Source organism: Flavobacterium sp. KACC 22758 (assembly GCF_028736135.1).
Taxonomy (GTDB): domain Bacteria; phylum Bacteroidota; class Bacteroidia; order Flavobacteriales; family Flavobacteriaceae; genus Flavobacterium; species Flavobacterium johnsoniae.
Map to the genome: position 1 here is coordinate 4,900,862 of NZ_CP117878.1, position 57,671 is coordinate 4,958,532.

The window sequence follows — 57,671 nt, forward strand, 5'->3', positions numbered from 1 at the left end:
TTTCCATAAAATCTTTTAGATTATGCCGATGCCCTGTAGAAAAATTATCCAAACAAATTACTTTATGACCTAATCCTAAAAAATACTCAGATAAATTCGAACCAATAAATCCTGCTCCTCCAGTAATTAATATTGTATTTTGAATTGAAGTTCCCATTTGTTCATTATTATTTTTTTCTAAATAATTTAGAAATCTTTTGCAAGACTCCTTGTTTTACTTCTTCTTCATGATATCCATTAGAATAAGATCCATATCCGTAACCATACCCATAGGTAGATCCATATTTCGCTTTGTTTTCAAAACCATTAAAAACAATACTTGCATTGCTTAACTCTCCTCTTTTGATTCTGTTATTAAGCAACGTGATCATGTCTTTTTTAGTATAATTTTGTCTTACAATATATAATGTAACATCAGCATATTGAACCAGTTCTATAGCATCTGAAACCAACCCAACCGGAGGTGTATCCAGAATAATATAGTCATATTTTTGTTTTAGCTTTTCTATTAACTCTGTCATAGCATCACTTAAAATCAACTCTGATGGATTTGGAGGTATTGGCCCTGAAAGTATTACATCCAGATTTGATATTTGCGTTGAGTTTGTAATTTCCTCCAGAGTATTTTGTCTAATCAAATAATTAACAACACCTAATTGATTATTTGTCAAACAAAATTCATCCGCTAAACGGGGCTTTCTTAAATCCAAACCAACAATTACAGTTTTTTTCTCGCTTAAAGCAAAAACTGTAGCAATATTGATTGAGCAAAAAGTTTTTCCCTCTCCACTAATAGAAGATGTAATCATTAACGTTTTTGATCCACTCAATTGCTGTCTTTTATACAAAAACTGTAATGATGAACGAATGCTTCTAAAAGCTTCAGAAAGTGCAGACTTAGGCTTATCAAATACAGCTAAATTACCTGCATCTTTATTGAATCCTACTACTCCAATTATTGGAATTTCGGTCAGTTTACTAATATCATCCGTATTTTGTATGGAATCATTTATAAAAAAAACAGCAAACACAAACATTAGAGGAATCAATATTCCTAAAAAGAATGCTAAAACATAATTTGCTGAAGTCTTTGGCCCTATTAATCCTCCTCCTATATCTTTTGCCGGATCAATAAAGTGAATGTCTGATAAATTTGAAGCTTTTACAATTTCTGCTTCATTTCTTTTCTGGAGAAATTCAGTGTAGATATTATCACTTAAATCGTATTTCCTTTTAATTTTTAAAAGTTCTTGTTGTTCCTCTGGAAGCCTTCTAACTGTACTTTCTGCCTGACCAATTTTAGCATTCACTAATGACAAATCATATAATAAAGATGTTTTAGCAGATGCAATATTTTCTAATAAAACGCTTTTTACGGCTTGCATTTGGTTATCAAAATCTTTAAAAATCTTATCACTTTTTACCGCATATGCCATTTCTGATCTTTGAGTAGAAAGAGCAATAAGTTTCGAGACGCTTGATACAATATTAGGATCTTCAATACCTGCAACAGAAGGTGCTGGAAGCCTAGAATAATCCACACTATTGTTTAGATAATTTTTTAGAGAATTATAATAAGCTATTTTTCTTGTAACCTGATCTTTTTCAACATCAAAATTCATTATTTTATCCGAAAATTTAGATCCTCCATCTTCAATTTCAAATATATTTTTATCCTTTCTAAAAGTTTTTAATTCGTTTCCCGTCTGTTTTAGCTGTGATTCCATAGCAACAAGAGTACTATCAATAAATCTTATTGTATTTGTAGCAAATTGGTTTTTACCATCAAGCTGAATCTTCATTAACATTTTTACGGTAGAGTTCAAATATTCAACCATTCTAGCCTTATTTGTTCCTTGCATTCCTAAGGTTAATAATGATCCCGAACCTTTATCTCCTTCAACACTTATTCCTCGATAATGAGCAACGGTTCCATCAAAATCATTGAATCGAACAAAATATTCTTTCCCTTTATAAAAACCTGGATTGTCATTAATTTGCAATTTCCAATTTAAAAATGGCAAAGAAACCTGTTCTCCAACTTTGTATTTTTTAGTAAAAGTTACAGGCTGTACAGAAGTATTACTATAAGTATTATTAGAATAAGTTATTAACGAAACCGAATTAGTTTCAAATGGAATTTCTATTTGATATTCGTTTTCACTCAAAAATACAATCTTAACTAAAGTGCCTGCAATTTGTCCTTTTGTTTTGTCAATATCTAAGTAAAAAGGAACTGCTCCGTAAGAATCTATTAAATTATATTTTCCTTGTTCTAAGTAATCGATATAAAATTGCAATTTATCTACAACAAGTTCATTATGGGATCTTGATTGTAAAATTGTAGAAATTCCGTTAACCTGATCTGAAACTCCGCCCCAATTAAATACTAAACTTGTATTAGAAGTAAAAAAAGGATTATTTTCTTCTTTTATAGAAATCATAGTCTGCATTCCATAAATTTTTTCCTTGCGGATATTTACCTGGTACGCAATAGTAAAAGCAATTAGCAAACTAGCTAAAAACCATTTCCAATAACTTAAAATTTTTAGCAAAAACCCTTTAAAATCAAAATTTGAATGATTTTCAAAAATGGAAAAATCTTTTATATCTAACATCTTTTGATTGAAGTTTTAATTTCTAATTATCAAATAAACCGTTGTTGCTAATGACAACAAAGTTATAATAGTACCTATAGATTGTATTCCTGTCTGCCCAGTCCCCCAAGTTTTTTGTTTTAATGGCTTAACATATATATAATCATTTGGCTGTAAATTATAATAAGGTGATTTCATTACATTAATATCTGTAAGATCAATATCATGCATTTGAACCCCTGTTGGTGTTTGGCGAATAATTGTCACAGCTTTTCTATTCCCCACAGTAGTAATATCTCCCGAATTTGCAACCGCTTCCATAATATTTACACGTTCTTGGAATAATGTTTTTGTACCGGTACTTCCAACTTCCCCATTTATAGTATATCTAAAACCTGCTAATTTTACAGTGACAAATATATTAGCTTCACTTTTAAAATGTTCTTCAAGCAACTTTTTCTCAATATTAATTCTAACTTCTTCAAGGGTGTAACCAATAACATTAATTTCTCCTAAAATTGGCATCCTTATATTTCCGTGATCATCTACAGTAAATCCATCAAAATATAAAGTTGATTCTGATTTAGCAGCAGTACTGCTTTCTGTTGTATTAAAAATTGATACAAGTTTTGGATCAATCGCTTTTATACTAATACTTAAAACATCATTTACCTGAAGTCTATATGGTTTAGATTCTACAGCAGCAATACTATTTTGTTCGCTTGAAGAATTTTTATCTTGCAGATATGTGAGATCTTTTACTGGTATACAAGACGTAAATAATGTGCTAATCGTTAAAAGTATATAAAAACAGTTTTTGGTCATTTGTGAAATTTTACGGCAAATATAGCTTTTCCTTTAATCTTCAGGAAATCTATATGTTATTTGATCTTATTTAATTGTTTTTGAAAGTTTTTTCGAATGGAACTCGATGAAGAATGCTTCGTCCAAGGGTAATTTCATCAGCATATTCTAATTCATCTCCAACAGATATCCCTCTTGCGATAGTAGAAATTATAATTTCTGATTCGGCGATTTGTTTATAAATATAAAAATTGGTCGTATCACCTTCCATTGTAGAGCTTAGTGCAAATATAATTTCAATCACTTTTCCTGATTTTACTTTTTCAACTAAGCTTGAAATATTCAGCTGACTCGGACCAACTCCTTCAATTGGTGAAATCTTACCTCCTAAAACATGATAAATTCCTTTATATTGTCCTGTATTTTCAATTGCCATGACATCTCGAATATCTTCGACAACACAAATTGTTTGATGATTTCTAACTGAATTTGCGCAAATTTCACAAACTTTAGTATCTGAAATATTGTGACAGTTTTCACAGAATTTAATATCCTCACGCATATTTAAAAGTGCCTGTGACAAAAATCCTGTTTGTTCTTTTGGCTGTTTTAATAAATGTAATACCAATCGCAATGCCGTACGCTTACCAATCCCAGGTAATTGCGACATTTCATTGACTGCTTTTTCTATTAATTTTGATGAAAATTCCATGATGACAAAAGTAATACTTTTAATGCTACCAGAAGTTTTGATACATCTAAAATCAATACTTAAGAAAGACAAAATGTTATAATTAATTCAAACTAAAGTGATATTATTTTACAATATCACTACTAACTTTTTACCACTGCAAAACAAATTAAGATAAAGCTAGAAAATTAATATTGATTTGTCGCCAATAGTACCAAAGTGCAAGCCACTTCTGCTTCAATATTATTTAACTCTAATAATTGATACAACTCAGGATTTTCTGTTCCCGGATTAAAAATCACTCTTTTTGGCTGTGCTTCAATGATGTAATTATAATAATCACGCTGACGAGTAGGATTTAAATATAAGGTAACTGTATCAATATTTTTAACTGGAATTGCTTTTGTATGAATTTTTACTCCTGCTACTTCTCCGGTATTTTGCCCAATAGCAATAACAGTATGCCCTTTTTGAGTTAATGCATTAATAGCTCTAAAAGCATAACGATCTGTTTTTGTTGTTGCACCAAGCAACAAAGTTTTTTTGTTTTTCATCATTTTAGAATATTCTACAAAAGTAGTTAAAAAGCATAAGTTTAACTTATCTTATTAATTTAGAATATTGACTGTAAAAAACAATATGATAATATTTATTTGTATGCAGCTATTAAAATTTGATTATTTTTACTTTACTAACCAATATTTCATGGATTTATTTATTTACCTATTTGCCGCTCTTTTCTCAGTACTAAATCCAATTGGAACAGTACCAATTTTTGTTGGATTAACACAGCATGATTCACAAAAAGAACGTTCGAGAATTTCTTTATGGACAGCCATAAATGTTGGTATTATTTTATTAGTTTCTTATTTCATTGGCCAATATGTTTTAACTTTTTTCGGAATCAGTATTGATGCACTTCGAATCGCCGGCGGAATTGTAATTGTAAATTCTGGTTTTTCGTTACTTTCTGGTAAATTCAATAAGAAGCGAGGTATCAATAAAAAAATTGAAAACGAAGTACAACAAAGAAACGACATTGCTTTAACTCCATTAGCAATTCCGATGCTTGCTGGCCCCGGATCAATTTCTTTGTTAATTGCGTTTTATCAGGAACATCATCAGATGGAAGAAATCCTTTTTTCTTGTCTTGCTATTTTAGCAATAGCTGTTGTAATTTTTGTTATTCTAAAAAGTGCACATTATCTAGCAAGAATTTTAGGTGCCTCTGGAATTGTTGCTATTTCAAGAATTGTTGGCTTTATTGTAATCTCTATTGGAATTCAATACATTGTAAGCTCGATTGTAAATATCATAAAAGGAAACTTAATGTAGTCATCTTTTAAAAAAACAAAAAAAGGGGATAAAACTAATGTTTCTATCCCCTTTTAATTTTATATAAAATCTTAATTTCTTGGCAAAAATACTTCAGCCATCATACATCTTGCACTTCCGCCGCCACAGGCTTCAATAGTATCTAAACTAGAACTCAAAATCTCTGCATGTTTCTCTAACTGCTGAATTTGTTTAGGAGTTAAACTTTGGTGAGCTGACGCACTCATAACAATATATTTTTTATCGTTTGTCCCGCGAACTTCCAACATATTACCAGCAAAATTATTTACTTGATCTTCTGTAATTAAAATGATTTCTTTTTTATCATCTTTCAGATTATCTAAAACCATTTTTCTTTCTTTTTTATCATCAATACAATCTGCACAAATAACAGCAAATGTCTCTCCTAAACACATCATAACATTGGTATGATATATTAGTTTTCTTTCGCCGTCAACTGTTTGAAAAGCTTCAAAAATTACCGGAGCATAATCAAAATCTTCGCAGAATTCTATAAATAATTCTTCATCTGCACGAGGTGATAGAGCACAATATGCTTTTGCATTAGCACGATCCAAAAGCAAACTTCCGGTTCCTTCTAAAAAATACCCATCATCTTCTGCAGATGTATAATCCATTATATTAGAAATTTCGAAACCTTTTTCTTCTAGTGTATCTAAAATATCTTCTCGACGTTCCTGACGACGATTTTCAGCAAACATAGGATAAAGTGCTACATCTCCATTTTCATGAAAAGAAACCCAGTTGTTTGGAAAAATACTATCTGGCGTATCTGTTTCCAAAGTATCTTCGATTACGGTAACATCAACACCAACAGCTCTTAGTTTTTCAACAAAAGCGTCAAATTCCTGCTGTGCTTTTGCATTCACAGTAGTTGGCAATAATCCATCTAATACTTTTTGGTAATAATTATTTACAGCGGTCTGCTCATTCATTCTGAAAGCAACTGGCCGTATCATTACGATGGCATTTGTAGTTTGTTTCATTTTTTATATTTTTTGTTTCAGGTTTCAAGTTTCAGGTTTCACGTCTTTTACAAACTTGAAACCTGAAACTTGAAACTAAAAACTATTTTTAGTCTCTAATTAACGGCAAAGTTGAACATCGTAATAACCCTTCCTGTTTTGCTATTTCTGCATAAGGAATCTCTTCCACTGTAAAACCTTTTGCACGAAGCCAATTATTTAAACGAGTGAAGTTCTTTTCAGAAACAACAACATTTGTATCGATCGAAAAGACATTCGAAAACATATTGTACATTTCTTCTCTTTCTATATGGAATAAATTTTCCTTTCCAAAAAACTTAACTAAATACAAATAATCTGCCTCTTCACGAAAACCTCTTTTATAGATAATGCCTTTATCTTTCCCAACAGGTTGAAAACAGCAGTCTAAATGCAGTGCATTATCACGCGCTTCTAATTTAGATTTAACTAAATCAAATTCTTTTACAATTTTATTTGGGAATAATTCTTTAATATAATTTACACCATGCATATTTGTTCTGGCCGTAATGTAATCTTTATAGTCGCTTCCTTTGTAAGTACCAATAAAAATATGATCATTCCAAAGCATGACATCACCGCCTTCAATATGAACTTCTTCCGGTGGACGTACTACTTTTATTGGATTGATTTGATCAATAACATATTGAATTGCATCTAATTCGCGTTCGCGATCTGGCAGAATATTCGATTTTACAAAAACATCATCAATTACAAATCCTATATCTCTTGCAAAAATCTGATTGTAGTTTTCGATTAACTCAGGACGATAAACTGTCACATTATACTTTTGAAAAACAGCATTAAAAGCATCCATTTCAGCAACCATATCTTTTTCTATTGGATATGTTCCTGCTTTAATATGTTCCAACGATTTAGGATCATAGGCTTCATCAATTGTAGGAGTTGACCCATTATGAACGGCAGAACCCAAAACAACAGCCCGAAGCCTAGATGTTTCGTTCTTTACATTTAATTGCAACATAACATTATATATTTTGAGCAAATATAAAAAAAGCTTCACAGTTAAGTGAAGCTTTCGTTTTTTATTTATTAGACTTGAACTCTCTTAAAGGATGTCCAGTATAAATTTGTCTTGGCCTTCCAATTGGCTCTTTATTTTCACGCATTTCTTTCCATTGTGCGATCCAGCCTGGTAATCTTCCGATAGCAAACATTACAGTAAACATATCAGTTGGAATTCCCAATGCTCTGTAGATAATTCCAGAATAGAAATCAACGTTTGGATATAAATTTCTTGATTTGAAGTAATCATCTTCAAGAGCTGCCTTTTCTAATTTTCTTGCAATATCTAAAATTGGATCTTCAACACCTAAAGTTTCTAAAACTTCAGTTGCTGCTTTTTTGATGATTTTGGCTCTTGGATCAAAGTTTTTATAAACTCTGTGTCCGAATCCCATTAAACGGAATGGATCATTTTTATCTTTCGCTTTTGCTAAGAATTTATCAGTATCTCCACCGTCTTTATTAATTTCTTCTAACATTTCAAGTACCGCTTGGTTTGCACCGCCATGAAGTGGCCCCCATAAAGCAGAGACTCCTGCAGAAACTGAAGCAAATAAACCAGCATGAGAAGAACCTACCATTCTTACTGTCGAAGTAGAACAGTTTTGTTCATGATCTGCATGAAGAATAAATAATTTATCTAAAGCATTAACAATAACCGGATTTGCTGCGTAAGGACCTGTTGGCAATTTAAACATTAATTGCATAAAGCTCTCAACATATCCTTTTGTGTTATCGTAGTAGTTTAATGGATATCCCATAGATTTTCTATAAGTCCAAGTCGCAATCACAAGAAACTTTGCCATTGTTTTACAAATAGCTTCGTACATTTCTTTTTCATTATCAACATTTACCGCTTTTGGATTAAATGCTGTTAAAGCACTTGTTAAAGCAGATAAAACGCCCATTGGGTGAGCTGTTTTTGGAAAACCGTCAATAATATTTTTCATTTCTTCGTTTACCAAAGAATGTTTTCTAATATTATTTTCAAAATCTTCTAATTGTGCCACAGTTGGCAATTCTCCAAAAATCAAAAGGTATGAAACTTCTAAGAAACTAGCTTTTTCTGCTAAATCTTCGATTGAATACCCTCTGTAACGTAAAATTCCTTCTTCTCCATCCAAGAAAGTGATTTCACTTGTACAAGATCCTGAATTTTTATAACCTGGATCAATAGTAATAACACCTGTTAAATCACGTAATTTGTTAATATCGATAGCTGATTCGTTTTCGCTTCCTGTGATTACTGGAAGTTCAATCTTTTTACCATCTATTTCTAATGTAGCTATTTTTGACATAATATATTGGAAATAATTCTTTAAATAATAATTTACCAAATCTAATGAATTTAAGACTAATTAAAAAAAGAATACTGCTATGAATTTGTTAAAACTCCAAAAAAAAACCATTCGTTAGAAAACGAATGGTTTATCTTAATATAACTCTTATGATTATTTAATCTTAAAAGCATTTAAACCAGGAAAATAAGCTGTACTTCCTAATTCTTCTTCAATTCTTAATAACTGATTGTATTTTGCCATACGATCAGAGCGAGAAGCAGAACCTGTTTTAATTTGCCCACAGTTTAACGCAACCGCTAAGTCAGCAATTGTATTATCTTCAGTTTCTCCTGAACGGTGAGACATTACAGATGTATAACCAGCATTTTTAGCCATGTTTACAGCAGCAATTGTTTCTGTTAAAGTTCCAATTTGGTTAACTTTTACCAAGATTGAATTTGCGATTCCTTTTTCGATACCAGTTGACAAACGAGCAACATTAGTAACAAACAAATCATCACCTACTAATTGTACTTTATTTCCAATTTTTTCAGTTAAAGCTTTCCATCCATCCCAGTCATCTTCATACATACCATCTTCGATAGAAATAATTGGATATTTAGCTGCAAGTTCAGCTAAATAATCAGCTTGTTCAGCAGATGTTCTGATTTTTCCAGTTTCTCCTTCGAATTTAGTGTAGTCGTATTTACCATCAACATAAAATTCAGAAGCGGCACAATCAAGAGCAATCATAATTTCGTCACCGAAAGTATATCCTGCTTTTTCAACTGCTAATTTAATAGTATCTAAAGCATCTTCAGTACCACCAGCTAAGTTTGGAGCAAAACCTCCTTCATCACCAACAGCTGTACTTAAACCTCTATCATGTAATACTTTTTTCAAGCTGTGGAAAATTTCAGTTCCCATTTGCATAGCATGTGTAAAAGAAGTAGCTTTTACAGGGAAAATCATAAATTCCTGAAATGCAATAGGCGCATCAGAGTGAGAACCACCATTGATGATATTCATCATTGGAACAGGTAATGTATTAGCAGAAACTCCACCTACATATCTGTATAAAGGCAATCCTAATTCGTTTGCAGCAGCTTTAGCAGCAGCTAAAGAAACTCCTAAAATTGCATTAGCTCCTAATTTAGATTTATTTGGAGTTCCATCTAAATCGATCATTAATTGATCAATAGTGTTTTGTTCAAAAACAGAAGTTCCAACTAATTCTTCAGCAATAACAGTATTTACATTGTTCACTGCATTTAAAACTCCTTTTCCAAGATAAGCTTTACCTCCGTCACGTAATTCAACAGCTTCGTGCTCTCCAGTTGATGCTCCAGATGGAACAGCAGCTCTACCTAAAACTCCGTTTTCAGTTACTACATCAACCTCGATAGTAGGATTTCCTCTGGAATCCAAAATTTGTCTTGCGTGAACTTTAATTATAATACTCATTATTTTTGTTTTTTATTAATAGATTATAGATTTTTTTTCGAAATTATAAAAATATTTAATATTAAAAACGCTTTTTCTCTACTAAACACCTTTATTTATTAACTACATCGTTTTAGACACAGCCAGTTTTATATTCTCAACAAATTGATCAAATAAATATGACGAATCGTGTGGTCCCGGACTTGCTTCTGGGTGATATTGCACTGAAAAACAATTCTTGTTTTTCATTCTCATACCTGCAACAGTATCATCATTTAAATGTATATGTGTAAGCTCTAATTCCGGATGACCTTCCAAAGCCTCTCTCTTTACAGCAAATCCATGATTTTGAGAAGTAATTTCACCTTTACCCGTTAAAAGATTTTTTACAGGGTGATTAATACCTCTATGTCCTCCAAACATTTTATAAGTCTGTACTCCATTTGCCAAAGCAATAATTTGGTGTCCTAAACAAATTCCGAACAAAGGTCTGTCATCAGCAATGATTTTTTTAGCAACTTCAATTACTCCATGTAATGGATCCGGATCTCCAGGTCCATTCGACAAGAAAAATCCATCTGGATTAAATGAATTCAAATCTTCGTAAGTAGCATCGTATGGAAAAACTTTAATATAACAGTCTCTCTTTGCAAAGTTTCTTAAAATGTTTTTCTTAATTCCTAGATCAAGTGCAGAAATTCTATATGATGCATTTTCATCTCCAACAAAATATGGCTCTTTAGTAGAAACTTTTGAAGCTAATTCTAAACCTTCCATGTTTGGTACATTCGCTAATTCTTTTTTCAAATCCTCAATTGAAGTTCCATCTGTACAAATAACAGCATTCATTGCACCATTATCACGGATATAACTAACAAGAGCTCTTGTATCTACATCTGAAATACAAATTAAGTTTTGTTTAGCGAAATAATCTTCTAAACTTCCAGAAGCACCTACTCTTGAATAATTAAAACTAAAGTTTTTACAAACTAAACCAGCAATCTTTACATCTTCTGATTCAACTTCAAGATCATTCACACCATAATTACCAATGTGTGGATTAGTAGTTACCATAATTTGTCCAAAATAAGAAGGATCTGTAAAAATCTCCTGATATCCTGTCATTCCAGTATTAAAACAAACTTCACCAAAAGTTTTACCGCTGATTCCGATAGATTTACCATGAAAAATAGTTCCATCGCTTAGTAATAAAATGGCGCTTTGTCGTGTTGTGTATTTCATTGTTTAATTTGTATTGTTTTTAATCGTATTATGAAACTTTTAGAGTTCCATTGTAATTAGATATTTTGCAAATTTACTTCTTTAAAAGAGTGCTGCCAAGATTTTTTAAAATTTTCATTCATAAAAATAAAACCTTGACAATGAAATAAGTTAAATTTTACTCTTCTAAAAAAATCAAAAAAAAAGGATAAACTAAAAATTAGCTTATCCTTGATTTCTATAGAATCATTACTTTCATAATTATTCAGAAGCTTCAGTAGTCGATTCTGATTCAGCTGCAGGAGCTTCAGGAGCAGTACCTTCAGCTTTTTTAGCTTTACCACCACGACGGCTTTTAGCTTTTTTAACTTCTTTTTTACCTCCGTTGTAAAGTTCATTGAAATCTACAAGTTCGATCATCGCCATATCAGCGTTATCTCCCAAACGATTTCCAACTTTAATGATACGAGTGTATCCTCCTGGACGGTCTCCTACTTTAGCAGCTACATCTCTGAACAAATCAGTTACAGCATATTTGCTACGTAAGTATGCAAAAACAATACGACGATTGTGAGTCGTATCTTCTTTTGATTTTGTGATTAAAGGCTCAACGAATTGTTTAAGCGCTTTAGCTTTAGCAACAGTAGTATTAATACGTTTGTGCTCGATAAGAGAACAAGCCATATTAGCTAACATAGCTTTTCTATGTCCAGTCTGTCTGCTTAAGTGATTGATTTTTTTTCCGTGTCTCATTGCTATTTTAAATTTAACCCGCCGAAGCGGATTGAATTATTCTTTATCTAGTTTGTATTTAGCTAAATCCATTCCGAAAGTTAAATTCTTCACTGCAACAAGTTCATCAAGTTCAGTTAAAGATTTTTTACCGAAATTACGGAATTTCATTAGGTCATTTTTATTGAACGATACTAAATCACCAAGTGTATCAACTTCAGCCGCTTTCAAGCAATTTAATGCTCTTACAGATAAATCCATATCAACAAGCTTAGTTTTAAGCAATTGTCTCATATGCAATGACTCTTCATCATACGATTCTGTTTGTGCAATTTCGTCAGCCTCAAGTGTAATTCTTTCATCAGAAAACAACATGAAATGGTGAATTAAAACTTTAGCAGCTTCAGTAAGAGCATCTTTTGGATTAATAGATCCATCAGTTTTGATTTCAAAAACTAATTTTTCGTAATCTGTTTTTTGCTCTACACGGAAATTTTCGATTGCATATTTTACATTTTTTACCGGAGTAAAAATAGAATCTGTAAAAATCGTTCCAATTGCAGCATTCTGTTTTTTGTTCTCTTCAGCAGGAACGTATCCTCTACCTTTTTCGATTGTTAAATCGAAGTTCAATTTGATTTTAGAATCTAAATTACAGATAACAAGGTCTGGATTCAAAACTTGAAAACCTGAGATAAATTTTTGAAAATCACCTGCTGTTAATTGATCTTTACCAGAAACAGAAATAGTAACTGATTCATTATCGATATCTTCGATCTGACGTTTAAAACGTACTTGTTTTAGATTAAGGATAATTTCGGTAACATCTTCAACAACACCTGAAATAGTAGAAAACTCATGATCTACACCTTCGATACGAACAGATGTAATTGCATAACCTTCTAACGCTGAAAGCAAAACTCTTCTAAGTGCATTACCAACTGTCAATCCGTAACCAGGTTCTAAAGGTCTAAATTCAAATTTACCTTCAAAATCGGTTGAATCGATCATGATAACTTTATCGGGCTTTTGAAAATTAAATATTGCCATAAATTTCGACTAAGTCAATTATTATTTGTTGTACAACTCTACGATTAATTGTTCTTTAATGTTTTCTGGAATTTGAAGTCTCGCAGGTACAGAAACAAAAGTTCCTTCTTTAAGATCATTGTTCCAGGTAATCCATTCATAAACATGACTTGAATTTGATAAAGAACGCTCGATAGCTTCTAAAGATTTAGATTTTTCACGAACTGCAACTTTATCACCAGGTTTTAGGTGGTAAGAAGGAATGTTTACAACTTCTCCGTTTACAGTAATGTGTCTGTGAGATACAATTTGACGAGCACCTCTTCTAGATGGAGCAATTCCCATTCTAAAAACAACATTATCTAATCTTGCTTCACATAGTTGTAATAAAACCTCACCAGTTACACCTTTAGTAGCTGATGCTTTTTCGAATAAATTTCTGAATTGTTTTTCTAAAATTCCATAAGAATATTTAGCTTTTTGCTTTTCCATTAATTGAACAGCATATTCAGATTTTTTTCCTCTTTTCTTAGCCATCCCGTGTTGTCCAGGTGGGTAATTTCTTTTTTCGAAAGACTTATCATCTCCGAAGATTGCTTCGCCAAATTTACGAGCGATTTTGGTTTTTGGACCAGTATATCTTGCCATTTTAAAAAAATTTTAAGGTAGAGATTATGAATTCAGGTCTAATCCTCCGATAATCTATATTCTACCTTGATTATACTATAAAAATAAAAAATTAAACTCTACGTCTTTTTGGAGGACGACATCCGTTGTGTGGCATTGGAGTAACATCAATAATTTCAGTAACTTCAATTCCACCGTTATGAATAGAACGAATAGCAGACTCACGTCCGTTACCTGGTCCTTTTACATAAACTTTTACTTTTTTAAGTCCTGCCTCAAGAGCTACTTTGCTGCAATCTTCTGCTGCCATCTGAGCTGCGTACGGAGTGTTCTTTTTAGAACCTCTGAAACCCATTTTACCAGCTGAAGACCAAGCAATAACTTCACCTTTCTTATTTGTCAAAGAAATGATAATATTGTTGAAAGTCGAAGAAATATGAGCTTCACCCGTTGATTCAACGATAACTTTACGTTTTTTTGCAGTTGCTTTAGCCATATTACTTATTATTTAGTTGCTTTTTTCTTGTTCGCAACAGTTTTTCTTTTTCCTTTTCTTGTTCTAGAGTTGTTTTTAGTTCTTTGACCTCTTAATGGAAGACCAGATCTATGACGAATACCTCTATAACAACCAATATCCATTAAACGTTTGATGTTCAAAGAAACTTCAGAACGTAATTCTCCTTCAATTTTGTAAAATGAAACAGCATCACGAATCGCTCCGATCTCGTCATCATTCCAATCTTGAACTTTTTTATCCTGGCTAACTTGAGCTTTCTCTAAAATCTCAATAGCTCTACTTTTTCCTAATCCGAAGATGTAGGTAAGTGCAATAACACCTCTTTTGTTTTTTGGGATATCTACCCCTGCTATTCTTGCCATAATTATCCTTGTCTTTGTTTAAATCTAGGATTCTTTTTGTTTATCACGTACAATCTTCCTTTTCTACGCACGATAATGCACTCGGCACTTCTCTTTTTTACTGATGCTCTAACTTTCATACTGAATATCTTTTAATATCGATAAGTAATTCTTGCTTTTGACAAATCGTAAGGGCTCATTTCCAATTTCACTTTATCACCAGGTAATAACTTGATATAATGCATTCGCATCTTTCCAGAAATATGAGCAATTACTATATGTCCATTTTCTAACTCCACACGGAACATAGCATTTGATAATGCTTCAATGATTGATCCGTCTTGTTCTATTGCTGATTGTTTTGCCATAAATAATATTAAGCTACTGCTTTTCTATTTTTACCAGTCTTCATTAAACCATCATAATGTTTGTTTAACAAGTATGAATTGATTTGTTGAATAGTGTCTATTGCAACCCCAACCATAATTATTAATGAGGTACCTCCAAAAAACATCGCCCAAGATTGTTGTACATCCATAATACTTACAACAATAGCTGGGAACACAGCAATCAAAGCAAGGAATAAAGATCCTGGGAAAGTTATTAAAGACATCACTTTATCTAAGAAATCTGAAGTTTCAGCTCCTGGACGAACTCCCGGAATAAAACCACCGCTTCTTTTTAAATCATCAGCCATTTTGTTAGTAGGTACAGTGATTGCAGTATAAAAGAATGTAAATACAATAATTAAAGTTGCAAAAACAAAATTATACCAGAAACCAAACATATTACTAAATGCACCAACAATTGATTGTGATGTATCTGACTTAGACAGTCCAGCTACAGCTGCAGGGATAAACATAATTGCCTGAGCAAAAATGATAGGCATAACTCCAGAAGCATTAAGCTTAAGAGGAATCCATTGTCTATTACCACCTGCCAAATCTTGCTCGTAATCACCAGTTGTAGTACGACGAGCGTATTGAACCGGGATTCTACGTACTGCCATAGTAAGCAATACACAAGAAATGATTACTAATAACCACACAATAATTTCAATAACTAACAACATTGGACCACCATTGTTATTGGTAACTCTCGTTGTAAACTCTTGAATAAAAGCTTGTGGTAAACGAGCTAAGATACCAACCATGATTAATAATGAAATTCCATTTCCAATACCTTTATCTGTAATTTTCTCACCAAGCCACATAGCAAAAATTGTACCTGTAACTAAAATGATAACTGACGAGAACAAAAATTCTGGTGAATTAAAGCCTAGTAGAAAAGCACTACCAGGCAATGTTCTGTATAAATTATAGATATAAGTTGGACCTTGAACCAGTGTAATAGCTATAGTCAACCAACGAGTGATTTGATTAATCTTTTTTCTACCACTTTCTCCATCGTTTTGAAGTTTTTGCAAATAAGGAATAGCAATTCCCATTAACTGAACAACAATAGATGCAGAAATATAAGGCATGATACCTAAAGCAAAAACTGAAGCTTTAGAGAAAGCACCCCCAGTAAACATGTCTAGGATAGATCCTAAACCATTTTTAGTTTGTCCCGCTAAACCTGTTAATTGAGTTGCGTCAATTCCAGGAAGCGTAACGTGTGCACCAAAACGATATACTAAAAGTAATCCTAATGTAATTAAGATTCTGTTTTTCAGTTCTTCGATTTTCCAAACATTACTTAGTGATTCAATAAATTTCTTCATCTTAATAGATAAGTTATATAGTTACAGCTTCACCACCAGCAGCTTCAATAGCAGCTTTTGCAGTAGCAGTAAATTTGTGGGCAGTTACTTTTAATTTTGCTTTCAATTCACCTCTACCTAAAATCTTAACGATTTCATTTTTTGAAGCTAGACGATTAGCTACGAAATCTGTCATAGAAACAGAATCAGTAATCACACCATTGTCTACTAATAATTGAAGCGTATCTAAATTAACACCTTCGTATTCTTTACGATTGATGTTTTTGAAACCAAACTTAGGAACACGTCTTTGAAGTGGCATTTGTCCACCCTCAAAACCAATCTTTTTGGAATAACCAGAACGAGATTTAGCCCCTTTGTGACCTCTTGCAGCAGTGCCACCTTTTCCAGAACCTTCTCCTCTACCTACTCTTTTATTTTGATTGTGCGTTGATCCTTCAGCAGGCTGTAAGTTACTTAAATTCATAACAGTATTTGTTATTTAGCTTCTTCTACAGAAACTAAGTGTTTAACTTTGTTTATCATCCCAAGGATAGCAGGATTTGACTCATGCTCCACAACTTGTCCTAATTTACGTAGACCTAAAGCTTCTAAACCTCTCTTTTGAGAAAGAGGACAGTTGATCTTGCTTCTTACTTGTTTTACTAATAATTTAGCCATAATTTCCTTGATTAACCTTTAAAAACTTTTTCTAAAGAAACTCCTCTCTGTTTTGCAACAGTATGAGCGCTTCTCATTTGTAATAAAGCATCAAAAGTTGCTTTAACTACGTTATGAGGATTTGATGATCCTTGAGATTTAGATAATACGTCGTGAATACCTACTGATTCAAGAACTGAACGAACAGCTCCACCAGCAATAACTCCTGTACCATGAGAGGCAGGAATTAAGAATACACGTGCACCACCAAATTTACCTTTTTGTTCGTGAGGAACAGATTGTCCATTCAAAGGAATTCTAACTAAGTTTTTCTTTGCATCTTCTACTGCTTTCGCAATTGCTTCAGAAACGTCTTTAGATTTTCCTAATCCGTGACCAACTACTCCGTTTTCATCACCTACAACTACAATAGCAGAAAAACCAAAAGCTCTACCTCCTTTTGTAACTTTAGTAACACGATTTACACTAACTAGACGATCTTTAAGTTCAAGACCACTAGGTTTTACCAATTCTACATTTTTGTATTTAGACATAATATATTAGAATTTAAGTCCAGCGGCTCTTGCGCCTTCTGCTAATGATTTAATACGACCGTGATATAAATATCCACCTCTATCAAAAGTGATGCTATCTATCCCAGCTTTTAACGCTTTCTCTGCAACTAGTTTTCCAACAGCGGCAGCGATTTCAACGTTAGTACCTTTTGCTATTTCTTTTTCTCTTGAAGATGCAGCTAATATAGTAACTCCATTTACATCATCAATAAGTTGAGCGTAAATTTCTTTGTTACTTCTAAATACAGACAATCTTGGCTTAGCGGCAGAACCACTAATCGTTTTTCTAATTCTGAATTTAATTCTCTGTCTTCTTTCAGATTTTGTTAATGACATAATCTTATATTTTAAGCTGATTTACCTGCTTTTCTTCTTAATACTTCACCCACAAATTTAACACCTTTTCCTTTGTACGGCTCTGGCTTACGGAAACCTCTGATTTTCGCAGCAACTTGCCCTAAAAGTTGTTTATCAAATGATGTTAATTTTACGATTGGGTTCTTACCTTTTTCAGATATTGTTTCTAAACTTACTTCTGGAGCAATTTCTAAAACAATATTGTGAGAATATCCAAGAGCTAAATCTAATTTTTGTCCTTGGTTTGAAGCTCTATAACCAACTCCAACTAATTCTAGTTCTTTTGTGAAACCTTCAGATACACCAACAACCATATTACTGATCAAAGATCTGAATAATCCGTGTTTTGCTCTATGGTCTTTATGATCAGACGATCTTTCAACTAAAACTTGATCGCCTTCAACAGTTACATTTACGTCCGAAAACTCCTGAACTAGTTGACCTTTTTTTCCTTTTACTGTAATAATACCGTCTTTAACTTCTACAGTTACACCAGCAGGGATTACAATTGGGCTTTTACCTATTCTTGACATCTTATCTAGTGTTTAAAATTAGTATACGTAACAAATTACTTCACCACCTACATTTAATTGCTTAGCTTGTTTTCCTGTCATCAAACCTTTTGATGTAGAAACAATAGCAATTCCTAATCCGTTAAGGATTCTTGGTAATTTGGCAGCACCTGCGTACTTACGTAAACCAGGTTTACTAATTCTTTGGATATCTTTAATTACAGGCTCTTTAGTATCTTTATCATACTTTAAAGCAATTTTGATAGAACCTTGAACTGTGTTCTGCTCAAATTTGTAACTTAAGATATAACCTTGATCAAATAAGATCTTAGTTATTTCTTTTTTAAGATTAGAAGCTGGAATTTCAACAACTTTGTGGTTTGCAGCCACAGCGTTACGAACTCTAGTCAAATAATCTGCAATAGGATCTGTATACATATGTATTTGATTGCGATTATGGTTTTCAGGAAGCACTCGCTTCCTGAACCTTTAATCAATTTATAAACTTTTTAAATTACCAGCTGGCTTTTTTTACACCTGGAATTAATCCATTGTTAGCCATTTCACGGAAAGTTACACGAGAGATTCCGAATTGACGGATATAACCTCTTGGTCTTCCAGTTAATTTGCAACGATTGTGTAAACGAACAGGTGAAGCATTTTTAGGTAATCTTTGTAAACCTTCATAGTCTCCAGCTTCTAATAAAGCTTTTCTCTTTTCAGCATACTTAGCTACCGTTTTCTCTCTTTTCACCTCGCGGGCTTTCATTGATTCTTTAGCCATGTCTTAATTCTTTTTAAAAGGTAATCCTAATTCAGCCAATAATGACTTTGCTTCCTTGTCTGTTTTTGCAGTAGTAACAAATGTAATATCCATTCCTGAAATTTTGTTTACTTTGTCAATATCAATTTCTGGGAAAATGATTTGCTCTAAAACTCCAAGATTGTAGTTACCTCTTCCGTCGAAACCAGTAGCTTTAATACCACCAAAATCTCTAACACGTGGTAAAGCAGAAGTAATAAGTCTATCTAAAAACTCATACATTCTTTCTCCACGTAAAGTAACTTTTGCTCCAATAGGCATCCCTTTTCTTAATTTGAAAGACGCAACGTCTTTCTTAGAAATTGTAGATACTGCTTTTTGTCCAGTGATCTTAGTTAACTCATCAACTGCATAGTCAATAAGTTTTTTATCAGATACAGCTGCACCAACTCCACGGCTCAAAACGATTTTTTCAAGTTTAGGAACTTGCATTACGTTTGTATATCCGAACTCTTCTTTAAGAGCAGAGATTACTCTACTCTTATATTCTTCTTTTAGTCTAGGTGTATATGCCATTACTATAGTACTTGATTAGATTTTTTTGAAAATCTTACTTTCTTATCTCCTTCTACTCTAATACCTACTCTAGTCGTTTCCTTAGTTTTAGGATCAATTAAAGCAATGTTAGAAATTTGAATAGAAGCCTCTTTCTTAACGATACCACCTTGAGGGTTTTTAGCACTTGGTTTAGTATGTTTTGAAACCAGGTTTACACCTTCAACGATCGCTTTGTTTTTTTCACGGTAAACACGTAAAACTTTACCTTCAGCACCTTTATGGTCTCCAGCAATAACTCTTACGATATCTCCTGATTTTATTTTTAGCTTTATCATCTTAAAACGAATTAAAGCACTTCTGGTGCTAATGATACAATTTTCATGAATTGTTTTTCACGAAGTTCTCTTGCTACCGGACCAAAAACACGAGTTCCTCTCATTTCCCCTGCAGCATTCAAAAGAACACATGCATTGTCATCGAAACGGATATAAGAACCATCAGCTCTTCTCACTTCTTTTTTAGTACGCACAACAACTGCAGTTGAAACCGCTCCTTTTTTTACGTTTCCGTTTGGAGTTGCATCTTTGATAGAAACTACAATTTTGTCACCAACAGAGGCATATCTTCTTTTAGTACCTCCTAAAACACGAATAGTTAAAACTTCTTTAGCTCCCGTGTTATCTGCTACTTTTAGTCTTGATTCTTGTTGTACCATAATTATTTAGCTCTTTCTAAGATTTCAACTAATCTCCAACATTTCGTTTTACTTAAAGGACGCGTTTCGCTAATTCTTACAGTATCACCAATGTTACAGTCGTTTGTTTCGTCGTGTGCAACATATTTCTTAGTTTTCAACACGAACTTACCGTATAATGGGTGTTTTACTTTTCTTACTTCTGAAATAACGATAGATTTATCCATCTTATTTGAAGTAACAACACCTATTCTTTCTTTTCTTAAATTTCTTTTTTCTTCCATCTTTCAGCAGAATACAATTATTGTAACTCTCTTTTAGTTAACTCTGTAGCTAATCTAGCAACTGTTCTTCTAACGCTTCTAATTTGAAGTGGGTTAGCAATTGGAGAAATAGCGTGAGCCATTTTTAGGTCAGCATATACTTTCTTAGTTTGACTAAGCTTTTCTTGCAACTCCGCTGCAGAAAGATCTTTTATTTCTGATTGTTTCATAATAAATATAAATTATGCTTCGAAATCTCTAGCAACGACGAACTTAGTTTTTACTGGAAGTTTTTGAGCTGCAAGACGCAAAGCCTCTTTTGCAACTGACAATGGAACCCCTCCAACTTCAAACATAATTCTTCCTGGTTTAACAACAGCAGCCCAATATTCAACTGCTCCTTTACCTTTACCCATACGTACTTCAAGAGGTTTCTTAGTGATAGGTTTGTCTGGGAAAATTTTAATCCACAATTGTCCTTCTCTCTTCATGTAACGAGTTGCAGCGATACGCGCAGCTTCGATTTGACGTGAAGTTAAGAACATTCCATCTTCATGCACAGATTTAATACCAAACATTCCATTTGAAAGTTCATGCCCTCTTTGAGAGTTACCCTTCATTCTACCTTTTTGTACCTTACGGTATTTTGTTCTTTTAGGCTGTAACATTTTTCTTTAGTTTAAAAATTTACTTTCTTTTACGAGCGTCTGGTTTTCCACCTTTATTAAAGTTAGATTTACCTCTAGGGGCATCTCCACCTTTACCACCGCCAGTACCAGATTGTTTTTTATCCATTCCAGCAAGTGGAGAAAGATCTCTCTTTCCATAAACTTCACCTTTCATGATCCATACTTTGATACCCATTCTACCGTAAGTAGTGTGAGCTTCAGCCAAAGCATAATCAATATCAGCTCTGAAAGTTGATAGAGGAATTCTACCTTCTTTGAAACCTTCAGAACGTGCCATCTCAGCACCATTCAAACGACCAGAAATCAAAACTTTGATACCTTCAGCGTTCATACGCATAGAAGCAGCAATAGCCATTTTGATTGCACGTCTGTAAGAAATACGGCTTTCGATTTGACGAGCGATGCTTGTCGCCACAAGATAAGCATCTAACTCTGGTCTTTTAATTTCAAAGATGTTAATTTGAACCTCTTTATCAGTAACTTTCTTAAGTTCCTCTTTTAACTTGTCTACCTCTTGTCCTCCTTTTCCGATAATGATACCAGGTCTAGCAGTAGTGATAGTAACGGTTACAAGCTTTAAAGTTCTCTCGATGATTACTTTAGATACACTAGCTTTTGATAAACGAGCGTGGATATACTTTCTGATTTTGTGATCTTCAGCTAATTTATCGCCGTAATCATTTCCACCATACCAGTTTGAGTCCCATCCTCTGATGATACCAAGTCTATTTCCAATTGGATTTGTCTTTTGTCCCATGCTGCTTAAGAATTGCTTTGTGTGTTATTGATAGCTCCAAGCACGATTGTTACGTGATTAGAACGTTTTCTTATTCTGTGTGCACGACCTTGTGGAGCTGGACGAAGTCTTTTTAACATCATTCCACCATCTACTCTGATCTCTTTAACAAATAATCCAGCTTCTTCTAAATTACCTTCACTATTTTTTTGCTCCCAGTTGTTGATTGCAGATAATAATAGTTTTTCTAATTTTCTTGAAGCTTCTTTAGAACTGAATCTTAAGATGTTAAGTGCTCTTTCTACCTTCTGACCTCTTACCAAGTCCGCTACTAAGCGCATTTTTCTAGGTGAAGTAGGGCAGTTATTCAATTTTGCGAAAGCAATAGACTTATTAGCCTCTTTTCTCGCATCTGCTGTTTCTCTTTTACGAACTCCCATTGCTTCTTATTTTTTACCTTTATTTTTTGCTCCAGCATGACCTCTAAAAGATCTAGTTGGTGAAAACTCTCCTAATTTGTGACCTACCATGTTTTCTGTTACGTAAACTGGTACAAATTGACGACCGTTATGAACTGCGATAGTTTGTCCAACGAAATCTGGAGTAATCATTGAAGCTCTAGACCAAGTCTTAACAACTGCATTTTTACCACTTTCTACGTTTTCTTGAACTTTCTTGTCTAATTTATAATGAACGAAAGGTCCTTTTTTTAATGAACGTGCCATATCTTATTATTTCTTTCTACGTTCTACGATATACTTGTTACTCGGGTTTTTCTTAGAACGAGTTCTGTAACCTTTAGCTGGCAATCCGTTTCTTGAACGTGGATGCCCTCCAGAAGAACGTCCTTCACCACCTCCCATAGGGTGATCAACAGGGTTCATCGCTACTGGTCTAGTTCTAGGTCTTCTTCCTAACCATCTTGTTCTACCTGCTTTACCAGATACAACTAATTGGTGGTCAGAGTTAGAAACAGCTCCAATTGTAGCCGAACAAGTCAACAAGATTAATCTTGTCTCTCCAGATGGCATTTTAATTGTTGCGTATTTCCCGTCTCTTGCCATTAACTGAGCAAAAGTTCCAGCTGAACGAGCAATTACAGCTCCTTGTCCTGGACGTAACTCAATACAAGATATAACAGTTCCAAGAGGAATTCTGCTTAAAGGTAAAGTATTACCAATCTCTGGTTGAGATTCTGGACCAGAAACTAATTTCTGACCAACTTTCAATCCGTTTTGAGCGATAATATAAGTTTTCTCTCCATCAGCATAAGCTAATAAAGCGATAAACGCAGTACGATTTGGATCGTATTCGATTGATTTCACTGTAGCTGGAATTCCATCTTTAGTTCTTTTGAAATCAATAATACGATATCTCTGCTTGTGACCACCACCCGTATAACGCATGGTCATCTTTCCTTGACTATTTCTACCTCCTGAGTTTTTTATCGGCGCTATCAAAGAGCGTTCCGGCTTATCAGTTGTAATAGCGTCATAACCATTCACAACTCTAAATCGCTGACCCGGGGTAATAGGTTTTAATTTTCTTACTGACATTTTTCTATCTTAGATATTGTTGTAAAAATCAATTGTTTCTCCTTCTTGTACTTGAACAATTGCTTTTTTGATTGCATTTGTCTTTCCACTGATTAAACCACTTTTAGTGTATTTAGTAGATCTGTCTGGTCTCACATTCATTGTGTTAACAGAAACGATAGTTACTCCATAAGCAGCCTCAACAGCTTTCTTAATTTGAACTTTGTTTGCTTTTTTGTCAACAACGAATCCGAAGCGGTTAAGAACTTCACTTTCTTTGGTTACTTTTTCAGTTACTATAGGTCTAATTATGATACTCATACTCCTATTATTTACTTAAATTTTCTTCAATTAACTCTAAAGAACCCTCCAAAAGCACTAAATTATTAGTGTTTAATATTGCGTAAGTGCTTAATTCTGAGCTAGTTACGACATTAGAAGCCTTTAAATTGCGTGACGACAAATATACATTTTTATTTGACTCACCCAACACAAATAGAGATTTTTTATTTTCTAACCCTAAAGCTTTCAAAACGTTAATGAAATTTTTAGTGTTTGGCGCTTCAAAATTAAAATCTTCAAGAACGATAATATTCGACTCTTTTGCTTTGATAGAGAAAGCTGATTTTCTAGCCAATCTTTTTAAGTTTTTATTCAATTTGAATGAATAACTTCTTGGTCTTGGCCCGAAAACTGTTCCTCCACCTTTAAACAAAGGATTCTTAACACTTCCCGCACGAGCCGTACCCGTACCTTTTTGCTTTTTAATCTTACGCGTACTTCCAGTTACTTCAGCTCTTTCTTTAGCTTTATGAGTACCTTGTCTTTGATTAGCAAGATATTGCTTAACATCAAGATATACTGCGTGATTGTTTGGTTCAATTGCGAATACTGAATCAGAAAGTTGAACTTTTCTTCCAGTATCTTTTCCGTTGAAATCTAATACTTTTACTTCCATTACTTCTGAATGATTACGTAAGAGTTTTTGTGTCCTGGAATACATCCTTTAACAACAAGTAGATTCTTTTCAGCAACTACTTTTAAAACTCTAAGGTTTTGAACTTTTACATTATCTCCTCCCATTCTTCCAGCCATACGCATTCCTTTGAATACTCTAGATGGATAAGAAGATGCTCCTACAGAACCTGGCGCTCTTAAACGGTTGTGCTGACCATGTGTAGCTTGTCCAACACCACCAAAACCGTGACGTTTAACAACACCTTGGAAACCTTTACCTTTAGACACACCTTGCACGTCTACAAACTCTCCTTCTTCAAAAATAGAAACATCAATAAGATCTCCTAATTTTTGCTCAGTTGCAAAATCTTGGAATTCAACGACTTTTTTCTTAGCAACAGTTCCAGCTTTTTTAAAGTGCCCTAAAGCAGCTTTAGTAGAATGTTTCTCGTTTTTGTCATCGAAACCAAGTTGCAACGCTTCATACCCGTCAACCTCGTTGGTTCTGACTTGGGTAACAACACATGGTCCAGCTTCGATTACTGTACAAGGAATGTTTTTCCCGTTTTCGTCGAAAATACTAGTCATGCCGATTTTTTTACCAATTAACCCAGACATAAATATTAATTATTAATTACTAAAATTCCCTTCAATTTGAAAATAACAGAAATTTCCAAACAGGGAGTGCAAAAGTAGACATTAAAATTGAATATACCAAACAGTTACAAAAATTAAATCGCTCATAATCAAAATCCAAGCTTCAAACCAGCTTCAAAAACAACTTTTTCTAATCTAATTTTTCAAACTGTTTTACTCTTTTACAATCGACTTACGCTTAACAATTAATTAATAAAACAACAACAAAAATCATTCGAATAGCTTTAAAATAAAGGGGGTTACGAAAATTGGCAAAAAAAAATATTAAATATACAACATCAAAATCACACAAAAAAGCCCATAATTCAAAAACAAAAAAAGCGAGACATTTCTGACTCGCTTTTTATATAAAAAATATAATAAAATTATACTTTAATCTCTACTTCAACACCACTTGGTAACTCAAGTTTCATTAAAGCATCAATAGTTTTAGATGAAGATGAATAAATATCAATCAATCTCTTGTATGACATTACTTCAAATTGCTCTCTCGCTTTTTTGTTAACGTGCGGAGAACGCAATACAGTGAAAAGTTTTTTGTGAGTTGGCAACGGGATTGGACCTGTTACAACTGCTCCAGTAGTTTTTACTGTTTTTACGATCTTTTCAGCAGATTTATCTACCAACATGTGATCGTAAGATTTTAGTTTTATTCTGATTTTTTGACTCATTTTCTTAAAATTAAGCGTTACCTTTTGCTTTTTTGATTACCTCTTCTGAAATATTAGAAGGTGTTTCTGCATAGTGAGAAAACTCCATTGTAGAAGTAGCTCTACCAGAAGATAATGTTCTTAATGTAGTTACATATCCAAACATTTCTGATAAAGGCACATCAGCCTTAATCGTTTTTGCACCATTTCTATCACCCATATCATTAACCTGACCTCTACGACGGTTCAAGTCACCTACGATATCACCCATGTTTTCTTCTGGAGTAATAACTTCGATTTTCATGATTGGCTCAAGAATAACAGCTCCAGCAGCACGTCCTGACTCTTTATAACCCATTCTTGCAGCTAATTCAAAAGATAATGCATCAGAATCCACAGGGTGGAAAGATCCATCAGTTAAAGTTACTTTTAAACTATCCACAGCATATCCTGCTAACGGACCAGTTTTCATAGCTTCTCTAAATCCTTTTTCAACAGCAGGGATATATTCTTTAGGAACGTTACCACCTTTTACAGCATTGATAAATTGTAACCCAACTGGAACTTTACCATCAACTTCATCAGCAGGCTCAATTGTAAATACGATATCACCGAATTTACCACGACCTCCAGATTGTTTCTTGTAAGTCTCTCTATGTGTTGCAGATCTTGTAAACGCTTCTTTGTATTCAACCTGAGGCTCACCTTGGTTTACTTCAACTTTAAATTCACGCTTCATACGATCTACTAAGATATCTAAGTGAAGCTCACCCATACCAGAAATAATTGTCTGCCCTGAAGCCTCATCAGTTCTAACTGTAAATGTTGGATCCTCTTCAGCTAATTTAGCTAAAGCCATACCCATTTTATCAACGTCAGCTTTTGTTTTTGGCTCAATAGCAATACCAATTACAGGATCCGGGAATTTCATAGATTCCAATACAATTGGATTCTTTTCATCACAAAGAGTATCTCCTGTTTTAATATCTTTAAATCCAACAGCAGCTCCAATATCTCCAGCCTCAATAAATTCGATTGGATTTTGCTTGTTCGCGTGCATTTGGTAAATACGAGAAATTCTTTCTTTATTTCCAGAACGAGTATTTAAAACATAAGAACCTGCATCTAAACGCCCAGAATAAGCACGGAAGAAAGCTAAACGGCCAACGAATGGATCAGTAGCAATTTTAAATGCTAAAGCAGCGAATGGCTCTTTAACATCTGGCTTACGCAAGATTTTAGTTTGATCCTCTTCTAATAAATCAGCATCATCAGGGTGAATACCTTCAATACCTTCTTTATCTAAAGGAGATGGTAAATACTTACAAACTGCATCCAACATAAATTGAACACCTTTGTTTTTGAAAGATGAACCAGCAAGCATTGGAATAATTGCCATATCAATAGTAGCAGCTCTTAATGCATTGTTGATTTCTTCTTCTGAAATAGAATTTTCATCTTCCATGTATTTATCCAAAAGATTCTCGTCATAAGTAGCAATCTCTTCGATAAGAATAGAACGATAGTGTTTCACTTCGTCAACCATATCAGCAGGTATATCAACGATATCAAAAGTAGCTCCTTGTGTTTCATCATGCCATACAATAGCTTGATTTTTTACTAAGTCAACAATACCTTTAAAATCTGCTTCATCACCAATAGGCAAAGTAATTGCAACCGCATTCGATTTCAACATATCTTTAACCTGTCCACATACAGCTAAAAAGTTAGCACCTTGACGGTCCATTTTGTTTACGAATCCCATACGAGGAACTCTATATTGATCTGCAAGTCTCCAGTTAGTCTCTGATTGAGGCTCAACACCATCAACAGCACTAAATAAGAAAACTAAACCATCAAGTACACGCAAAGAACGATTTACCTCTACAGTAAAGTCAACGTGCCCAGGAGTATCAATAATATTGAAGTGGTAAGGTAATGATTGAGGAATAACTTTTCCTTGCTCAGTTGGAAAGTTCCAAGTACAAGTTGTAGCAGCAGAAGTAATTGTAATACCTCTTTCCTGCTCTTGTGCCATCCAGTCCATTGTCGCAGCACCATCGTGCACCTCACCAATTTTGTGTGATTTTCCAGTATAAAAAAGAATACGCTCAGTAGTTGTTGTTTTACCAGCATCAATGTGAGCAGCAATCCCGATATTTCTTGTATATTTTAAATCTCTAGCCATTTCTTTACGAATTAAAATCTAAAGTGAGAGAATGCTTTATTAGCCTCTGCCATTTTGTGAGTATCCATTCTTTTCTTAACCGCAGCACCTTCTTCTTTAGCAGCAGCTAAACACTCTGACGCTAAACGTTGTGCCATAGATTTTTCATTTCTTCTTCTAGCATAAAGTATTAACCACTTCATAGCCATAGAAATTTTTCTGTCCGGACGAATCTGCATTGGGATTTGGAATGTAGCTCCACCTACTCTACGGCTACGTACTTCTACGTGAGGCATAACGTTTGTTAAAGCATCTTTCCAAATTTCTAATGAAGTTTTTTCATCATTTTGCTTTTTAGTTTCGATGATATCAATAGCATCATAAAATACTTTAAAAGCTGTAGATTTCTTACCATCCCACATTAAGTTATTCACAAAACGTGTTACTAATTGGTCGTTAAACCTAGGATCCGGTAAAAGTGGTCTTTTCTTTGCCGCTCTTTTTCTCATGTCTTTTTCTTAAAAGTTTTTAAATTACTTTTTTGCTTCTTTTGGGCGTTTAGCACCGTACTTAGATCTTCTTTGCGTTCTTCCCGCAACACCTGACGTATCAAGCGCTCCACGAACGATATGATATCTAACACCTGGTAAATCTTTTACCCTTCCGCCTCTAACTAATACTATCGAGTGCTCTTGTAGATTGTGTCCTTCTCCAGGAATGTAAGCATTCACCTCATTACCATTTGTCAAACGTACACGCGCAACTTTACGCATTGCAGAGTTTGGTTTTTTTGGTGTAGTAGTGTAAACACGCGTACAAACCCCTCTTCTTTGAGGACAAGAATCTAAAGCAACCGATTTACTCTTCTTAGTTATCTGAGTTCTTCCTGTTCTTACTAATTGTTGAATTGTTGGCATAATTAATACTAAAAATTAATATGATATTAAATTCCCGCTTTTTACGGGGTTGCAAATGTATAAAATAAATTTCACTATACAAACGTTAATCTATTAATTTTCAACAACATTATTTAATTGTATGTTTTTACAAACAAACAATAGATATTTGCATCACATATAATCAAACAAAAACCTTTATTCTTGAAACTGTTTTTTCAAACATTCTTGTTCATTATAATAAGCACCTCGGCTTACACTCAAAACTTTTACCTAAAAATAAACGGTTCGAATACTCTTGAAAATAAAACTATTGACTCTTTATCCTATGCAACAATTCACCATAATACAAAATCACTTTTCGACGAAATTAAAAACACTTCTGAAAAACTTTCAAAAGAAGGTTATATAGACAACAAGATTATTGAAACTAAAAAAACAAATGACAGTTCATACATCTCCTTCTTGGAATTAAAAAACAAAATAAGATACATACATATATATATAGGTACAAATTATATTGTTTCTAATTTCAAAAAGAAACAAAACGACACCATAATAATACCGTATAATGAAATCGAAAGCTATTTAGAAAAAGAAACTTCAATTGCCGAAAAATCAGGTTATTCACTCAACAAAATCAAACTTGAAAACATTCAAAGAAAAAACGCAATAATTTATGCAGATCTGAATTTCAAAAAAGAAAAAAAACGAGTTGTAAATTCAATCATCCTAAATTACACAAATCAGAGTTCGTCTGACTTCTTTCCTAAAGGTCATCTAAAACAACTCAACAAAAAATATCTAAATAAAACTTTTAATCAAGAAATATTAAAAGAGCTCTACGAAGACATTAATAATTTTGAGTTTGTTTCACAAACAAAATATCCTGAAATACTTTTTACGAATGACTCTACCAAAATCTACACCTATATAGAAAAAAGAAAAGCAAACACTTTTGACGGCTTTATTGGATTTTCAAATAATGAAGACAAAAAAGTGAGATTGAATGGCTACTTAGACGTTTCATTAATAAACACTCTCCATGCCGGAGAACATTTTTCGTTATACTGGAAAAGCGACGGAAATCAACAAAAAACTTTTAGCACCAAACTAGAAATACCTTACATATTTAAAACTTCGCTCGCAATAAAGGCACAGTTAAATATTTTCAAACAAGACAGTACTTTTCAAAATACAAAAACAGCTATTGAATTGGGATATCTCTTAAATTACAATTCAAAAATTTACCTAGGCTATCAAGCAACAGAATCAAGCGACATCCAAAACACAAACAATTCAAACATAAGTGATTTTAAAAATTCATTTATTACATCAAATTACGAATACAAGAAAATTGACTACACTAACACTCTTTTTCCATTAAAATCTTTTTTTAACTGCACAATAGGATACGGAAAAAGAAACACCAACAACTTGCCAGAAACAGCAGAACCAAGCAGTCAATTTTACACAAATCTAAATTTAGCATACAACATTGAACTAAACAAGAAGAATTTTATATACATCAACCCGCAACTACTTTACCTGAAAAGCACAAATTACATAAACAATGAATTATTTCGTTTTGGCGGAATGAATTCAATTAGAGGATTTGCAGAAAACAGCTTGCAAGGCAATAGTATAAATTTACTATTAACTGAATATCGCTTTCTGGCAAATCAAAATCTTTATCTTCATTCAATTTTAGATTACGGCTTATACCAAGATCAAACATCTCCTGAAAATAAAAAATTCAACAATTTAATATCAGTTGGAATAGGCATTGGAATATTAACATCCAATGGACTTCTAAAACTAACAATAGCAAACGGCACAATAAACAATAGCAATATTAAATTTTACAATAGCATTTTAAACTTATCCTATAATGTAAAATTCTAATTCATATACCATAAAACATAAATAACCGAAACTTTTAAAAAAGGGATTTAGCTCTAAAAAAAACAATTACAGCCGCATTGTTAAATTATCATAAAGTCATTTTTTAACAAAAAAAATAAAATTACACTTCTGCGTTTTTTATACATATAAGTAGCTTTTTTTATAAAAGAAAACCATTTTTAACAAAAAGCCTATCATAAAGAGGATAATTTTTATAGTATAAAAGTTATAAAAAAAACAATAAATGACTAAGTATTAATAAATTTAACATTTATTCGTGCGTAAATATTTTTAATTATTATCATAATTTACCTTAAATTCTGAGAATTCCTAAATCAGATGCTTTTATTAACAATAAAAAAACAAAATCATAGAGCAAAATCATAATTTAACTAAAAAAAAAGCTTTTAATATTAGGAAAGTTAACAAATTATTAAGAGTTTTGCGATACTAATTCAAAATATTTAAAAATGAAACTAAAGTTCAATGGATTCTTAGTGCTTTTATTAGTACTAGTTGCGCAACTTTCTTTTGCGCAAGAAAGAGCTGTTTCTGGAACAGTTTCTGATAATGCAGGAATGCCTTTGCCAGGTGTTAGTGTATTAGTTAAAGGAACTAAAGCAGGAACGCAAACTGACTTTGATGGTAAATTCTCTATCAAAGCATCTTCAAGCCAAGTTTTGGTATTTAGCTACATTGGGATGAAAACTCAAGAAGTAGCAGCAAGTTCATCTGTAATCAATGTTAAATTGAGCGGAGATGCACAAGAACTTGAAAGTGTTGTTGTAACAACAGCTTTGGGTATCAAAAGAGAGAAAAAATCTCTTGGATACGCAACTCAAGAGGTTAAAGGTTCTGACTTAAGAAGCGGAACTTCAAGTGGAAACTTCTTGAATGAACTTTCAGGTAAAGCAGCCGGTGTTAATATTACTAGAAACTCAAACTTTGGAGGTTCTACAAGTGCTATCTCACGTGGTGTAAAAGCTATTGGACAAACTAACGAGATGCTTATTGTTATTGATGGTATGCCAATCAACAACTCAAACACTTCTACTGACGGTTTAACATCACAATCTACAGGTAGACAAGGTTATGACTATGGTAACAATGGTATGGACATTAACCCAGAAGACATCGAAAGTATCAACGTATTGAAAGGTGCTGCTGCATCTGCATTATACGGATATTTAGCTGGTAACGGGGTATTAATGATTACTACTAAAAAAGGTAAAGCTAAAAAAGGACTTGGAATTACTGTTTCATCTGAAGTAGTATCTGGGACTATTGATAAAAGTACTTTCGTAAAATATCAAAAAAATTACGGTGCTGGTTACGGATCTGGATCTTTCACAAACAATACAGATGTTGATGGAGACGGTGTAATTGACAGAGTTGTAGGTTTTGGAGATGATGCTTCTGTAGGTAGCGCATACGATCCTTCAATCAATGTTTACCAATGGGATGCTTTTTCTGCATATCCTGGAAACCCAAATTATGGAAAAGCTACTCCTTGGAAGGCTGCAGCTAATGATCCAACTTCATTCTTTAAAAACTCACTTTCATTAGTAAACAGTATCTCTTTCGAAGATGCTAACGACAAATCGAATATTGTTTTTAACTACACTAACACTAAACAAACTGGTATTTTACCAAATAGTGAAATAAACAAAAACAACTTCAGTTTAAAAATAAACCACCAATTTTCTGACAGATTATCTCTTAGCACATTTGCTAACTTCTCAAATCAGAATGCAGTTGGTAGAAACATGACTGGATACAGTGATAACATGATCTCTGGTTTCCGTCAGTGGTGGCAGACAAATGTTGATATTAAAGAATTAGAACAAGCTTACAACAACTCTGGAGGACAAAACATTACTTGGAATAGAAAATCTATCGAAGATGGATCTCCAGCTTATTGGAACAACCCTTATTTTGAGCGTTACCAAAACTATCAAAATGATACAAGAAACCGTTTTGTAGGATATGCTAACTTCACTTACAAAATTGCTGAATGGTTATCTGCAACTGCAAAAATCTCTACAGATACTTATGATGAGATTCGTGAAGAAAGAGTTGCTGTTGGATCTGTATCAAAAGTTTTTGGTATCAATGCATTAGATGAAAAATCAGGTTACCAACGTTACAATGGTAACTTCTCTGAGCAGAACTACGATTTATTACTTACATTTAAGAAAAATTTCGGAGAGAAATTCAGTTTAAATGGTGTAGCTGGGGGAACTATCAGAAGAAACGTATTCAATACAATTACTGCTTCTACACAAGGAGGTCTTATCATTCCTGGTCTTTACAGCTTAGCTAACTCTGTTGACGCAAGTCCATATCCATATGAAAGAGCTACAAAAAGTGGTGTAAACAGTTACTATGTTTCTGCTTCATTAGGTTATGTTGATGCACTTTTCTTAGATGCTACTGCACGTAGAGATGCATTTTCTAACTTACCAGTAGATAACAATGCATTAGAAAGCTACTCTGTTTCAGGAAGCTGGGTATTCACTAAAGCAATCGACGCTAGCTGGTTAACTTTTGGTAAACTTAGAGCAGGTTATTCTGAAAGCCCACTTGGTACGCCAGGACAAGCTTTAATAGATACTTATTCTAAACTTGACGCATTTAACGGACAACAACAATACTCTGTAAATAACATCAAAAACAACCCAGATTTAGAGCCAATTAAAACAAAAACACAAGAGATTGGTCTTGAGATGCAATTCTTTAAAAGAAGGCTAGGTTTTGACGTGAGTGTTTACAAAAACGTAAACAACGGAGAAGCAATTAACGTTCCTTACTCTACTGCAACTGGTAATTCTAGCCGTTATATTAACGCTGCTAACATCCAAAATAAAGGTATCGAGGTTCAATTTAACGCAACTCCAGTTAAAACAAACAATTTCGCTTGGGACATTATGGTTAACTGGTCTAAAAACGAAAATAAAGTAACAGCTTTAGCTGACGGAATCGAAAACTTACAAATTAGTTCATTCCCTGGTACTGTTACATTAAATGCTGTAGTAGGACAACCTTTTGGAGTTTTAAAAGGAACTGACTACACTTACACTGCAGATGGTCAACCAATTATCAACCCTACAACAGGAAGATACGTAGTAAACACATCTACAAACAACATTATTGGAAACGTTAATCCAGACTGGATTGGTGGTATCCGTAACAAATTCTCTTACAAAAACTTATCTTTCAGCTTCTTAATCGATGCTAAACACGGTGGAGATGTATTCTCAACTGACCAATGGTATGGAATTGGAACTGGATTAACAGACGAAACTGGAGGACTTAACGATTTAGGAAATCCTTTAAGAAATACTGTAGCTAATGGTGGTGGTATTATCCTTCCAGGTGTTTACGCTGATGGAACTCCTAACACTACAAGAACTGAGTACGTAGTAGCTGCTCAAGGAGCTGTAACTAATGCTTACACTAATGGTCCAAGAAAAGTAGCTGTTTACGACGCTGGATTCATCAAATTAAGAGAGGTTAATATTTCATATTCTTTACCAAGTTCATTAGTTTCTAAAATGAAATTGACAGACATGAGAGTTTCTCTTATTGGATCTAACTTATGGATAATCCAAAAAAACCTTCCTGATGCAGATCCAGAAAGTGGATTAGGATCTAACGCTGGTTCTATGGGTGTATCTCTAGGATCTTTACCTACAACTAGAAACATTGGTTGTAACCTAACAATAAAATTCTAAGCTATGAAAAATAGACTATTATTATTAATCCCGATCATAAGCCTGTTTGCTTCATCATGTACTGATGATATTACAGGATTAAATACGGACACTAAACGTCCAACATATACTGAAGCTAATTACTTATTCACTAATGCAGAACACGCAATGGTTGACCAAGTAACAAGTACTTCTGTAAACTATAATGTTTTTAGATTATTTGCTCAACACTGGGCAGAGGTACAATATCCTCAAGAATCTCAATACGATCTTACTGGACGTAAAATTCCAGATACTCACTGGTTAGTTTACTACCGTGACGTATTAAGAGATTACAAAGAGGCTAGAAACCTATTAGTTTCTCAAAAAGCAAATTTCGTAGGAACAGCTGAAGAAGCAATTGCTATTGATAATAAAATTGCAATTATTGATATCGTTTCAGCTTATTCTTATGGTATTTTAGTTGACACATTTGGAGATGTTCCTTATACTCAGGCTTTAGATATTCTTAATTATCCATTACCACAGTATGATGACGCTCAAACGATCTACAAAGATCTTATTGCAAAATTAACTGCTGCTTCAAACTCTTTAGATACAAGCGTAGGAAGTTTTGGTTCTGCTGATTTAATCTACGGAGGTAATACTGCAAGCTGGGCAAAATTTGCTAATTCATTACGTTTAAGAATGGCAATTAACATGCATGATGTAGATGCTGCTTATGCAACTACACAAGCTAACGCTGCAATTACAGATGGTATTTTTACATCAAGCGCTGATGGTGCATATATGACTTACGCAAGTACACAGCCAAATGCTAACCCATTATATGTTGATTTAGTAGCTAGCGGACGTAATGACTTTATCCCTGCAGATACTTTTGTAAATAAATTAAATTCACTTCAAGATCCAAGAAGAGCTAAATACTTTACAGAATTCCCAGAAGGATCTGGACAGTATCTTGGTGGAAAATATGGTTCAGTTAACGTATACGGAAGCTTCTCTCATATTACTACAACAATTCAGGCTCCAACATATCCTGGTGTATTATTAACTTATTCTGAAGTTGAATTCTTGCTAGCTGAGGCTGTAGAAAGAGGCATCACTGCTGGTTCTGCTGCGACTCATTATAACAATGCAGTTACTGCTTCATTACAAGATTGGAATGTTTCTAATACTGATATCGCTGCTTACTTAACAAAACCAGAAGTTGCTTATGCTACTGCAGCTGGAACTTGGAAACAAAAAATTGGTGAACAAGCTTGGATTGCTTACTACAACAGAGGATTTGAAGCATGGACTTCTTACAGAAGACTTGACTTCCCTGCTCTTGTTGCTCCAGCTGGTACTTTTGGTGATATCACTGAAGTTCCTAAACGTTATTCTTACCCTGGAATTGAGCAAACGTTGAACAAAACTAATTACCAAGCTGCGGTTTCTAAGTTAGGTAATGACAAAGTAACAACTCACGTTTTCTGGGATAAATTCTAATAATTAATAATATTAATATGAAAAGATATATAAAACAAATTGCTGCATTAGCTATGCTTGTTGCTTTCGCATCTTGTTCTTCGGATGACGATGTTGCAATGGCAGATAATGTAGGAGGAAGTGTTGCTCCACAAACGGCTAGTATCAGCCGTTTAGACAACAACTATAACCTGCCTTCTAAAATTTATACTAAAGAAGGAGTAACGGCTACTAAAGTTGAGATTTACAAAAATACTGCTGCTGCAAGCGAAGTATTTGTACGTGGAGCTAAAGTTTCTGATGCTACAATTGCTGATGGTGTTGCTTCATTCAATACTTCTACATTAGGAAGCTTTGACGTTTTCCCTAATACAGCTACACCTCCGGTAAACATTGCTAAAACTGGTACTTTTTCGTTGTTAATCGTTTCAACTTATTCAGACGGTTCTACAACAACAATGCCTTTCACACTTACAGTAGGAAAAGGAATTGTTTGGAAAGTATATAACGATGATGGTGACCTTGTAACAAATGCTACAAGCGGAGTATCATCTTTTAAACTTAACGATCCAACTCCAGTAGAAATTCATTATGCTACAGTTAAAAAAGCTACAACAACTATTCAATCTGTAGTAGGAGAATGGAGCAAAAACGATGGAGCTTTTAGTTCGCTTCCTGGTACTTTCGCGACTACAGCAGGAACTATTGACATCGCTAACATTCCTTACTCTACGTATGGAGGACTTGTAGCTGGAGATAAAATCACTTATAGATTTACTGTTACTGCAGGAACTCAAACAGATGTAATCTCAACAACAGTTACTATCGCTGATCAAACTTTCGGATCTGCATTAAATGGAAGTATCTCTAATAGTGCTTCTGCTAGCAAATTTAGTTTCTTAACAGGATCAAGCTATGATTCTACAAACACTGCTAATGCTGAAATACAATTTGTAAGCCCATTCGGTATCGCTGCTTTTGGAGAAACTCCAATTGATTTTGTTAAAGCTGCTGGTTTAGATTATGCTACTGCTAATTTATTTGCTGCTGAGACTGCTTATACTGCAGGTGCAAAAGTTACTTCATTAACTAATCTAAATGTTGGTGATGTTGTAGTTTACAAAGTCACTAGAAGTGTTAACTTCGGAACGGCATCATCTCCAGAATACCACGATGTTCTTTACACTGGAATCTTAAAAGTTAGTGACAAAGTTCAAGGTGCAACTAGCCAAGAACTTAAATTCTCTTTCAAAGAAGGAGTATTATCTGTAGCTGAAGAAGATTAATCATCTTTTCTAAGATTATATATTTAAAACCATCCCATTCGGGATGGTTTTTTTATATAAACAATATACCTATATTTGCTACATGGAAAAAGAACATCAAATATTTGGCATTAGAGCCATTATAGAAGCAATACAAGCAGGTCAGGAAGTCGACAAAGTATTTATACAAAAAGAGATTTCAGGAGAGTTAATGAAAGATTTGATGAAGGTTATGAAACGTGCCAACATCAATTTCTCTTACGTTCCTGTTGAAAAATTAAATCGGTTAACGCCAAACAACCACCAAGGTGCTGTTGCTACAATTTCACCAATTGGGTTTATCGATATAGAACATCTTGTTGAATCAACTATTGCTTCGGGTTCAAAACCTCTTTTTTTAATTTTAGATCAAATCTCTGATGCCCGAAATTTTGGTGCTATAATCAGAACTGCAGAATGTACTGGTGTAAATGGTATCATTGTTCAAAAAGCAGGTTCAGCGCCGGTAAATGGCGACACTGTTAAAACTTCGGCAGGCGCTGTTTTTAATGTGCCAATCTGTAAGGTTGAACATATTAAAGATGCTATTTTTTATTTACAGGGTTCAGGAATTAAAACGGTTGCTGCAACTGAAAAAACAGATCAAAACATTTATGATTTATCATTAAATGAACCATTGGCTATTATAATGGGATCTGAAGATCGAGGAATAAATCCTTCTGTTCTTAAAATCGTAGATGAAAAAGCAAAATTACCAATGTTTGGATCTATAGGATCATTAAATGTATCTGTTGCCTGCGGAGCATTTTTATACGAAGCTGTCCGTCAAAGAAGTTAAGTAACATAGAATTAGGAATGACAATTAAATAAAACAATTTATGTCTTTAAACCCTAATCATACCATACTAAATAAAAAAGCATGTTCAATACTTGTAATGTTTTTAATTACAAGTATTAGCTGCGGACAAACCATACACTACAATCAATTTTGGGGAGAAGTTCAATTTAACAGAACCATCAATGAAAAATGGTCAACAGAACTAAATCTTGGCACTAGCTACAGCAGTACAGAATCATCTCCGAATATATTTGAACAAAACACTCAAAGATCTTTTCGCGGCTGGGGACATTATTATTTAAATCCACGTTGGAAGCTTTCTTCTTTTATAGCTTATTACAACAACAAAGATGTTCCGGAAATTGGTCAATTCGAATCTCCTGAATGGCGGTTTGCTTTACAGGGTATTTATTATTTTCATAAAACGGGATACACACTTAGCACAAGAATGCGTACCGAACTTCGACACATGAGAAACGAAGATGACACTTATGAAAATGTGATTCGATATCGGCAGCAAATTAAATACTTAAAACCAATAAATAGTAAAGTTCTTCGAAGTGGTGTTGTTTACGCTATTGCTTCTGATGAGATTTTTTTAAAATCAGAAACCAAAGTAACCGGATTAAGTTTTTTTGACAGAAACAGATTAAATCTTGGAGCCGGGTATTTGTTTACAGATGACATTCAACTTGAGATAACTTATGCAAATGAATATCTGCCTAGAGATAACGGAAATCAAATCGTAAATGCAGGTTCACTAACTCTTACTTTCAACAATCTGTTTAAAAACCTAAGCAAAAAACTTTTACATCAAACTCCTCAAGAAAATGATGAATAGTTTTACTTATCTTCTTTCTTTAAAAAACAAGCCAGCTGTTTTACAATTTCGTCTTTGTGGAGTTTGAAATTATAATCTCGAATAAACTCTGTCCCTTTCATGTTTATAGTCGCCACAAGTGCTTCAAACTTAGAGAAAGCTTCTAAATCTTTAGAATCTATTAAATACAAAACCTGCATAACAGAATCATTTTGTATATACTGCGTATCATAATGAGTCAGCTTGTAGGCATTTTTATCTGCAAGATGTATCACTAAATCATCTGTAATTTTTTTACCTATCTTTTTTTCAGGGAAAGGAGTTGGCTGCAAGGCAACAAAATAACTTTCTTTATCTGTTACAATATTTATTTTTAATGATTTTGATTTTGTTGTATAAAACACTTCCGGATCAGAATAATAAATCATAGAACCATCTGCAAGCACTCTGTTTTTTATCTCACATTGTGCAAAAGATTTATTTCCTAAAATCAATAAAATCAAACCTGTAAAAAAAAGTTTTTTCATACTATCAGAAAATGAAATTAAAAATGGTCTTAAACAAAATTAAGCATTTTAATTAAACCCCGTTTACATTTCAACCTTTATCTCCTGATTCTGATTTTGTTACAATATAATTTACAGTAATATTCGAATTAAAAAAAGAATCTAAATTTTCTGTTTCTTCTTCAACAACTTCGGTATTCACAAAATTACCATCTTCATCAAAATGTTTCATGAAAGGATCAGCTGAAGGATCAAAGTCTGGTCTTTGCCAATCGTAAATTATAGGTTTTGTATATTCGGGAGTTTTATAATACAGTGAAAGTCCAAATCCTGTTATGAATCCGCCCAGATGACCTTCCCAGGAGATTGTTTTATCAACATCTGGAAATACATACCAGATCATTCCGCCATAGAGCAGGATAACCGACAATGAAAGTGCCACTAATCGATAATATTTAGTTTGAATTCCTTTAAAGAAAATAAAGCTGACCAAAACATAAATTAGTCCGCTTGCTCCAATATGAAAATTTGCCCTGCCGATAATCCAGGTTATTAAGCCCGAAAATAAAATTCCAAAAACAATTACCACAAATGACTGTTTCGGATAAAAAAATTGCAATGCTGCCAATAATACTAAAAGCGGAATTGAATTATTATATAAATGCTCTAAGTTTTCATGAATAAAAGGACTAAATAATACACCTTGCAATCCGGAAAAATCTCTCGGATAAATTCCGTTTTGATAAAAATCGACATCAAAACGAATTTGAATCCAATAAATTATCCATAAAAAAAGCACAAAAAACAGCGGAAGTCCAACAACTGCATTCGAAAATTTAAAGTGATTATCATTCATATAGTTTCAGGTCAAAGTTGTAGATACCGACATCAAAAAACTATCCAAAGAAAATCTACTGATATTTTGTCAGCTGCATGATTTTTTGTTAAATGTTTTACAATTGAATTCGTATATCACTCTTGAAGCAATAAAATTAATTTTGAAAATAGTAATTTTACAAAATGGAAGCACCTTTAGCAGAGCGTATTCGCCCACGGACACTAGAAGATTATATAAGTCAAAGTCATTTGGTAGGCCCGAATGGGTCTTTAACGCAGCAAATTTCGAAAGGAATAATTCCGTCCTTAATTTTTTGGGGACCGCCGGGAACTGGAAAAACGACTCTGGCACAAATTATTGCGCAAGAATCTAAACGTCCCTTTTATGAACTGAGTGCCATAAATTCTGGGGTTAAAGATATTAGAGATGTAATCGAAAAAGCAAAACAAAGCGGAGGACTTTTTACTGCCAAAAATCCTATTTTATTTATTGATGAGATTCACCGATTCAGCAAATCGCAGCAGGATTCACTTTTGGCTGCTGTTGAAAAAGGATGGATAACACTTATTGGTGCAACCACAGAAAACCCAAGTTTTGAGGTCATTCCCGCATTATTATCCCGAAGTCAGGTTTATATACTAAACGCATTTACGAAAGACGATTTAGAGGCGTTATTACACCGCGCCATAAAAATTGACAAAGAACTTTCTTCAAAAAATATAACCCTTAAAGAAACAGAAGCTTTATTAAGACTTTCTGGAGGTGACGGAAGAAAACTACTCAACATTTTTGAGCTTGTAGTTAATGCAGCTGCAAGTGATGAAATAGTAATAACAAATGATCGCGTTCTTGCATTAGTTCAGCAAAATACCGTTTTGTATGATAAAACTGGAGAGCAGCATTATGACATTGTTTCTGCTTTTATAAAATCAATAAGAGGAAGCGACCCTAACGGGGCTGTTTATTGGCTGGCAAGAATGATCGAAGGCGGTGAAGATGTAAAATTCATAGCACGAAGAATGCTTATTTTATCGAGCGAAGATATTGGAAATGCAAATCCAACAGCGTTTATCATGGCTAATAATACTTTTCAGGCCGTTTCTACAATTGGATATCCGGAAAGCCGAATCATTTTAAGCCAATGCGCTATTTACCTCGCAACATCGCCAAAAAGCAATGCATCGTATATGGCCATTGGAAACGCACAGCAGTTAGTAAAACAAACGGGCGATTTACCGGTTCCAATTCACTTAAGAAATGCGCCGACTAAACTTATGAAAGAGTTAGGTTATGGTGAAGACTATAAATATTCGCATGATTATGCCAATAATTTTGCCGAACAGGAATTTCTTCCTGATGCTATAAAAGAAACGGTTCTTTACAATCCAGGAAGCAATTCAAGAGAGAACAGCAACCGCGAATTTTTAAAGAACCGCTGGAAAGATAAATACGGATATTAAATCCGTATTTTATTTAAAATTTTACAGAAATTTTTTCTGAAACTAATTTATCATTTTGGTAGTATTCAAAATACCAGCCATTATCTTTTGCATTTAAAGAACCTTGAACGCCATCTTTAATTGCGATAAAAGAATCCTGACGTGAAGTTTTAAGTAATTTCATGACAACTTTTGGTGTTTTGTCAATCAATTGATATCCATTTTCAGTTGGCTGTGCATATAATAAATTTGGATCTGAAACATCCGGAGTAGGAATCACAGTAGTCGCTGCAACCGTTGAAACAACTGGAGCACTTGTTTGAGCGACCTGAGTTGTAACTGTTTTACCATTATACTTATAATGCTGTGCAATAATAGAAATAAAAGCGTTATCTAAGCTTTCTTTATAAGCTGCTTCATAATCTTTTTCCCTGCTCTTTCCTGTTTCAGATGTATAAACTATTTTTCCGTAACAATCTTTAAACTCTACAAAAAGCTTTGTCACCAAAAAAGCATTGTCTTTTTTTACATCAACATAAAGTAATTCACATCTGTCACCTAAACCTGCCGGCATTTCTTCGTTAGCATAATAAGCTTTAAAACCCGCTTTAAGAAGATTAGATTTTGTTAAAGTTGCTAATCTGTACTGATTTTCAGTTTTCATAAAATCGTACTTTACTGGTATTATTACAGCTTTATAATCGTTAATAGATTGCGAGAATCCAAAAACTGAACAAAGAAGCAAAGTCAATAAAACTTTTAATTTCATAATTATAAATATTTTTTAAGTTCTAATAAATGATTAATTTGTTTATAGTTTTGAGGTGTTTCGATATTTTTTACATTAAAAAAAATAGCGTCCATACCTGCATTTAAAGCTCCGTTAACATCGGCATCAAAATCATCTCCAACCATAATACTGTTTTCTTTTGATGACTGAGCCAAATTGACAGCATAATCAAAGATAATACTATTTGGCTTTTTAACACCTGCTAATTCAGAATTCGTAATCGTCGTAAAATAACCTCCAAGCGAAGCATTATTAATTTTCTTTTCCTGAACATGAGCAAAACCATTCGTAATAATGTGAAGTTTATACTTTGGTTTTAAATATTCCAAAACCTCAATTGCACCATCAAAAAGATAATTATTATCAGTTAGAAACTCTATATAATCGTTTGAAATCTGATCAATATTTTCATCTGTCATTGAATAATTCAAAGCATCAAAAGAAAACTTGAGTCTATTATAACGCAATTCCTGATGCGTAATTTGATCGTTTTGATATAATCTCCAGCATTCCTGATTTATTGGAAGATATTTTTCAATAAAATCTTCAATTTTGATTCCTTCGAAATTGTTTTTAAAAATACGATCAAAAGCCATTTGAGAGTTTTTATCAAAGTCCCACAATGTATGATCTAAATCAAAAAAAATGTCTGTAATATTAGTATTCATAGATTAGAAAATTCCTTCATCTACAAAACTATAATATTTTGTTTCAGTTATAATCAAATGGTCTAAAATTTTAACATCTAATATCTCTCCCGCCGTTTTTATTTTCTTAGTAATCTGTTTATCAGCCTGACTTGGATTTAACTCTCCAGAAGGATGATTATGGCACAAAATCAAACCAGTAGCGCCATTTTCTAATCCCAATTTAAAAACCAACCGCACATCTACAATTGTCCCGGCAATACCTCCTTTACTTAATTGTGCTTTAGAAATTACCTTATTTGAATTATTAAGAAAAAGCACCCAAAATTCTTCGTGAGGAAGTTCGCCAATAATTGGCTGCATAATAGTAAAGGCATCTTTACTCGAAGTTATTTTTTTTAACTTCAATATATCTTCCGCTCTCTGTCTTCTGCCTAATTCTAATGCGGCAACGATTGAAACTGCTTTGGCCTCTCCTATTCCTTTAAACTTTATTAACTGCGAAACAGACATTTTCCATAAAGAGTTTAAATTTTTAGCAGAAGCTAAAATCCGCTGGCTTAATGCAACAGCAGATTCGTTACGACTTCCAGAACCAATTAAAATAGCCATTAATTCAGCATCACTCAGAGCCTCTTTGCCCTTAAGCATTAATTTTTCGCGAGGCTTATCATCTTCTGACCAATCTCTTATAGCAAAATGACTTCCTTCCATAATCAAATAATTTAAGAAGCGAATATATATTAAAAAGAAGAAAAATCTTTCAAAAAATATATTTGATTTTAAATTTTTAATCTTCTTATAGCTTTTCAAATCATATCCGAAAAATAAAAAACAGAAACAATATATTAAAAAAAGCCGGCTGTAAAAACAGCCGGCCTATTATCTAATTTTCAAATTGGCTAATTCTCTAATTAATCAACCCTTTTACTTCATCAAAATTCAAACCTCCGTAGTTTCCTGAACTCATTAATAAAAGTGCAGAATTATCAAGATTTAAGTTGAATAAATATTCTTTAAATTCAGTTGGATTCGTATAAATAATCAAATCTTTTCTGTTAAATGCAGCTGCAATCTGCTCATAAGTTACTTCTTCAAGCTGTTTAATCTTAACGGCATCTGGCGAATAAAACACAACAGCAACATCAGCATATTCTAATGCTCCTTCATATTCTTTTAAAAATGCAGCATTCAAACTGCTGTAAGTATGCAATTCTAAACACGCCACCAAAGTTCTGTTAGGATATTGCTCTTTAACCGCTTTAGTTGTCGCAGCAACTTTACTTGGCGAATGTGCAAAATCTTTATAAGCTACTTTCCCTTTTCCTTCGGCGATTTTTTCTAAACGTTTAGAAGCACCTTTAAAGCTTGCAATTGCTTCGTAGAAATCTTCTTCGTCAACACCCATATTCTGGCAGATCCATTTTGCTCCAGCCAAATTATTTAAATTGTGAGCTCCAAAAACTTCAATTGGCATATCGCCTTCTGGAGTTTTTAAAAGCGTTACACCATCGGCAACAGAATATTCTGGTGTACTGTAAGGTAATTTACGAATTGGATTTGTTGCAGCTTCTGAAACACGTTTTACTTCTGGGTCATTTTCGTTGTAAACCAAAATTCCGCCATTGGTAATTTTTTCAATAAAAATTTCAAACTGCTCTACATAATTTTCATACGTTGGAAAAACATTAATATGATCCCAGGCAATTCCAGAAATTAAAGCAATATTTGGCTGATACAAATGAAACTTTGGTCGTCTGTCTATAGGTGAAGACAAATACTCATCGCCTTCCAAAACCATAAAATCATTTTCTTCTGTAAGGTGAACCATAGTATCAAAACCTTCCAGCTGTGCTCCTACCATGTAATCAACTGCAATATTATGATAATGCATTACATGCAGAATCATCGAAGTAATCGTAGTTTTTCCGTGAGAACCACCAATCACAACACGAGTTTTATTTTTAGACTGTTCGTATAAAAACTCTGGATATGAATAAATTTTCAATCCCAATTCCTGCGCTTTTAATAATTCAGGATTATCAGCTTTTGCGTGCATTCCTAAAATAATGGCATCAATATCTGCCGTTATCTTTTCAGGAAACCAGCCCAATTCTGCAGGAAGAATTCCTTTTTTTTCTAATCTTGATTTTGAAGGTTCAAAAATAGCATCGTCACTTCCTGTAACCTGATATCCTTTATTATGTAATGCTAATGCAAGGTTGTGCATCGCGCTTCCGCCAATGGCAATGAAATGTGTTTTCATTTAAAATGTTTAATCGTTAAACTGTTTAATCAGTTAATCGAAATAGCAAGTAACTAATAAAACTCAATAATAATTTTCAAAAATAAGGAAATATAAAATGTCACATTTGGTTTTGGGGATAAATTAGTAATTTGTACGAAAATTATTTTTCGCGTATCCCAACCATTTAATAAAAAAAGGCCTCTATATACTAAAAACTACTCTATGAAAAATATGTTATTTGTATTTACTTTGATTTCTTCCACCCTGTTTGCTCAGCAAAATGATAAAAACTGGGCAAAGGTTATTGCATTTGAAAACGAAGGCAAAATTAAATCTGCAAATGAATTAGTTGCCAAAATTTACAAAAAAGCAACAGCAAAAAAGAATGAAACCGAAATGATAAAATGCTTTTTTTATCAGGCCAAATATTTAATGGTAATTGACGAAAATGCCAAAACAAAAATTCTCGACAATCTTAAAACCGATATAAATCGTGTTTCAATTCCGTCAAAAGCCATATTAACATTGATTTATGCAAAATGCCTTAACCATTTTTCAAATTATGATGATTATGCAGTTGTAGTAGACAGCGCTGCGGCTGTTGTTGATGATGAAGCTTCTTTAATTGACCAGGCTGCAGCAACAATTGATACAGCTTCAGTTGATGGTATTGCGCATGATAATGCTTCGATGTATTTAACACCAGAAAAAGAGATTATAGCGCTTTACAATAAAACATTAGAAAATGAAGAAATTCTAAAAAAAACACCTTTAAATAACTATGCCTTAATTTTTGAATTTACTTCAGACAAATTCAAAAACTCAAGTTTGTATGATTATGTATTAGATGAAAACATCACTTTTTATAAAGAAAAAATCGAAAGCTGGAAAATTCCATATTCAGACCTTTTCCAGCACTCAGATAAATTATTGGGCAGTACTGAATCATTTTTAACCCTTAATTTTGATTTTATAAAAGAGGAGCATTTAAAAAAAACCTTGGAGTTATACCAGAAAAAAGAGAAAGACAATCCATCGTTAGAAAATCAATTTGAGCGTGTAAAATACTGTAATAATGCATTAGTTCATTCTGATGAAGCTTTCAGCCAATATTTAGACAAAGCCGAAAAAATCGCTAAAGATGAAAATCTTCTGCAAAAAATAAAACTTGAAAAAGCAGAACTTTTAGCCAATAAAGCTTCAAAAGAGTTTTATCCAGAAAATAATATCGAAGCTCTCAAAATACTTGATGAGATTATACAAATCAATAAAAAAACCAATACGGCAAATTTAGCTTTATTAAAAAAGAGAGAGCTTACTGAAAAGTCAGTATCCATTCAACTTGAAAAGTATATTTACGATAATGAAAACACCAGAACATCTATAAGTTATAAAAACCTGAACGGGCTGAAGGTTTCTTATTATAAGATCAATTTATCTCAGGTAAAGAAATTTCAAAAACAATCTGAAACAGGAAGAGACAGCTTGTGTAAATCAACAATAAAAAATCAAACTCCGGTAATTTCACAGAATTATGATTTAAAAAACAAGAACGATTATTTTGAATACAATACTGAACTGCTGCTTCCTAAATTAACCATTGGGAACTACTTAGTGTATTTTGAAAGTGATTCTGATAGTAAAAACAAAAAAGCTTCTGCTTACGAAGTTATTACGGTTTCAAACATTTCTGTTTTGGCAACGAGACAAGATAAAATTGAAAACTATCAGGTTTTAGATCGAAAAACAGGAAAACCTCTTGAGAATGTAACAGTAAAATCCTCAACTTCTACTGCCAAAACTGACTCGAAAGGAATTGTGTCATTACAATTGAAAAACGAAAGTTATAATTATGAACCTGTTGAATTTTCTATAGGAAATGACAGCATTTTAATTCACAAAAACTACCTGAGATATGTCTCTGATTATGGTTTGTCTGAAAACGAAAGAGCAAATGCCAAAGTCGAATTTTATTTAGACAGAGCTATTTACAGACCTGGACAAACTGTATATTTTAAAGGTATTGCAATTCAAAAAAGCAAAAACAAATCAAGTGTAGTACCAAACACGCCTTTTAAAATTGTTGTAAACGATGTTAATTACCAAAAAATAAATGAATTTGAATTAACAACAAATGAATTTGGTTCGTTTTCAGGCGAATTTGTTCTTCCAAAAAATGGCTTAACAGGTGATTTCCATATCGGCGTGCAAAGACCAGATGATTACACCAAAAAGGAAACAGCAGCAACGTTTTGGAATAACATTAACTTTAATAATTCTACTATTTATTTTAGCGTAGAAGAATACAAACGTCCAAAATTTGAAGTTACTTTCGATGCCAAAAAAGAAAGTTTTAAACTTAATGAATCTGTTAAAATAAAAGGAACAGCAATTGCTTTTGCAGGAAGCAGTATCTCTGACGCGGTTGTTAAATACAGCGTAAACCGATACACAACCTATTTTAGAAATTATTACGGGCGCGAAGAAAACGAGACTTTAGCAGTTGGCGAAACTAAAACCGATGCTTCAGGAAAATTCACAATTGACTTTACGGCATTGCCTTCAAACAATAATTCTAAAGAACAAAGACCTGTTTTCAATTATGAAATTAATGCCTCAATTACAGATATAAACGGCGAAACGCATACGGCGGTAACAACTGTAAAAGTGGGTTATCATGATTTAATTATCGACGCTCTTGTTCCAAACACAATTGAAACAAAAGACAAAAACGAAATCATTTTAAACAGCACAAATTTAAACGGAGAATTTCTGGCTGCCAAAGGCGAAATCAAATTGTACTTTGTAAGTCCGTTTCCAAATAAATTTAAACCAAGAATCTTTAATAGACCTGAAATTGAAACTATTTCTGCTAAAGAATTTGAAGCATTATTTCCGTATGAAATCAACGAAAATCCATTTGCAGAGAAATCTCCGGAAGTTTTATTGTTTTCAAAGAAAGTAGACACGCAAAAAGATAAAAAAATCATTCTTGATTTCATTTCAAATTATAAATCCGGAAATTACAAGATTGTGTTTACTGCCAAAGACAGTTTTCAAAATACAATTGAATCTACAACAAACTTCAACATCAAACAAAGCAAGGACAAATTTCATTCAGACCGCTTATTTTCGGCAGTGCAGATAAATGATGATCCCAAAAAAGATGATTTTGTACTTGTTAAGTTGTCTTCGGTAATTCCTGAACTTTATATTAGTGCCAATGGAAACTATCAAAATAAAGTATATTTTGAAGATACCTTTCATTTGCAAAATCACGAAGCTGTAATCAAAATTCCATTGAAAAATGAATTTGAAAAACAGATAAAAATAGGATTTGAAAGTATTTTCGACAATGCCAGTTTTACTGATGCCATAACTGTAGATCTTAAAACGCAGGAACAAAAACTAGAATGGATAATTGAAACTTTTAGAAATAAAATACAACCCGGAAGCACCGAAACCTGGTCGTTTAAATTAAATGGTGTATCTGCAAAAATAGAAGCCGAAGTTTTAGCTTCAATGTACGACAGCTCATTAGACAAATTCACTAAAAAAGACTGGAACCTTTTAAAGCTTGACCCTTACTATTATAACTCTGTTATGACAAGATCTGCATTAGGTTTTGACATGGCGTATTTATCATTAGAAAACTTAAATGAAATATTTCCTCAAATTGATTTTCATTTTGATGAAATAAAACTAAACTGGTTTGGCTTTGACTTTTACAACAGCCGATTTGGTACTGCTTATTCAGGCATAACAATCGCTGAACTAAAAGACAAAAAAGTGGGAGGTGCAATGATTGAGGGAGAAGCTGATGCTGTTTTAGCAGCAAGTGCACCTCCTGCTGCTCCTTCTGTCATGAGAGAGGAAGCTGTAACAGGTAGTTTTAATGCAAGTAAAAAAGCACCTGGAATACAAGTTAGAGGGAACAGCAATATAGCAGGAAACGAACCTATCTATGTTGTCGATGGTGAAATTATGACTAACATTAAAGATATTGATCCAAAACAGATTCTTTCAATTGAGACATTAGATCCAGAAAAGGCAACTGCATTATACGGAAGCAAAGCTGCAAATGGTGCCATTATCGTTACAACCAAAAAAGCCCTAGAAGCCTTAAGTCAGGTAAAGGCGAGAAAAAATCTTTCTGAAACTGCTTTCTTTTTACCCAATTTAAAAACTGATTCTAAAGGAAAAGTAAGTTTTAATTTCACATCGTCTGAAGCTTTAACCGCTTGGAAATTCCGTTTACTGGCACATAACAAAGATGCTGTTTCCGGCTATTTAGAGAAAAGTGTTATTACTCAAAAGGAATTAATGGTAACTCCTAATTTCCCTCGCTTTTTTAGAGAAAAGGATGAAATTGTGATCAATGCAAAAATCTCTAATATGACGGATCAGGCCAAAACAGGAATTGCTTCTTTACAATTTTTTGATGCGGTAACTATGCTGCCAATTGATTATAAAATGTTGAATACAAAAAATATTAAAAATTTCACCATTTCCTCTCATGGCAATACTTCTGTAAGCTGGACAATTACAATTCCGGAAGGTCTACAGGGCGTTCAGTATAAAATTATAGCAAAAGCCGGCAATTTCTCAGACGGCGAAGAAAACATTCTTCCTGTGTTGACCAATAATATACTCGTTACAGAAAGTATTCCGGTATGGGTAAGAGAAAATTCTACAAAAGAATATAATTTCGAAAATTTAAAAAACAATAATTCTACAACTTTAAAAAATCATCAGTTTACTTTTGAGTACACTTCAAATCCTACATGGCTGGCGATTCAGTCCCTGCCCTATTTAATGGAATATGAACACGAATGTGCTGAACAGACATTTGCACGTTATTATGCTAATTCTTTAGCTTCAGAAATTATTTCCAGTAATCCTAAGATTGCATCTGTTTTTGAAGAATGGAGAAAAAGCGGAAAAACTGTTTCTAAACTGGAAGAAAACGAAGAATTAAAATCTTTAATTCTCGCCGAAACGCCTTGGCTGAATGATGCGCAAAGCGAAGATGAAAAGAAAAAAAATCTGGCTCTCTTGTTTGATTTAGAAAAAATGAAAACTTCTTTAGAAAGTGCTTTTGAAAAATTAAAACAAAAACAAAATACTTCAGGAGCATTTTCATGGTTTGAAGGCGGTTATGAAAATGAATATATAACCAGACATATTTTAGCAGGTTTAGGGCATTTAAATAAACTCACAAAAACGGCTGGAAATAAAGCCGATGAAATTGCTAAAAACGGGATTCCGTTTCTGGACAGTAAATTTATAGAATACCATAAAACAAGAACCAAAAACTTAAAAGAGGTTGATAAGTTAATCTGGTACAATCCCTATTCTGATCTTCACTATTTGTATACCAGAAGTTTCTATTTAGAAAAATATCCGCAGTCAGATACATTAAAGAAAACAATCCAATTGTATCTGGATAAAGCTAAAAAAGACTGGCTCAATTATTCTATTTATGAAAAGGGATTAGCAGCAATAACCCTAAACCGATTTGGAGATAAAGAAACTGCTAAAAAAATTGTAGAAAGCCTAAAAGAAACTTCATCAAACAATGAAGATTGGGGAATGTACTGGATTGCGAATAAATCCGGATGGTATTGGTATCAGGCACCTATAGAAACTCAGGCTTTATTAATTGAGGCTTTCGCTGAAATATCTAACGACACGAAATCTGTTGATGCAATGAAAGTCTGGTTATTAAAAAACAAACAGACTAAAAACTGGCCTACAACTAAATCTACAACCGAAGCCGTTTATGCTTTATTAATGCAGGGTACAGACTGGCTTTCTGTAAAAGACAATACTATTATTAAATTGGGAGATGAAAAAATCATGACCAAAAAACTGGCAGAAAATCAAAAAGAAGCCGAAACAGGTTATATCAAATTAAACTGGAAAGCCGAAGAAGTAAAAAAAGAAATGGCTTCAATAAGCATTCAAAACAAATCCAAAGTTCCGGGATTTGGCGGTGTTTACTGGCAGTATTTTGAAGATTTAGATAAAATTAAAAACGACTCTGGAGCCGTTTTATCAGTTTCAAAAGAATTGTACATAAAGAAAAGTTCTTTAAAAGGAGATCAGCTGCACAGAATTACATCTAAAGATCCTTTAAAAACAGGTGATCTGGTTACAGTTCGTTTAATTATAACTGCGAAAGAAGACTCAGAATATGTTCATTTAAAAGACATGAGAGCTTCTTGTTTTGAACCTGTAAATGTACTTTCTCAATATCAATACAAAAATCGTCTGGGTTATTATATGAGTACCAAAGATGCAGCAACACATTTCTTTTTTGATCAAATCAACAAAGGAACTTATGTTTTAGAATATGATATTCGAGTAAACAACAGCGGTGAATTCTCAAACGGAATTACCACAATTCAAAGTATGTATGCTCCGGAATTTGCAAGTCATACCAAAGGCATTCGAGTAAAAGTGGATTAAGAATTAAAATTCCCAGAAGGGGAATTTCAAATTCCAAAAAGAATGCAATAAAAAATGAAAACCCGACAGGTTTTAAAAACTTGTCGGGTTTTATATTTATAAATCAGAACTTCGATTATTTAGCAATCGTCAATTCGTCAATAATGTTTTTAGCTCCAGCGTATTTGTCAATAAGCCAAAGTACATAACGAATATCAACGTTGATAGTTCTTTGTAATTTAGAATCAAAAATAACGTCTCCAGCCATAGCTTCGATGTTACCGTCAAAAGCAATTCCAATTAACTCACCTTTTCCGTTAAGAACCGGAGAACCTGAATTTCCACCTGTAATATCATTATCAGTTAAAAAGTTTACCGGCATGTAACCTGCTTTATCAGCATATTGACCGAAATCTTTTTTCTTGTTTAACTCTAGTAAACGTGCTGGTAAATCAAATTCCTGATCTCCTGCTTTATACTTTTTCACCATGCTTTCCATAGTAGTATAATTGTTGATCGCTGCATCATTACGCGGATCTGCAGGTAAAGCGCGAACTTTTCCGTAAGTCAATCTCAAAGTTGAGTTAGCATCTGGATATTTAATTGCATTCAATTTTGATTCTCTTAAACCTTCAACCAATTCGCGGTAAGCAGTTGCAAAACCATCATCAGCTTTTGCCTGATCATCTGTTTTAGAACGGTATTTAGTCAACAAATCATTAGAAATAATATACAAAGGATCATGTACAATTGCCAATGGTTTTGGATTAGCCATGAATGCTTGTATTTTTTCTTTAGATGAAAAATAACTCATTTCAGCTCCTTTAGTAACATCTGATGTAAAATCACCATTGTTAGCCGCTTTCATAGCTGCAATTTGAGTTGCCAAACCATATTCAGAAGCTTTTGAAGCATATAAGTTTAATTGTGCAATTAAAATATCTTTTTCTAACGGCTCATAAAACTCACCGTAGATATTTTCGATCATTGCATTAATTTTAGGAAGCATTTCTGCTTTTTTAGCGTCATTTTCGTTAAAGTAAGCGATCAATGCATTTCCTAAATTTGCAGGTCCTGTTGCATAGCTAGAAGTACGTAAAAGCTGCATTAAATAGTTATCATGACGCGCTTTTAAGTTTGTTTCTCTGTAATAATCGTTAATAGTTGGAATTACGTTTTCGTATTTCTCTTTATTTGCAGGTTTACTTGCCCACTCATAAAATTTATCTTCTTGTTCTGCTTTAGTATCAACCGTTCCTGCTTTTGTTAAAGCATCGATCATACCTTGACGGTTTTTCCAGTAATTTGCTGTAGAAGCATATTTAGAAGCATATTGTAAACGTACAGTTGCATCTTTATCCATATACTTTTTCATTACATCCATTCCGGTTTTAGCACCTTCAACCCATGCAGGATAAGCATATTTAATATTTTGCTCAATTCCTCCAGCCGGCATCCAGCGGTTTGTTCTTCCCGGATAACCTAAGATCATAGCAAAATCATTCTCTTTTACACCTTTAATACTTACTGGCAGATAGTGTTTTGGTTTCAAAGGCACATTGTCTTTAGAATACGCTGCAGGATTTCCGTCTTTATCAGCATAAACTCTAAACATTGAGAAATCTCCTGTTTGACGAGGCCATTCCCAGTTGTCTGTATCTCCACCAAATTTACCAACGCTTTCTGGTGGTGTTCCCACTAAACGAACGTCTGTATAATCCTGGTAAACGAAATAGTAATATTCATTTCCTTGAAAGAAAGGACGAACAGAAACTGTATATTTTCCGTTTTCGCTATTTTCTTTTTCAATCAGACTAATTTCCTGCTGAATGATTTTGTTTCTTTCAGTTTCAGTCATTTGATCGTTTACTTTAGACAAAATTCTTTTAGAAACATCATCCATACGAACAAAGAAACGAACATATAGAGATTTTGGTTTCATTTCGGCACTTTTTTGTTTAGCCCAGAAACCATCTTTCAAATAGTTTTGTTCTGCTGTAGAAAGTTCAGCAATTGCATTGTAACCACAGTGGTGGTTTGTTAAAACCAATCCTTCTTTTGAAACGATTTCAGCTGTACATCCTCCGTTGAATTGTACAATAGCATCTTTCAAACTATGGTGATTGATACTGTAAATTTCTTCGGCTGTTAATTGCAAGCCCATTTTTTCCATATCTCTATGGTTCAATCTTTCGATAAACATCAAAAACCACATTCCTTCATCGGCTCTCATAGGGAAAGTCATAAGGCACATGGTCAAGAATAAAACTATTTTTTTCATGTTATTTTGTTTAAGTTCTGCGAATATAACTCATTTTCAAAGAAAAAATAAACATTAAAGCAAAAAACAAAACAGATTGAATAGATTATTTGATGATTTTTCGAAATTCTTAATTAATCCTAAAACCAAATTAATTATTAAATATTTAAACTAACCCACAGAAAAATACCTAAAACTTATTTTAAAAATGATTTTAAAAATTAAAATCATGAATATTTTATAAAAATTAACTCACAATATAAAATTTTAAACTTAAAATATTTCTTACAATTATATTTATTCTAAATTTGCCGCCAATTAAATAAATTAACCATGAAAAAATTATTAGCAGCAGTTGTATTATTAATTACAACAATTGCAAGCGCACAAAAAAATTCTATATTATTAGGAGGAAATGTTGGATATGCTTCAGAAAAATTAGGAGATTCTAAACTTGAAAATTTCGAATTCTCACCAAGAGTTGGATACCAATTTGCAGAAAAATGGACTGCAGGAGTTGAAGGATCAATTATGAATGTAAAAACCATGGGAATAGACAAAACTGAAAAATATAAAATTGGAGGTTTTGTACGTTATTCAACTCCGCTTTCACAAATGTTTTCTGTTTTTGCAGATCTGGGTGCTGGGTATCAAAACACTTCATTAAATAATGCAAAAGGTTTTTATGCCAGCTTAACACCTGCTTTATTTATTAATATGAAAAATGGTTTTGGGTTAAACTTCTCTATTGGAGGAATAAACTATGACAACCTTGATGGAAAAAATGATCCGAGACAAGAAAATTTAGGTTTCAATTTTGGAAAAACTCTAAACATTGGGATTTCTAAGAATTTTGGACTATAAATTTTACAGGATTTAAGTTAGAAAGTCAAATCCTTTATACTTTTTGTTTTGTCACGCAGAAAGTAAAAAACCCGGCAATCTGCTTTGCCGGGTTTTATATTTATAGTAAAATGATATTATTCGTTTAGCATTTTCCAAAGCTTATCTTTTAAATCTGTTAAACCTTGCTGAGCAACAGACGAAATAAGCATGTACGGAATATCTTTAAAAGAAACGTCTAATTCAGCTTTTAATTCAGCCTTAAGTTCATCATCCAGCATATCACATTTTGAGATAACCAAAAGACGTTCTTTATCTAACATTTCAGGATTGTATTTTGTTAATTCATTCACCAAAATATCATATTCTGCTTTAATATCCGGAGTATCTACAGGAACTAAAAATAATAAAGTTGAATTACGTTCAATATGACGCAGAAAATAATGTCCTAAACCTTTTCCTTCTGCTGCACCTTCAATAATTCCGGGAATATCAGCAATTACAAAAGATTGAAAATCTCTGTAAGCAACAATTCCTAAATTTGGTTTTAGGGTTGTAAAAGGGTAATCGGCAATTTTTGGTTTTGCAGAAGTCAATACAGACAATAAAGTAGATTTTCCTGCATTAGGAAAACCAACTAAACCTACATCGGCCAAAACTTTAAGCTCAAGGATAACGTCCATTTCTAAACCAGGTAAACCTGGTTGTGCATAACGAGGCGTTTGATTTGTCGAACTTCTAAAATGCCAGTTTCCTAAACCTCCTTTTCCTCCTTTTGCCAGAATTCTTTTTTCACCGTCTTCTGTGATTTCAAAAAGTACCTCACCGGTTTCTTTGTCTTTTACAACAGTTCCTAATGGCACTTCAATAAATTTATCTTCTCCATCAGCTCCCGTACTTCTGTCTGATCCTCCATCTCCACCGTGACCAGCTTTAATATGGCGCGCAAACTTTAAATGAAATAATGTCCAGAGTCCTTTATTCCCAACTAAATACACATGTCCGCCTCGACCTCCGTCTCCACCGTCCGGACCGCCTTTTTCAATAAATTTCTCTCTATGTAAATGCGTAGATCCTTTTCCTCCCTTTCCGGATGAAACATATATCTTAACGTAATCTACAAAATTTCCTTCTGTCATTTTTCTGAATTTCAGATTTTAGATTTAGATTTTAGATTACTCCAATTTCTATTTCTAAATTCTATTTTATTTATTTTTCAGTGCCAGTCCAGATTTTCAGCACAAACTGCGGCTGAAAACTGCGACTGAAAACTTTTTTATTTATTCTTTAAGCGTTTTTACAAGCACTTTATCAATTTTAACACCATCCATGTCAACAACTTCCAGAACGAATTTCTGCCAAACGAGTTTTTCTCCTTCTTTAGGAATATGAGAAAGCTCAGTCATAATCATTCCGCTTACTGTGTTTACTTCGTAATCATTTGTCAGCTCATCTAACTCAAAATACGTTAAGAAATCGTGCAGCGAATAATGTCCGTCAACCAGCCATGATCCGTCTTCTCTTTCTATAAGCTGGAATTCATCTTTGTAAAATTCTGATGCATCTCCAACCAGCGCTTCCAGAATGTCATTTAAAGTAATCATTCCCTGAAAAACGCCGTATTCATCTGAAACTAATGCATAGTGAACTCCAGTTTTTTTGAAATTTTCCAAAGCTTTGTAAGCAGTAGTTTGTTCCATTAAATAAGGAGCATCTGTCATTATAGAAGCAAAATCAAAATTGTCGTTTTCGATATTAGCAAATATGTTTTTTAAAGTAACTACACCAACGATATCATCGTAATTTTCGTTGTAAACCGGATAAACGGCATGTAAATCCTGAACAACTAATTCTTTTATTTTAGTTCTATCAGCATTCAACGGAAGCATGTCTACTGATTTACGGTGTGTCATAAGCGAACTTACTTTTCGGTCGCCAATATGAAAAACACGCTCCACAATATCTTGTTCAATTTCCTGAACTTCTCCTACTTCTGTTCCTTCTTTAATGATAGCTTTAATTTCTTCTTCGGTAACTTTTCCGTCTGCAGTTGGTTTTATCTGAAAAATATTCAGTAAAAAATCTGTTGACGAAGTTAATAACCAAATAAAAGGTGCAGTAATTATCGAAATTACTTTCATTGGCATTGCAACCATTTTAGCAATCGATTCCGGATAATTTAATCCAATTCGTTTTGGCAGCAATTCTCCTAAAACCAGAGAGAAAAACGTTAAAACAACAACAACAATTCCTACTGCAACTGAGTGTGCGTAAGGTTTTAAAGCGACAAATCCTGCAACAAAAACCTCAACATCGGCCGTAATTTTATCTCCAGAATAAATACCCGTTAAAATTCCAATTAAGGTAATTCCAATTTGAACTGTCGATAAAAACTTGTTAGGCGAATTAGCCAGATCGAGTGCTGTTTTTGCACTTTTATTTCCTTTTTTTGCTGCTGTTTCCAGTCGGTTTTTTCTAGCTGAAATAAGGGCAATTTCAGACATAGAAAAAACTCCGTTTAATAGTATTAGAAAAAATATTATTAGTATTTCCAATGTTTAGTAGATTCGTTATTTATTTGGTTTTTCAATTATAAATTG

General features: G+C 33.3%; 61 protein-coding genes (1 of these 61 cut by a window edge). 10 read left to right on the forward strand and 51 right to left on the reverse strand.

Translation table 11 applies throughout. The features are described 5' to 3' along the window. The 5 genes from PQ462_RS20760 to PQ462_RS20780 form a co-directional block, all read right to left on the reverse strand. On the reverse strand, window positions 1-157 hold the 5' end (the start) of the coding sequence (locus PQ462_RS20760) for an SDR family oxidoreductase (protein ID WP_274251429.1). It extends 827 nt beyond the left edge of the window; 157 of the gene's 984 nt are visible here — the first part of the coding sequence; it begins with the start codon at window positions 155-157; its stop codon lies off the left edge, out of view. A gap of 10 nt (window positions 158-167) precedes the next feature. Then, the gene (locus PQ462_RS20765; RefSeq protein ID WP_274251430.1) at window positions 168-2,618 is read right to left on the reverse strand and encodes a polysaccharide biosynthesis tyrosine autokinase; all 2,451 of its coding nucleotides are present in this window, start codon (window positions 2,616-2,618) and stop codon (window positions 168-170) included. Window positions 2,619-2,633: 15 nt separating this feature from the next. Then, complete coding sequence (locus PQ462_RS20770; protein ID WP_274251431.1) at window positions 2,634-3,422, reverse strand: polysaccharide biosynthesis/export family protein; 789 nt, start codon at window positions 3,420-3,422, stop codon at window positions 2,634-2,636. 70 nt (window positions 3,423-3,492) lie between these two features. Next, complete coding sequence (recR, locus tag PQ462_RS20775; protein ID WP_073409060.1) at window positions 3,493-4,113, reverse strand: recombination mediator RecR; 621 nt, start codon at window positions 4,111-4,113, stop codon at window positions 3,493-3,495. 167 nt (window positions 4,114-4,280) lie between these two features. Next, complete coding sequence (locus tag PQ462_RS20780) at window positions 4,281-4,646, reverse strand: CoA-binding protein (protein ID WP_274251433.1); 366 nt, start codon at window positions 4,644-4,646, stop codon at window positions 4,281-4,283. 151 nt (window positions 4,647-4,797) lie between these two features. Here PQ462_RS20780 and PQ462_RS20785 point away from each other — a divergent pair, with 151 nt between their 5' ends. Continuing rightward, window positions 4,798-5,427: a MarC family NAAT transporter gene (locus PQ462_RS20785; protein WP_044047404.1), complete on the forward strand. Its 630-nt coding sequence runs from the start codon at window positions 4,798-4,800 to the stop codon at window positions 5,425-5,427. Between the two features lie 71 nt (window positions 5,428-5,498). Here PQ462_RS20785 and ctlX read toward each other — a convergent pair whose 3' ends face one another. From ctlX to rpsL, 37 genes are all read right to left on the reverse strand, one after another. Continuing rightward, complete coding sequence (gene ctlX / locus PQ462_RS20790; protein WP_274251434.1) at window positions 5,499-6,434, reverse strand: citrulline utilization hydrolase CtlX; 936 nt, start codon at window positions 6,432-6,434, stop codon at window positions 5,499-5,501. Window positions 6,435-6,522: 88 nt separating this feature from the next. Beyond that, window positions 6,523-7,437 carry a dimethylarginine dimethylaminohydrolase family protein gene (locus tag PQ462_RS20795; RefSeq protein WP_274251435.1) on the reverse strand — a complete coding sequence of 305 codons (915 nt, stop codon included), beginning with the start codon at window positions 7,435-7,437 and terminating at the stop codon, window positions 6,523-6,525. A 61-nt stretch (window positions 7,438-7,498) separates the two neighbouring features. Further along, window positions 7,499-8,776: a citrate synthase gene (locus PQ462_RS20800; protein ID WP_274251436.1), complete on the reverse strand. Its 1,278-nt coding sequence runs from the start codon at window positions 8,774-8,776 to the stop codon at window positions 7,499-7,501. 153 nt (window positions 8,777-8,929) lie between these two features. Beyond that, window positions 8,930-10,222 carry a phosphopyruvate hydratase gene (gene eno, locus PQ462_RS20805; protein ID WP_012022474.1) on the reverse strand — a complete coding sequence of 431 codons (1,293 nt, stop codon included), beginning with the start codon at window positions 10,220-10,222 and terminating at the stop codon, window positions 8,930-8,932. A gap of 102 nt (window positions 10,223-10,324) precedes the next feature. After that, on the reverse strand, window positions 10,325-11,443 hold the full coding sequence (gene carA / locus PQ462_RS20810; protein WP_274251437.1) for a glutamine-hydrolyzing carbamoyl-phosphate synthase small subunit: 1,119 nt from the start codon (window positions 11,441-11,443) through the stop codon (window positions 10,325-10,327). A gap of 240 nt (window positions 11,444-11,683) precedes the next feature. Next, window positions 11,684-12,175: a 50S ribosomal protein L17 gene (gene rplQ, locus PQ462_RS20815; protein WP_012022476.1), complete on the reverse strand. Its 492-nt coding sequence runs from the start codon at window positions 12,173-12,175 to the stop codon at window positions 11,684-11,686. A gap of 36 nt (window positions 12,176-12,211) precedes the next feature. Next, window positions 12,212-13,204 carry a DNA-directed RNA polymerase subunit alpha gene (locus PQ462_RS20820; protein WP_008464329.1) on the reverse strand — a complete coding sequence of 331 codons (993 nt, stop codon included), beginning with the start codon at window positions 13,202-13,204 and terminating at the stop codon, window positions 12,212-12,214. A 21-nt stretch (window positions 13,205-13,225) separates the two neighbouring features. Then, window positions 13,226-13,831 carry a 30S ribosomal protein S4 gene (gene rpsD, locus PQ462_RS20825; RefSeq protein ID WP_008464326.1) on the reverse strand — a complete coding sequence of 202 codons (606 nt, stop codon included), beginning with the start codon at window positions 13,829-13,831 and terminating at the stop codon, window positions 13,226-13,228. A 91-nt stretch (window positions 13,832-13,922) separates the two neighbouring features. After that, window positions 13,923-14,306 carry a 30S ribosomal protein S11 gene (gene rpsK, locus PQ462_RS20830; RefSeq protein WP_012022477.1) on the reverse strand — a complete coding sequence of 128 codons (384 nt, stop codon included), beginning with the start codon at window positions 14,304-14,306 and terminating at the stop codon, window positions 13,923-13,925. An 8-nt stretch (window positions 14,307-14,314) separates the two neighbouring features. Beyond that, window positions 14,315-14,689: a 30S ribosomal protein S13 gene (gene rpsM / locus PQ462_RS20835; RefSeq protein WP_012022478.1), complete on the reverse strand. Its 375-nt coding sequence runs from the start codon at window positions 14,687-14,689 to the stop codon at window positions 14,315-14,317. A gap of 2 nt (window positions 14,690-14,691) precedes the next feature. Beyond that, complete coding sequence (gene ykgO / locus PQ462_RS20840) at window positions 14,692-14,808, reverse strand: type B 50S ribosomal protein L36 (protein ID WP_002987490.1); 117 nt, start codon at window positions 14,806-14,808, stop codon at window positions 14,692-14,694. 12 nt (window positions 14,809-14,820) lie between these two features. Beyond that, a complete protein-coding gene (gene infA, locus PQ462_RS20845; RefSeq protein ID WP_007136545.1) occupies window positions 14,821-15,036 on the reverse strand; it encodes a translation initiation factor IF-1 in 216 nt (71 codons plus the stop codon). Window positions 15,037-15,044: 8 nt separating this feature from the next. Next, the gene (secY, locus tag PQ462_RS20850) at window positions 15,045-16,391 is read right to left on the reverse strand and encodes a preprotein translocase subunit SecY (protein WP_012022479.1); all 1,347 of its coding nucleotides are present in this window, start codon (window positions 16,389-16,391) and stop codon (window positions 15,045-15,047) included. Between the two features lie 13 nt (window positions 16,392-16,404). Further along, entirely contained in the window at window positions 16,405-16,857 is a 453-nt protein-coding gene (rplO, locus tag PQ462_RS20855; RefSeq protein ID WP_012022480.1) for a 50S ribosomal protein L15, read from the reverse strand. An 11-nt stretch (window positions 16,858-16,868) separates the two neighbouring features. Further along, window positions 16,869-17,051 carry a 50S ribosomal protein L30 gene (gene rpmD / locus PQ462_RS20860; RefSeq protein WP_012022481.1) on the reverse strand — a complete coding sequence of 61 codons (183 nt, stop codon included), beginning with the start codon at window positions 17,049-17,051 and terminating at the stop codon, window positions 16,869-16,871. Between the two features lie 11 nt (window positions 17,052-17,062). Beyond that, window positions 17,063-17,587 (reverse strand): 30S ribosomal protein S5, encoded by a 525-nt coding sequence (gene rpsE / locus PQ462_RS20865; RefSeq protein WP_085949269.1) that lies wholly within the window; start codon window positions 17,585-17,587, stop codon window positions 17,063-17,065. A gap of 3 nt (window positions 17,588-17,590) precedes the next feature. After that, entirely contained in the window at window positions 17,591-17,941 is a 351-nt protein-coding gene (rplR, locus tag PQ462_RS20870; protein ID WP_274251439.1) for a 50S ribosomal protein L18, read from the reverse strand. A gap of 11 nt (window positions 17,942-17,952) precedes the next feature. After that, the gene (gene rplF / locus PQ462_RS20875) at window positions 17,953-18,495 is read right to left on the reverse strand and encodes a 50S ribosomal protein L6 (protein WP_012022483.1); all 543 of its coding nucleotides are present in this window, start codon (window positions 18,493-18,495) and stop codon (window positions 17,953-17,955) included. Window positions 18,496-18,513: 18 nt separating this feature from the next. Beyond that, complete coding sequence (gene rpsH / locus PQ462_RS20880) at window positions 18,514-18,912, reverse strand: 30S ribosomal protein S8 (RefSeq protein ID WP_008464306.1); 399 nt, start codon at window positions 18,910-18,912, stop codon at window positions 18,514-18,516. A 76-nt stretch (window positions 18,913-18,988) separates the two neighbouring features. Next, window positions 18,989-19,258 (reverse strand): 30S ribosomal protein S14, encoded by a 270-nt coding sequence (gene rpsN / locus PQ462_RS20885; protein ID WP_008464305.1) that lies wholly within the window; start codon window positions 19,256-19,258, stop codon window positions 18,989-18,991. 3 nt (window positions 19,259-19,261) lie between these two features. Continuing rightward, on the reverse strand, window positions 19,262-19,813 hold the full coding sequence (gene rplE, locus PQ462_RS20890; protein WP_012022484.1) for a 50S ribosomal protein L5: 552 nt from the start codon (window positions 19,811-19,813) through the stop codon (window positions 19,262-19,264). A gap of 2 nt (window positions 19,814-19,815) precedes the next feature. Beyond that, window positions 19,816-20,130 carry a 50S ribosomal protein L24 gene (gene rplX / locus PQ462_RS20895; RefSeq protein WP_008464300.1) on the reverse strand — a complete coding sequence of 105 codons (315 nt, stop codon included), beginning with the start codon at window positions 20,128-20,130 and terminating at the stop codon, window positions 19,816-19,818. Between the two features lie 11 nt (window positions 20,131-20,141). Further along, entirely contained in the window at window positions 20,142-20,510 is a 369-nt protein-coding gene (rplN, locus tag PQ462_RS20900; RefSeq protein ID WP_007803649.1) for a 50S ribosomal protein L14, read from the reverse strand. Between the two features lie 2 nt (window positions 20,511-20,512). Next, window positions 20,513-20,773 (reverse strand): 30S ribosomal protein S17, encoded by a 261-nt coding sequence (gene rpsQ, locus PQ462_RS20905; protein WP_012022485.1) that lies wholly within the window; start codon window positions 20,771-20,773, stop codon window positions 20,513-20,515. 17 nt (window positions 20,774-20,790) lie between these two features. Then, a complete protein-coding gene (gene rpmC, locus PQ462_RS20910; RefSeq protein ID WP_008464297.1) occupies window positions 20,791-20,982 on the reverse strand; it encodes a 50S ribosomal protein L29 in 192 nt (63 codons plus the stop codon). Window positions 20,983-20,994: 12 nt separating this feature from the next. Then, the gene (rplP, locus tag PQ462_RS20915; protein ID WP_008464295.1) at window positions 20,995-21,420 is read right to left on the reverse strand and encodes a 50S ribosomal protein L16; all 426 of its coding nucleotides are present in this window, start codon (window positions 21,418-21,420) and stop codon (window positions 20,995-20,997) included. Between the two features lie 19 nt (window positions 21,421-21,439). Next, window positions 21,440-22,198 carry a 30S ribosomal protein S3 gene (gene rpsC / locus PQ462_RS20920; protein ID WP_012022487.1) on the reverse strand — a complete coding sequence of 253 codons (759 nt, stop codon included), beginning with the start codon at window positions 22,196-22,198 and terminating at the stop codon, window positions 21,440-21,442. 5 nt (window positions 22,199-22,203) lie between these two features. Further along, window positions 22,204-22,617: a 50S ribosomal protein L22 gene (gene rplV / locus PQ462_RS20925; protein ID WP_007803631.1), complete on the reverse strand. Its 414-nt coding sequence runs from the start codon at window positions 22,615-22,617 to the stop codon at window positions 22,204-22,206. Between the two features lie 6 nt (window positions 22,618-22,623). Next, window positions 22,624-22,902 (reverse strand): 30S ribosomal protein S19, encoded by a 279-nt coding sequence (rpsS, locus tag PQ462_RS20930; protein WP_008464288.1) that lies wholly within the window; start codon window positions 22,900-22,902, stop codon window positions 22,624-22,626. A gap of 6 nt (window positions 22,903-22,908) precedes the next feature. Continuing rightward, the gene (rplB, locus tag PQ462_RS20935; RefSeq protein WP_008464287.1) at window positions 22,909-23,733 is read right to left on the reverse strand and encodes a 50S ribosomal protein L2; all 825 of its coding nucleotides are present in this window, start codon (window positions 23,731-23,733) and stop codon (window positions 22,909-22,911) included. A gap of 9 nt (window positions 23,734-23,742) precedes the next feature. Further along, window positions 23,743-24,033, reverse strand: a complete 291-nt coding sequence (gene rplW / locus PQ462_RS20940; protein WP_012022489.1) for a 50S ribosomal protein L23 — start codon at window positions 24,031-24,033, stop codon at window positions 23,743-23,745. Window positions 24,034-24,040: 7 nt separating this feature from the next. Continuing rightward, window positions 24,041-24,670: a 50S ribosomal protein L4 gene (rplD, locus tag PQ462_RS20945; protein ID WP_012022490.1), complete on the reverse strand. Its 630-nt coding sequence runs from the start codon at window positions 24,668-24,670 to the stop codon at window positions 24,041-24,043. Next, complete coding sequence (rplC, locus tag PQ462_RS20950; protein WP_012022491.1) at window positions 24,670-25,287, reverse strand: 50S ribosomal protein L3; 618 nt, start codon at window positions 25,285-25,287, stop codon at window positions 24,670-24,672. Before rplC ends, rplD begins: the two co-directional genes overlap by 1 nt. Window positions 25,288-25,691: 404 nt before the next feature. After that, complete coding sequence (gene rpsJ / locus PQ462_RS20955) at window positions 25,692-25,997, reverse strand: 30S ribosomal protein S10 (protein ID WP_007803605.1); 306 nt, start codon at window positions 25,995-25,997, stop codon at window positions 25,692-25,694. A 10-nt stretch (window positions 25,998-26,007) separates the two neighbouring features. After that, window positions 26,008-28,164 carry an elongation factor G gene (gene fusA, locus PQ462_RS20960; RefSeq protein WP_012022492.1) on the reverse strand — a complete coding sequence of 719 codons (2,157 nt, stop codon included), beginning with the start codon at window positions 28,162-28,164 and terminating at the stop codon, window positions 26,008-26,010. Between the two features lie 11 nt (window positions 28,165-28,175). Further along, window positions 28,176-28,652 carry a 30S ribosomal protein S7 gene (gene rpsG / locus PQ462_RS20965; protein WP_012022493.1) on the reverse strand — a complete coding sequence of 159 codons (477 nt, stop codon included), beginning with the start codon at window positions 28,650-28,652 and terminating at the stop codon, window positions 28,176-28,178. Between the two features lie 24 nt (window positions 28,653-28,676). Further along, window positions 28,677-29,060, reverse strand: a complete 384-nt coding sequence (gene rpsL, locus PQ462_RS20970; protein ID WP_007136570.1) for a 30S ribosomal protein S12 — start codon at window positions 29,058-29,060, stop codon at window positions 28,677-28,679. A 207-nt stretch (window positions 29,061-29,267) separates the two neighbouring features. Here rpsL and PQ462_RS20975 point away from each other — a divergent pair, with 207 nt between their 5' ends. The 6 genes from PQ462_RS20975 (at window position 29,268) to PQ462_RS21000 (ending at window position 39,071) form a co-directional block, all read left to right on the forward strand. Further along, entirely contained in the window at window positions 29,268-30,944 is a 1,677-nt protein-coding gene (locus PQ462_RS20975; protein WP_274251440.1) for a hypothetical protein, read from the forward strand. A gap of 470 nt (window positions 30,945-31,414) precedes the next feature. Beyond that, entirely contained in the window at window positions 31,415-34,678 is a 3,264-nt protein-coding gene (locus tag PQ462_RS20980; protein ID WP_274251441.1) for a SusC/RagA family TonB-linked outer membrane protein, read from the forward strand. 3 nt (window positions 34,679-34,681) lie between these two features. After that, complete coding sequence (locus PQ462_RS20985; protein ID WP_274251442.1) at window positions 34,682-36,148, forward strand: SusD/RagB family nutrient-binding outer membrane lipoprotein; 1,467 nt, start codon at window positions 34,682-34,684, stop codon at window positions 36,146-36,148. 17 nt (window positions 36,149-36,165) lie between these two features. Beyond that, window positions 36,166-37,413 (forward strand): hypothetical protein, encoded by a 1,248-nt coding sequence (locus tag PQ462_RS20990; RefSeq protein WP_274251443.1) that lies wholly within the window; start codon window positions 36,166-36,168, stop codon window positions 37,411-37,413. Between the two features lie 82 nt (window positions 37,414-37,495). Continuing rightward, window positions 37,496-38,230, forward strand: a complete 735-nt coding sequence (gene rlmB / locus PQ462_RS20995; RefSeq protein WP_012022498.1) for a 23S rRNA (guanosine(2251)-2'-O)-methyltransferase RlmB — start codon at window positions 37,496-37,498, stop codon at window positions 38,228-38,230. 40 nt (window positions 38,231-38,270) lie between these two features. Next, window positions 38,271-39,071, forward strand: coding sequence for a DUF2490 domain-containing protein (locus PQ462_RS21000; RefSeq protein WP_274251444.1), 801 nt, complete (start codon window positions 38,271-38,273; stop codon window positions 39,069-39,071). A 2-nt stretch (window positions 39,072-39,073) separates the two neighbouring features. Here PQ462_RS21000 and PQ462_RS21005 read toward each other — a convergent pair whose 3' ends face one another. Together PQ462_RS21005 and PQ462_RS21010 are read right to left on the reverse strand one after the other, a co-directional pair. Beyond that, window positions 39,074-39,577, reverse strand: coding sequence for a hypothetical protein (locus PQ462_RS21005; RefSeq protein ID WP_073409068.1), 504 nt, complete (start codon window positions 39,575-39,577; stop codon window positions 39,074-39,076). Between the two features lie 70 nt (window positions 39,578-39,647). Next, complete coding sequence (locus PQ462_RS21010; protein ID WP_274251445.1) at window positions 39,648-40,412, reverse strand: rhomboid family intramembrane serine protease; 765 nt, start codon at window positions 40,410-40,412, stop codon at window positions 39,648-39,650. Window positions 40,413-40,576: 164 nt separating this feature from the next. Here PQ462_RS21010 and PQ462_RS21015 point away from each other — a divergent pair, with 164 nt between their 5' ends. Continuing rightward, window positions 40,577-41,854 (forward strand): replication-associated recombination protein A, encoded by a 1,278-nt coding sequence (locus PQ462_RS21015; protein ID WP_274251446.1) that lies wholly within the window; start codon window positions 40,577-40,579, stop codon window positions 41,852-41,854. Between the two features lie 13 nt (window positions 41,855-41,867). Here the strand turns inward: PQ462_RS21015 and PQ462_RS21020 are convergent, their stop codons facing one another. The 4 genes from PQ462_RS21020 to PQ462_RS21035 all read right to left on the reverse strand — a co-directional run bounded on the left by PQ462_RS21020 (window position 41,868) and on the right by PQ462_RS21035 (window position 45,536). Continuing rightward, window positions 41,868-42,602, reverse strand: a complete 735-nt coding sequence (locus PQ462_RS21020) for a hypothetical protein (RefSeq protein WP_274251447.1) — start codon at window positions 42,600-42,602, stop codon at window positions 41,868-41,870. Window positions 42,603-42,604: 2 nt separating this feature from the next. Next, the gene (locus tag PQ462_RS21025) at window positions 42,605-43,291 is read right to left on the reverse strand and encodes a YjjG family noncanonical pyrimidine nucleotidase (RefSeq protein WP_274251448.1); all 687 of its coding nucleotides are present in this window, start codon (window positions 43,289-43,291) and stop codon (window positions 42,605-42,607) included. A 3-nt stretch (window positions 43,292-43,294) separates the two neighbouring features. After that, window positions 43,295-43,984 (reverse strand): RadC family protein, encoded by a 690-nt coding sequence (gene radC, locus PQ462_RS21030; protein ID WP_149206207.1) that lies wholly within the window; start codon window positions 43,982-43,984, stop codon window positions 43,295-43,297. Window positions 43,985-44,180: 196 nt separating this feature from the next. Next, the gene (locus PQ462_RS21035; protein WP_121360077.1) at window positions 44,181-45,536 is read right to left on the reverse strand and encodes a UDP-N-acetylmuramate--L-alanine ligase; all 1,356 of its coding nucleotides are present in this window, start codon (window positions 45,534-45,536) and stop codon (window positions 44,181-44,183) included. Between the two features lie 204 nt (window positions 45,537-45,740). Between PQ462_RS21035 and PQ462_RS21040 the strand changes: the two genes are divergently transcribed. Beyond that, on the forward strand, window positions 45,741-51,989 hold the full coding sequence (locus PQ462_RS21040; RefSeq protein WP_274251449.1) for an alpha-2-macroglobulin family protein: 6,249 nt from the start codon (window positions 45,741-45,743) through the stop codon (window positions 51,987-51,989). Between the two features lie 115 nt (window positions 51,990-52,104). Here the strand turns inward: PQ462_RS21040 and PQ462_RS21045 are convergent, their stop codons facing one another. Further along, complete coding sequence (locus PQ462_RS21045; RefSeq protein ID WP_274251450.1) at window positions 52,105-54,249, reverse strand: S46 family peptidase; 2,145 nt, start codon at window positions 54,247-54,249, stop codon at window positions 52,105-52,107. Window positions 54,250-54,561: 312 nt separating this feature from the next. On the opposite strand from PQ462_RS21045, the gene PQ462_RS21050 reads away from it, so the two are divergent. After that, on the forward strand, window positions 54,562-55,092 hold the full coding sequence (locus PQ462_RS21050) for an outer membrane beta-barrel protein (protein WP_274251451.1): 531 nt from the start codon (window positions 54,562-54,564) through the stop codon (window positions 55,090-55,092). Window positions 55,093-55,208: 116 nt separating this feature from the next. On the opposite strand, the gene obgE is transcribed toward PQ462_RS21050, so the two are convergent. Together obgE and PQ462_RS21060 are read right to left on the reverse strand one after the other, a co-directional pair. After that, window positions 55,209-56,210 (reverse strand): GTPase ObgE, encoded by a 1,002-nt coding sequence (gene obgE / locus PQ462_RS21055; RefSeq protein WP_012022510.1) that lies wholly within the window; start codon window positions 56,208-56,210, stop codon window positions 55,209-55,211. A gap of 141 nt (window positions 56,211-56,351) precedes the next feature. Beyond that, window positions 56,352-57,626: a hemolysin family protein gene (locus PQ462_RS21060; protein WP_274251452.1), complete on the reverse strand. Its 1,275-nt coding sequence runs from the start codon at window positions 57,624-57,626 to the stop codon at window positions 56,352-56,354. Between the last annotated feature and the right edge of the window lie 45 nt (window positions 57,627-57,671).

Coding starts and splice junctions, on each gene's coding strand:
- obgE (WP_012022510.1), bottom strand. CDS start 56,210: ATGACAGAAGGAAATTTTGTAGATTACGTTAAGATATATGTTTCATCC.
- ctlX (WP_274251434.1), bottom strand. CDS start 6,434: ATGAAACAAACTACAAATGCCATCGTAATGATACGGCCAGTTGCTTTC.
- rpsN (WP_008464305.1), bottom strand. CDS start 19,258: ATGGCTAAAGAATCAATGAAAGCCCGCGAGGTGAAAAGAGAGAAAACG.
- PQ462_RS20780 (WP_274251433.1), bottom strand. CDS start 4,646: ATGAAAAACAAAAAAACTTTGTTGCTTGGTGCAACAACAAAAACAGAT.
- PQ462_RS21020 (WP_274251447.1), bottom strand. CDS start 42,602: ATGAAATTAAAAGTTTTATTGACTTTGCTTCTTTGTTCAGTTTTTGGA.
- PQ462_RS21045 (WP_274251450.1), bottom strand. CDS start 54,249: ATGAAAAAAATAGTTTTATTCTTGACCATGTGCCTTATGACTTTCCCT.
- ykgO (WP_002987490.1), bottom strand. CDS start 14,808: ATGAAAGTTAGAGCATCAGTAAAAAAGAGAAGTGCCGAGTGCATTATC.
- rpsS (WP_008464288.1), bottom strand. CDS start 22,902: ATGGCACGTTCATTAAAAAAAGGACCTTTCGTTCATTATAAATTAGAC.
- secY (WP_012022479.1), bottom strand. CDS start 16,391: ATGAAGAAATTTATTGAATCACTAAGTAATGTTTGGAAAATCGAAGAA.
- PQ462_RS20800 (WP_274251436.1), bottom strand. CDS start 8,776: ATGTCAAAAATAGCTACATTAGAAATAGATGGTAAAAAGATTGAACTT.
- rplD (WP_012022490.1), bottom strand. CDS start 24,670: ATGGAAGTAAAAGTATTAGATTTCAACGGAAAAGATACTGGAAGAAAA.
- rplC (WP_012022491.1), bottom strand. CDS start 25,287: ATGTCTGGGTTAATTGGTAAAAAAATCGGCATGACTAGTATTTTCGAC.
- rpsD (WP_008464326.1), bottom strand. CDS start 13,831: ATGGCAAGATATACTGGTCCAAAAACCAAAATCGCTCGTAAATTTGGC.
- rplR (WP_274251439.1), bottom strand. CDS start 17,941: ATGTCATTAACAAAATCTGAAAGAAGACAGAGAATTAAATTCAGAATT.
- PQ462_RS20990 (WP_274251443.1), top strand. CDS start 36,166: ATGAAAAGATATATAAAACAAATTGCTGCATTAGCTATGCTTGTTGCT.
- PQ462_RS21040 (WP_274251449.1), top strand. CDS start 45,741: ATGAAAAATATGTTATTTGTATTTACTTTGATTTCTTCCACCCTGTTT.
- rplQ (WP_012022476.1), bottom strand. CDS start 12,175: ATGAGACACGGAAAAAAAATCAATCACTTAAGCAGACAGACTGGACAT.
- PQ462_RS21010 (WP_274251445.1), bottom strand. CDS start 40,412: ATGAATGATAATCACTTTAAATTTTCGAATGCAGTTGTTGGACTTCCG.
- rplW (WP_012022489.1), bottom strand. CDS start 24,033: ATGAGTATCATAATTAGACCTATAGTAACTGAAAAAGTAACCAAAGAA.
- rplF (WP_012022483.1), bottom strand. CDS start 18,495: ATGTCAAGAATAGGTAAAAGCCCAATTGTAATCCCTGCTGGTGTAACT.
- rplE (WP_012022484.1), bottom strand. CDS start 19,813: ATGGCATATACACCTAGACTAAAAGAAGAATATAAGAGTAGAGTAATC.
- rpsC (WP_012022487.1), bottom strand. CDS start 22,198: ATGGGACAAAAGACAAATCCAATTGGAAATAGACTTGGTATCATCAGA.
- rlmB (WP_012022498.1), top strand. CDS start 37,496: ATGGAAAAAGAACATCAAATATTTGGCATTAGAGCCATTATAGAAGCA.
- PQ462_RS21000 (WP_274251444.1), top strand. CDS start 38,271: ATGTCTTTAAACCCTAATCATACCATACTAAATAAAAAAGCATGTTCA.
- rpsM (WP_012022478.1), bottom strand. CDS start 14,689: ATGGCAAGAATAGCAGGGGTAGATATCCCAAAAAACAAAAGAGGTGTT.
- PQ462_RS20795 (WP_274251435.1), bottom strand. CDS start 7,437: ATGTTGCAATTAAATGTAAAGAACGAAACATCTAGGCTTCGGGCTGTT.
- PQ462_RS21035 (WP_121360077.1), bottom strand. CDS start 45,536: ATGAAAACACATTTCATTGCCATTGGCGGAAGCGCGATGCACAACCTT.
- PQ462_RS20820 (WP_008464329.1), bottom strand. CDS start 13,204: ATGGCAATATTTAATTTTCAAAAGCCCGATAAAGTTATCATGATCGAT.
- PQ462_RS21050 (WP_274251451.1), top strand. CDS start 54,562: ATGAAAAAATTATTAGCAGCAGTTGTATTATTAATTACAACAATTGCA.
- rplO (WP_012022480.1), bottom strand. CDS start 16,857: ATGAATTTAAGTAACTTACAGCCTGCTGAAGGATCAACGCACAATCAA.
- PQ462_RS20985 (WP_274251442.1), top strand. CDS start 34,682: ATGAAAAATAGACTATTATTATTAATCCCGATCATAAGCCTGTTTGCT.
- eno (WP_012022474.1), bottom strand. CDS start 10,222: ATGAGTATTATAATTAAAGTTCACGCAAGACAAATTTTGGATTCCAGA.
- PQ462_RS21025 (WP_274251448.1), bottom strand. CDS start 43,291: ATGAATACTAATATTACAGACATTTTTTTTGATTTAGATCATACATTG.
- rplV (WP_007803631.1), bottom strand. CDS start 22,617: ATGGGAGTTCGTAAAAGAGAAACAGCAGATGCGAGAAAAGAGGCTAAT.
- rpsG (WP_012022493.1), bottom strand. CDS start 28,652: ATGAGAAAAAGAGCGGCAAAGAAAAGACCACTTTTACCGGATCCTAGG.
- rpsQ (WP_012022485.1), bottom strand. CDS start 20,773: ATGGAAGAAAAAAGAAATTTAAGAAAAGAAAGAATAGGTGTTGTTACT.
- rpsL (WP_007136570.1), bottom strand. CDS start 29,060: ATGCCAACAATTCAACAATTAGTAAGAACAGGAAGAACTCAGATAACT.
- PQ462_RS21015 (WP_274251446.1), top strand. CDS start 40,577: ATGGAAGCACCTTTAGCAGAGCGTATTCGCCCACGGACACTAGAAGAT.
- fusA (WP_012022492.1), bottom strand. CDS start 28,164: ATGGCTAGAGATTTAAAATATACAAGAAATATCGGGATTGCTGCTCAC.
- rpmC (WP_008464297.1), bottom strand. CDS start 20,982: ATGAAACAATCAGAAATAAAAGATCTTTCTGCAGCGGAGTTGCAAGAA.
- rplP (WP_008464295.1), bottom strand. CDS start 21,420: ATGTTACAGCCTAAAAGAACAAAATACCGTAAGGTACAAAAAGGTAGA.
- PQ462_RS20770 (WP_274251431.1), bottom strand. CDS start 3,422: ATGACCAAAAACTGTTTTTATATACTTTTAACGATTAGCACATTATTT.
- radC (WP_149206207.1), bottom strand. CDS start 43,984: ATGGAAGGAAGTCATTTTGCTATAAGAGATTGGTCAGAAGATGATAAG.
- rplB (WP_008464287.1), bottom strand. CDS start 23,733: ATGTCAGTAAGAAAATTAAAACCTATTACCCCGGGTCAGCGATTTAGA.
- rpsH (WP_008464306.1), bottom strand. CDS start 18,912: ATGTATACAGATCCTATTGCAGATTATTTGACTAGAGTTCGTAACGCT.
- rplN (WP_007803649.1), bottom strand. CDS start 20,510: ATGGTACAACAAGAATCAAGACTAAAAGTAGCAGATAACACGGGAGCT.
- PQ462_RS21005 (WP_073409068.1), bottom strand. CDS start 39,577: ATGAAAAAACTTTTTTTTACAGGTTTGATTTTATTGATTTTAGGAAAT.
- rplX (WP_008464300.1), bottom strand. CDS start 20,130: ATGATAAAGCTAAAAATAAAATCAGGAGATATCGTAAGAGTTATTGCT.
- recR (WP_073409060.1), bottom strand. CDS start 4,113: ATGGAATTTTCATCAAAATTAATAGAAAAAGCAGTCAATGAAATGTCG.
- PQ462_RS20785 (WP_044047404.1), top strand. CDS start 4,798: ATGGATTTATTTATTTACCTATTTGCCGCTCTTTTCTCAGTACTAAAT.
- infA (WP_007136545.1), bottom strand. CDS start 15,036: ATGGCAAAACAATCAGCAATAGAACAAGACGGATCAATCATTGAAGCA.
- PQ462_RS20980 (WP_274251441.1), top strand. CDS start 31,415: ATGAAACTAAAGTTCAATGGATTCTTAGTGCTTTTATTAGTACTAGTT.
- rpmD (WP_012022481.1), bottom strand. CDS start 17,051: ATGGCTAAATTATTAGTAAAACAAGTAAGAAGCAAGATCAACTGTCCT.
- PQ462_RS20765 (WP_274251430.1), bottom strand. CDS start 2,618: ATGTTAGATATAAAAGATTTTTCCATTTTTGAAAATCATTCAAATTTT.
- carA (WP_274251437.1), bottom strand. CDS start 11,443: ATGAAATACACAACACGACAAAGCGCCATTTTATTACTAAGCGATGGA.
- rpsK (WP_012022477.1), bottom strand. CDS start 14,306: ATGGCTAAAGCAACTGCAAAAAAACGTAAAGTTATCGTTGAATCAACG.
- rpsJ (WP_007803605.1), bottom strand. CDS start 25,997: ATGAGTCAAAAAATCAGAATAAAACTAAAATCTTACGATCACATGTTG.